The following is a 56,291-nucleotide window of genomic DNA, read 5'->3' as shown; positions in this document are numbered from 1 at the left end:
GCCGAAGCTCTGAAAATATTAGTGGGAGATTTCAAGGCGGTGAGGAGGAAGCTAGTCACCTTTGATTTATGGGAAAACCAGTTTTCTTCGATTTCTACAAGCGCTTTGAAAAAGGAAGACTGCCCTTCCTGCGGGGTGAACGCTGTGTATCCTTATCTTGCTTTCGAAAACAGGATGAAGACAGCGGTTTTGTGCGGGAGGAATACTGTTCAAATCCGGCCGGGAGCTGGAGTCGTGCTTAGCCTTGATGCTGCAGCAGAGCAGCTTCGGCTTGCAGGCGGGATAGTAGAAAGAAACCCATTCCTGCTTTCTTTTGAAAAAGACGGTCAGCGGCTTGTCCTTTTCAAAGACGGACGGGCGCTGGTTCATGGAACGAAGGATATACAGGAGGCGAAGCGGGTTTATCATCGGTATTTGGGATAGATGGGGGATGAATCGCAGATTTGGCTGCTTTTTCTATGAGGATGAGGGTTAGTTGAGGTAATGTTTGCGTGGATATTTGCGAGTTCTGGATCTTATTTGCGGGAATTTGAATATATTTGCGAGTTTTGGAGTTTATTTGCGACTTTTAAATTATATTTGCGAGTTTCAGGAAATATTTGCGACTCTTCCCAAGCGCGGGTTTATGCGGCAAACCGGTTATTAGCAACTTTTGGATTTTATTAGCAACTTCTCCGTTTTATTAGCAACTTTTAGATTTTATTAGCAACTTTCGCAATATACTAGCAACTTTCCGATTTTATTAGCAACTCGCCCCTCAAACAGCAAATCAAAAGGAGCCCTGCCGTCGCAGAGCTCCTTTCTTTTTGTAAGTTAACCAGATTCCTGAGCCTGTCTCTCCTGAAGTCGCGAGTTTCAGCAGTACAGTGCTGGAAGTTCGTAAGCTTACATCAGGTTTTCGAGTTCAAGACCAAGGTCAAGATCTAAACCTAGTGAAGAGAAATCTTCCTCTTCATATTCACTGGACATACCTGCAAGGTGAAGTCCAAGCTTAGCCCATAAGATAGCTTCTTCTTCATCGCTTAAAGAGGCAAGTCCCAAATCAGTCATTGCATTAAGGCGGGAAGCAGAATAATCTTCGTCATCATTATTCATGGCAGAAGCAGAAAGGCCAAGCTTGCTCCAAAGACCTGAAAAATCTTCATCATCTTGTGAAAATAAACCAAGATCGTTCATCAGATCAAAACGGGCAGAAGACTCATCATTTTCGTCATTGTTCATAGCAGAAGCATTCAAGCCTGTTTTGTTCCAAAATGAAGATTTTTCTTCATCTTTCTTAGTAGCAAAACCTAAATCATTTAAAAAATTCAAGCCGGCAGAAGATTCTTCATCATCCTTGTTCATCGCAAAAGCGTTCAACCCAGTGTTATTCCAAAAAGAAGTCATTTCGTCTTCGTCTTCAGAAACAAAACCAAGCTTGTTCATTGCATCAAGGTTGGCAGAAGATTCTTCATCATCCTTGTTCATCGCAAAAGCGTTCAACCCAGTGTTATTCCAAAAAGAAGTCATTTCATCTTCGTCTTCAGAAACAAAACCAAGCATGTTCATTGCGTCAAGATTAGCAGAAGATTCTTCATCATCCTTGTTAATCGCAAAAGCGTTCAACCCAGTGTTATTCCAAAAAGAAGTCATTTCATCTTCGTCTTCAGAAACAAAACCTAGCTTGTTCATTGCGTCAAGATTTGCAGAAGATTCTTCATCATCCTTGTTCATCGCAAAAGCGTTCAACCCAGTGTTATTCCAAAAAGAAGTCATTTCATCTTCGTCTTCAGAAACAAAACCAAGCTTGTTCATTGCGTCAAGATTAGCAGAAGATTCTTCATCATCCTTGTTCATCGCAAAAGCGTTCAACCCAGTGTTATTCCAAAAAGAAGTCATTTCGTCTTCGTCTTCAGAAACAAAACCAAGCTTGTTCATTGCGTCAAGATTGGCAGAAGATTCTTCATCATCCTTGTTAATCGCAAAAGTGTTCAACCCAGTGTTATTCCAAAAAGAAGTCATCTCATCTTCGTCTTCAGAAACAAAACCAAGCTTGTTCATTGCGTCAAGATTTGCAGAAGATTCTTCGTTATCTTCAGAAGTCATCGCACCAAGATCCAAACCAGTGTTCAGATCAGCAGAAGACTCTTCGTCTCCATCTTTGTTCATTACAGAAGCATCAACATCAGTATCCGCCCAAAGAGAAGATTCTTCATCTTCAGAAGTCATCGCACCAAGATCCAATCCAGTGTTCAGATCAGCAGAAGACTCTTCGTCCTCATCTTTTTTCATAGCAGAAGCATCCACATCAGTATCAGCCATAACTGAAGACTCATCGTCAGAAGTCATCGCACCAAGATCCAATCCAGTGTTCAGATCAGCAGAAGACTCTTCGTCTTCATCTTTGTTCATAGCAGAAGCATCCACATCAGTACCTGCCATAAGAGAAGACTCATCGTCAGATGTCTTCGCACCAAGATCCAATCCAGTGTTCAGATCAGCAGAAGATTCTTCTTCCTCATATTTGTTCATAGCAGAAGCATCAACATCAGCACCTGCCATAAGAGAAGAATCATCGTCAGAAGCAGTAGCTCCTAAATCCAATCCAGTATTCAGATCAGCAGAAGACTCTTCGTCCTCATCTTTGTTCATAGCAGAAGCATCCACATCAGTACCTGCCATAAGAGAAGACTCATCGTCAGAAGTCTTCGCACCAAGATCCAATCCAGTGTTCAAATCAGCAGATGACTCTTCGTCTTCATCTTTGTTCATAGCAGAAGCATCGACATCAGCACCTGCCATAAGAGAAGACTCGTCATCAGAAGTGGAAGCACCAAGATCAAGATTGGTACCAAGATTGGCAGAAGATTGCTCTTCTCCGTTGTCTTCACTTGAAGACGCTTGTACATCTGCTTTCGTGTTTGCATCTAAAGAAGAACCTTCTTCAGAGCTTTCGAGTCCCAGACCCAGGCCAAGATTGGCATCGAGGCTGCTAGAGTCTTCGGATTCTACCTGTCCGCTGGAAGCAACACTTTCTTGTCCATTAGCTGCTTTGGCAGCTGTTTCACCATTTTCAGTTGAACTTTCTGATACAGACTTAAGATTCAGGTTTGCCTTTAAGTTTGAAGTGAGTGAGGAGCTGTCATTCTCCTCGCTTGAATTCAGGCTTGTCAGTAGATTGGTTGAAAGTCCAAGTGAATTTTGGTTAGTATCTTCAGATGCAAGAGTGTAGGAGCCTCCTGCAAAAAGACCTGCTGCAGCAAAACCTGTGATCGCTAATGTTTTCAATAAGTGTTTGTTTTTCAATTGAATTCTCTCCTTCTTCTTTTTAGTTTTTTATATAAAAACGTATAAGAAGAAGGATTCTTGCGGCGGCTGGGAAGGAGGAGCATTCAACCATTGGTCATGGAAAAAAGCAACTGCGCCATATCTGGCCGCTTTTTCAGACATTGCATCAATCATAGGAACACCGGCAAAGTATATGGAAGGGAGTGCTGCTCCGCTTGATGCGGATTGTCCTCCGCTTGCCGTTGTGCTGGTGCCATTTGTTCCGCTGTTGGCAGGTACGTAAGCAATTGCCGCTTGTACCGGCTTTTCAGCTGGTGCCTTTTCAGCAGCATCATTGTTAGACTTGTTTCCGCTTTCAGCAGGAGTTGCTGTTACAGCCTCGGCTGAAGCACCAAAGAACTGTTGGGAAGCGTCTGCTGCCAAAGGTGTGATGCTGGCTTGCTGTGAAAAGTCATTTATATCGCCATCAAACATGACAGAAACCCCATCCAGATTTACATCTGAATTTGTTTGTTCGGCCGGCGTCTCTGCCGTTGCCTTGACATCCGGGATATCTGCAGCAGGTGTGTTAGTGCTGTTAGAATCAGTCTTGCCATTATCGGTAGACGGTGTATTCACCTCAGTGGGATCGCCCGCTCCAATATCAGCCGCCGGTGTTTTTATAGAAATAGAATCAGTGATATCTAAATCTGCAACCGGAGTCTTCACCTTGATGGAGTCGCCCGCTTCAGCATCGACAACCGGAGTTTTAACAGAAACAGAATCAGACACATCGACATCTGCGACCGGAGTCTTCACCTTGATGGAATCGCCCACTTCGGCATCGACAACCGGAGTTTTAACAGAAATAGAATCAGACACATCTACGTCTGCGACCGGGGTCTTCACTTTGATGGAGTCGTCCACTTCGGCATCCAGCACCGGAGTTTTCACAGAAATAGAATCAGACACATCTACGTCTGCGACCGGGGTCTTCACTTTGATGGAGTCACCCACCTTGGCATCGGCCACTGGCGTTTTTACGGAAATGGAGTCGGAAACGCTGGCTTCGGCAATCTTTGCGTCCACTTTAATGGAAGGCTCCTCGGAAAGGTTAACATTCACCAAGGATTTTTCTTCCGCATTTTCGTCCTTTTCCACACTGATGATTGGTTTTGTCACCGTCTTGACTGTTTCTTCTACTGCATCGGTCACTGTTCCAAGAAGAGAGCCGTCTTTTTGATCGGCAGCGTCATTATTCTGTTGTCCGCTTTGGTCCAGGCTTTCCTCGCTTCGCTGCAGGGGAACCGTTTCTTTAACGGTACTGGTGACTTTTTCCGTCACAGACCCGAGCAGCCCGTCCGCCAGTGCGGTAGAGGGGATAAAGCAGAAAGCCGCAAGAACCAATGCTTGTACGAATCTGGCTGACACTCCTATGCTCACCTCCTTTCTAAATTCCGCCTGAATTGGAACTTATTCCATCCTTGTCTACCCGGCGGAAAGTCTTATAAACTTTTGGGTGTTCTGCTGAACTAACGAAAAAGAATTCGTTATGGATCACTTTTTTTATTAAAAATGATAGAAGAATTTTATAGGACCTTGCAGGAGTAAGGGACCGGGACGATGGACATATTTGGAAAGTGATAAGCTAAATGAATTAATCCTGCCAATAAATTTAAAATACTTTTCTGAAAAAACATGTTCCCTTCCCCGGGTATTGGGGTATATCCAAATAGATTCTGGATAGGAGTGTGAGAGATGAAAGCCGTAACTTACCAAGGTTCCAAAGATATTCAAGTCAAGGAAGTCGATGATCCAAGGATTGAGAAGAAGGATGATGTTATTGTAAAAATTACGTCCACAGCGATTTGCGGATCAGACCTGCACATCTACCAGGGAAATATGCCCCTGAGGGAAGGCTATATTATCGGGCATGAACCGATGGGCATCGTTGAAGAGGTTGGGCCTGAGGTTACAAAGGTGAAAAAAGGGGACAGGGTTGTCATCCCTTTTAACGTTTCCTGCGGGCAATGCTTCTTCTGCCAGCATGATATGGAAAGCCAATGCGATAATTCCAATCCTCACCAGGATACAGGCGCTTATTTTGGCTATACAGAAAGATACGGAAACTACCCTGGCGGCCAGGCAGAGTATCTGCGCGTCCCTTACGGAAACTTTGTGCCGTTTGTTGTACCTGAATCCAATGAAATGGAAGACGAGGAGCTGCTGTTCCTTTCCGATGTTCTCCCCACTGCCTATTGGAGTGTCCTTCATTCCGGCGTCAAAAAGGGTGACACGGTTGTCGTCCTGGGCTGCGGTCCGATCGGCTTGATGGCCCAGAAATTTGCCTGGATGAAAGGGGCTTCCCGTGTTATTGCAGTCGACCATCTGGACTACCGCCTGCAGCATGCCAAGCTGGTCAATAAGGTTGAAACCTTTAACTTCAGTGAGCATGATGATATGGGCGAATACCTGAAGGAAATTACAAGCGGCGGTGCAGAGGTTGTCATTGACTGCGTCGGCATGGACGGGAAGAAATCGGCCATTGAAAAAATCGAGCAGAAGCTGAAGCTCCAGGGAGGTACTCTCGGGCCTATCCAGATGGCAACGAAAGCTGTTAAGAAATTTGGAACAGTCCAGCTTACCGGCGTTTACGGGGCAACCTACAATATGTTCCCGCTCGAAGCCTTCTTCTCCAGGAACGTAACGATTAAAACAGGACAGGCACCAGTCATACATCTGATGCCGGAAATCTACAATATGATTGAAGAGAAAAAGATTGATCCAACACACATTGTCAGCCACAAGCTGCCGCTCGCAGATGCAGCACGCGGCTATCATTTGTTCAATGAGCATGAAGACGATTGTACGAAGGTTGTATTGAAGCCATAAACAGCAGGCAGGTCCTTTCCGGGCCTGCCTTTCCTTTAGCCGTTTGCAGGATATCAGCCTGATTTCAGAGAAATGTAAGGGTACTATTTCTTTTAAAGCAGGTGGGAAAATGAACAAGCTGTTTTTAGAAAAAGATGCTCTTGCCCTGGCAGAGCTGGTCAAAAAGAAAGAAGCAGCGCCGATTGAGCTGGCAGAGGCAGCCATTGAGAATATTGAAGCATTAAACCCGGGGCTGAATGCGGTCATCCATAAAATGTATGACCAGGCAAAAGCGGCCGCTTTGTCTGCTGATCTGGAGGGAAGTTTTGCAGGAGTGCCGATGCTGCTTAAAGATATCACTCAGGAGATTGCTGGAGAAAGAATCACTTCCGGCTCAAAAGCGCTGAAGAATTACCGTGCAAAAAGCGATTCTGAATTTGTTGCCAGGCTCCGGCGGACAGGTGTGATTTTCCTCGGGCAGACAAATGTTCCGGAGCTGGCGCTAATGGGGATAACTGAGCCTGAATTTTACGGCCCGGCAAGGAATCCATGGAATCCTGATTACACCCCTGGGGGCTCAAGCGGCGGTTCTGCTGCAGCGGTTGCGAGCGGGATGGTGCCGATTGCTGGCGCCAATGATGGAGGCGGCTCGATCCGCATTCCTGCTGCTTATTGCGGATTATTCGGCCTGAAGCCGGGCAGGGGCAGGACGCCGGCCGGCCCAAATTTTGGCCGGCACTGGCAGGGGGCATCATCCGACCATGTGCTCACCCGTTCGGTCAGGGACAGCGCTGCCATGCTTGATGAGCTGCATGGACCGGAAAAAGGCGGCGCTTTTCATGCTATTCCACCATCAGGGTCGTATCTCGGCTGTCTGGAAAAGCCGCTCCCAAAAACCATGAAAATTGCCTACACCACAGCTTCACCGCTTGGAACCGATGTCCACCCCGACTGCAGGGAGGCTGTGCTCCGCACGGCGGCCATCCTCGAAGATCTGGGCTACCGGATCGAAGAAGCTGAACCTGCTATAGACGGAAAGAAGCTTGCCCAAAGCTATATCACCATGTACTTCGGAGAGGTGGCTGCGGCACTGGCAGGAATGGAGGAAACGCTCGGGCGGAAAGTGTCCAGGAATGATGTTGAAGCATCTACATGGCTCCTCGGCATCCTTGGAAAAACAATCTCTGCCGGAGACTTTGTCCTGAGCATGAGGGAATGGGACAAAGCTGCCTATATTATGGATTCTTTCCATGAAACCTATGACTTTTATCTGACCCCTGCCACCGCTTTTCCGCCTGCAAGGATTGGCGAGCTCAGCCTTAAAAGTGCAGAAAAAACGGCTGTCCGGCTGATCAGCATGCTGAAGCTTGGAAAGCTTGCCCAAAAGGCCGGGCTGGCCGGCCAGCTTGCCGAAAACAGCCTGAAGCGGACGCCGTTCACCCAGCTGGCCAACCTGACAGGGCAGCCGGCGATGAGCGTGCCCCTGCATAAAACAGCAGATGGCCTGCCCTGCGGGGTCCAGTTCATGGCAGCCAAAGGGCGGGAGGATCTGCTGTTCCGGCTTGCGTTTGAACTGGAGCAGACTCCATATTGGCTGAGGGAATATTGAAATCATAATCAGGTAATACCTGATGCAATGCTTATGAAATGAAGCGCAGCCGGCATGAAGGCTGGACATCTGGAACATCATAAGCTAGTATCAGAACGGTACACAACTTTTTGTAAAACTGGGCATGCTCTAAAAAGCAGCTCTGGAATAGATGAGATTTTTTTGCAGAAAAAGGAGATAGTTATGACTGAAAATCAATCTGTAGTTGCCGGCCTGAAGCCTTTTATCCAGGAAGTCTGGGAAAAGTCCAGCTTCAATGAGCCGACAGCCGTTCAATCGAAGAGCATCCCGCTCATCCAGGAGGGCAGGGACGTGATCGCCGAATCGCCGACAGGAACAGGCAAGACACTTGCTTACCTGCTGCCGCTTCTTGATAAAATCGAACCCGGCAAAAAAGCGGTCCAGGCCGTCATTGTGGCACCTTCACAGGAGCTCGTTATGCAAATCTTCTCGGAGGTCCAGAAATGGGCTGAGGGAAGCGGCATAAAGGGAGCCACTTTTATCGGCGGAGCCAATACGAAAAGGCAGCTTGAAAAGCTGAAGAAGCACCCGCAGATCGCTTTGGGCACACCGGGGCGTATGCTTGAGCTGATCAAACAGAAAAAGCTGAAGATGCATGAAGTTAAAACGGTCGTGCTCGATGAAGGAGATCAGCTGCTTGTTCCCGAGCACCTGGAGACTGTAAAGACCATTGTGAAATCAACACTTGCTGACAGGCAGCTTGCTTTCTTTTCAGCAACGCTTCCTGAAAGTACAGCGAAGATTGCTCAGGAGCTAGCCGGTGAAGCCGAGCTTATCCGCGTAGGGAAGGAAGAAGCGATCCCGTCAGATGTGGACCATATTTATTTTGCCTGCGAGCAGCGGGATAAAATTAAAATGCTTGAAAAGATTTCCCGTGTGAAGGATATCAAGGGGCTTGCCTTTGTAAAGGATATCGGCAATCTGGCTGTCCTTTCCGAAAAGCTTGATTTTAAAGGTGTGAAGGCAGGAATCCTGCATAGCGACCTGGATAAAATGGACAGGCAGAAGCATCTGAAAAACTTCCGCGAAGGAAAAAGCAGCCTGCTGTTCGCAACAGATGTGGCCGCAAGGGGCCTTGACATCCAGGGTGTCACCCATGTTATTCATTATGATTTTCCGAGGGACATTAAGCAATATGTCCACCGTTCAGGGCGCACCGGCCGATTTGGCGCAAGCGGGACCGTCATCTCGCTCGTAACCGAAAGGGAAGAACGCGAACTGAAGAAATTTTGCCAGGAGCTTGGCATTACTCCGGAGAAGAAAGTGTTTTATTCCGGTGACATTGTGGACGCTGATAGAAGAAGATAATAAGGAGCTGACAATCCGGTTTTGGGTTGTCAGCTTTTTTTGCTTGGTTTTGTAAAAAAATGTATTTTATGTAGAATAAAGCTGATTTTATGTAGAAAAACATAAATTTTATGTAGAATAACTTGGAATTTATGCAGAATAACTCAGAATTTATGTAGAATCACTTCAAAAATATGCAATATTCCTTCAGTAGGCACCAATCTTATCTTATAAAACCTCATTTTTCATCAGAAACTAACTAAATAATTTCCAGCTGAGTCATTTCTAATGCCTTTTTGAACATATCACTCCTTACACCGGCAAATCTGCAATACCCACTATTCCATTGCATTACCCTAATCTTTAATATAGTAAAGAATTCAGAAAATATGATAAACTATGAAGGTAAATCCCAGGTGAAAGGAAACGATTCCTATATGAAAAATCCAAGGCTGAAAAAGCTCCAGGAAGAATGGCTCATTGAAGCCACAATAGATGAAATGCAGGAAAAAATGGAGAAGGGCGAGGTTTCGTCGAAAGAGCTGGTGCTGATGTATCTGCACAGGATTGCGCAGAAGGATAAGAACGGACCGGCCATCAACTCTGTGCTTGAAATCAACCCTGATGCTGTCCAGATTGCAGCATCACTGGATGCTGAGCGGGAGCTGAGGGGCAGCCGCGGGCCGCTGCACGGCATTCCTGTCCTGATCAAGGATAATATCGATACGGCCGATAAAATGCACACCAGTGCCGGTTCTCTGGCGCTGAAGGATTCTGTTGCTAAAGAGGATTCTTATGTTGCAGAGGCGTTAAGGAAGGCTGGAGCCGTGATTCTTGGAAAAACGAATATGACGGAATGGGCTAATTTTATGACAGAAGGAATGCCGAGCGGCTACAGCTCAAGGGGCGGACAGGTGCTGAATCCTTATGGGCCGGGCAATTTTGATGTCGGCGGATCGAGTGCAGGTTCAGGTGCAGCGATTGCAGCGAATTTCGCGGCAGCAGCTGTCGGGACAGAAACATCCGGTTCGATTCTCAGCCCTGCAAGCCAGAACTCGCTTGTCGGCATCAAACCGACGGTCGGTTTGATCAGCAGAAGAGGCATCATCCCGATTGCTCATACACAGGATACGGCAGGCCCGATGGCAAGAACAGTTAAGGATGCTGTCTATCTTCTGGATGTGCTTGCCGGCAATGATGACAAAGATCCTGCCGTCCAGAGCAATCCGGAGTCAGACTATACCGAGTTTGCAGGCTTTCTTGACGAGAACGGGCTCAAGGGCAAAAGGATCGGCATCGCACGCGAAGTGTACTTCGATTATTTGAGCGGGGACAAGCTTGAAGTGATGAACCATGCGGTTGAACAGCTGAAGGCCCTGGGCGCTGAGGTGATTGATCCTGTAGAAATTCCTTCGACAAAAAATAAATGGAGCTATGATGTGCTTACATACGAATTCAAGGCAGATCTCAACGCCTATCTGCGCGGCCTTGCTCCTCATATTAAAGTGAAATCCCTTGCAGATGTAATCGCCTTTAACCATGAAAACAGTGAAGCAGCCCTTAAATATGGGCAGACCATCCTGGAGGAAGCCGAAAAAACAAGCGGCACCCTGACTGAAGAGGCCTACATCAGCTCGCTTGAGGAGGATGTCTACTTTTCAACCGAGCAGGGGATCGATTATGTCCTGAAAGAGCATAATCTTGATGCCATTGTCACTCCGAATAATTTTGGCGCCGGCATTCCGGCAAAGGCAGGCTATCCTTCCATCACAGTACCTGCAGGCTATTCTTTAGAGAATGAACCAGTAGGCATTACGTTTACAGGGACTGCTTTTTCAGAAGCCGGGCTGATCAGCATTGCCTATGCTTTCGAGCAGGGGACAAAGGTGAGGAAATCCCCTCTTCTGTAAGAGAGCCAAGCAGAATAACACACTGTGAAAAGGCCCATACTACCAGAGAAAACGCCAGTAAAGGAGCGAGGCAGCATGGGCAGGACAAAGCTTGGAAATGCAAACGCACAGCGCAACAATAATAAAAAAAGAGAAGGCTGGACAAGCGAAGAGCTGGTGGAGTTCACGACCGGCACGAAAAGCAAAAAGGAAAACCAGCCAAAAGACTGAGAAAAAGGCCCCGGCTTTCTGGGGCCTTTTTCTTAGGGGTTTTTTAAAAAAATCTTTTATTTTCCTGAAAAGTGATTATAATCAAATTAACAACTAACTGATAAAGGCAAACCTGTCGAAAGGCAGGGACGCAAAGCTATGGGCCTTCCCGCTGATATGCGGATGGCTGCCAGGCTGCCGGGCTCCTTTTTATGGATGTCATGGCATCATAAAAAGGAGAGTATACAATGACGATCAAATTTTTCAAACCAGTCCTTTTGGCACTGCTTCTCGTATTTGCAGCCTGCCCGGTGAAAGGAGAGGCAGCTGAATTGAATCAGCCTTATTCAACCTGGCTGTGGGATACAGCAGCCATAGTGGAAAAGCCCGATGATGTGATCCAATTCCTGGCGGACAAGCAGGCAGATCAGCTGTATCTGCAGATTGACCAAAGCCTGCCAGCAGCTGTCTATCAATCTTTTATCGAAAAAGCAAATAGCAGCGGTGTTAAAGTCCAGGCATTGGATGGAGCCCCTAAGTGGGCGACGGCAAAAGGTGAAGCGGCCATGCTCAGCTTCTTCTCGTGGGTATCTTCCTATCAGGAGCAGGCAGCCCCTGCCCAGCAGTTTTCCGGCATCCACCTGGATATTGAGCCCTATCTCCTGCCAGGCTGGGAAAGCAACTACAAAAACACCGTGGTGAATTATCAGACCCGTATGCTGCAGGCAGCATCCTTGTCCGCAGAGCTTCAACTCCCTCTGGGGGCAGATATTCCTTTCTGGTTTGACGAAATGATGTTCAGCAATAAATTCGGAAAAGATTCTCTTGCAGGCTGGATTATTAAGAATACGGATAGTGTGACCATCATGGCCTATAGGGATACAGCCGCAGGCCCTAATGGGATGATCGAGCTGTCCAGGAACGAAGTAGAACTGGCGGCACGCTATGGAAAACAGATTCAGATTGCCGCTGAAACCGGCGCTACTTCCGAAGCTGCTTATATTACTTTTTATGAGGAAGGCACAGCAAGAATGGAAGAGCAGCTTTCACTTGTCCGTGATGCTTATTCCGCCGATTCCCATGTTAGTTTTGCTGTCCATCACCTTCAAAGCTGGATGGATATGAAACCTTAAAACAGTTGTTAAAATACCTATTTTCTAGAAATAGGTATTTTTTTACGTTCAGTACCTTGTAATGTTCAGTAGTGTGGTGTATGATGGGTTTGTGAATGAATGGAAGAATTTACATGACTACTGAATAATGTTCACTACCGGTGGAGGTGCAAGGATTGAATGTTCAATTCAAGAAGGGGGTCCTTGAGCTGTGCGTGCTGCTGCTGATTTCTAAAAAAGATCAATATGGCTACGAGCTCGCACAAAACATCTCGGATAAAATCGAGGTGGCTGAAGGAACGCTCTATCCTTTGCTCAGAAGACTGACAAAAGAAGAGTATTTAACAACATACCTGGCAGAATCAACGGAAGGGCCTCCCAGAAAATACTATTCACTGACAGAAAAGGGCAGGGATTATATGAATATGCTGATTGAGGAATGGCAGCAGTTTTCATTGGCGGTTAATCAATTTGTTGAGGAGGGAAAGTCCAGTGGCAGGGAATGAATTTTTAGCAAGGCTGGAAAAGCTGCTTGGTAAGGTGCCGGAATATGACAGGCGGGAAATGCTGTATGACTATGAAGAGCATTTTGAAATCGGGCTTGCAAACGGCAGGACGGAAAGGGAAATCATGGAGGAGCTCGGCGACCCGCATGTGATTGCACGCGATCTGCTGGCAGACTACAGGATCGTCAAGGCGGAGAAAACACAGTCAGTCACTAATATATTTCAGGCGGCCACAGCGGCGGTCAGCCTCAGCTTTTTCAATCTGGTCTTTATACTTGGGCCGCTGATCGGCCTGGCAGGCGTCTATATTTCACTATGTGCAGTAGCACTCGTTCTGACTTTGTCGCCATTTGCTTTGCTGGGGTCATCTTTTTTTACAGGCTTTGAGGATATGACCCTGAATTTCTTTGCTTCGCTGGCACTGTTCAGCCTTGGCCTGCTGCTGAGCATCGGGATGATTTATGTCGGCAGATTTTTCTACCGGGTACTTCTCGGCTATATCAAATTCAATGTAAGGCTAGTCAAAGGAAAAGGAGAGAAGGCGGCATGAAGAAACTGGTGGCGGGTTTGGTCGTTTTATTCTTGATTGGTGCCGGCGGCTCGGTCATTACGATCAGCGCTTCGGGAGGGCTGGATTTTAACACGGCTGATATCAATCAAAGTGAAACAATAGAAGCAGGTCCCATCCAAAGTATTTCAGTAAAAAGCGCTTCAACTGATGTTGTGATCAGGGAGGCTGGCAGCGAAGAAGATATAAAGGTGGCACTGACTGGGAAGGTCAGCAAGAAGCTGAAGGATGATTATAAACTGAAGGTCAGCGAAGAGGATGGCACCCTGAATGTCGACCTTGAAGTGAAAAACATGTTCCGCATGGGAGTTGTCATCATCCGTAATGTGCAAATAGAAGTGCTTCTTCCGAAAAAGGAATATGAGGAACTGGCAGTCGAGGTGTTGTCCGGCGATATCAAAGCTGAAGATATTCAAAGCAGGGACAGCATTTTTGAGACAAAGAGCGGTGATGTTGCGCTGAAGGGAATGGAGGCCGGGAGCCAACTGGAAATCCAGGTGGCGAGCGGCGATGTAAGGGTAGAAGATTCAACTGCGAAGGAATTGAAGTTTAAGGCAGCAAGCGGGGATATGACAATCGATGGGTCAGCCGCTGAGACTGCAGATTTATACACAGCATCAGGTGATATCGAAATCAGCGGACTGTCCGGGGATATCATGGCAAAAATTACTTCAGGCGACCTGAGCATCACTAATGATCAGCTGGCAGGCAGCATAACTGCCGAAACGGCAAGCGGTGATGTTGCCATTGCTTTCAAGGAGAAGCCAGACGACATGATGGTCGATTTTAAGGCAACCTCCGGAGAGGGCAAGGTCCAGCTTGATGGATTCCTTTTTGAGGAGAAAGAAGAAGACAGGATTCTTGGTAAAATTGGCTCAGGGAAGCATGTGGTGAAGGTCCATACTTCGTCCGGGGATTTTAATCTAAACTAACAAAAGCGTGTCCAGGCGGAAAGCCCGGGCACGCTTTTACTTTTAGACAGGAGTCTGTGTCCTAGTATTCAGCAACCACCATGTCCCAGTAGGTTAAAGAAGGAAGGCTGAATATAACATTCCCGTTTTCCTGCCTGAACGGAAGCTCTTCAGGCCTGCCGCTTTTAATATCAGGGGAGGCAAGCCATAATTTTTCGACCTTCCGATTTGCCTCTAAACTAAATGTAAGATCCCGCCGTTCCTTTGGCTTAGCTTGATCGGCATTTGTATCGCGCCATTCCATATGGACCGCATCAAGGAAGTTGATGAAATGGAGGATTTTTCTGTTCCCCGATTCTTTAGGCAGCACCCAGATCTTTTGCTGTTCAGGTTCCCCCGTTGCCAATGGCAGTCCTTCATGAGATGTGATGGCTGCTTCAGAGTCCCGGGTATGATCACGAAGGACATTCTCATAAGCTGTTAAAAAATCATAATAACTGGCCATTTTTTGCTGAAGGCCTTCGGACATTTGGAGTTGATTGTGCGGGAAATATTCCTTGGACAGCATATGCTCGCCCAATTCCAGATGTGCTCCGCCATTGGAAAAGATCACAGCATCTGTGAGCAGGACGCCGGCTTCATTGAACATTCCCCGCTCATCAGAATGATGGTAATTCATATAAGCTGCCAGAACAGAGGCCTGCCCGTTATTTGATAGATCCCTATTTTCATCCAGTATCTTCTTAAGATCTCCGTAATGCTTATATGGATCCCATACTTCGGTATACAGAAATGCAGCGCCGGCTCCGCTGATGGCCGGCTGTCCAAACTGATTCACGGCATTCATCACAATCTCTTTGTCAGGCAGCTTCTGTTTGATTTTCTCCAGGAAAGGCTGGAAGCTTTCTGCAAGCTGGATGCTGTCTCCATGCTCATTAAAAACTTCTCCCCTGTCTCCAAGCTGGTCAATATGCCAGCCATCAAAGCCCAGGTATTCGTATACCATTTTCTGCTGTTTGATCAGATGGTCCTGCCACCACGGATTGGCGGGATTCATGATCAGCAGATTGCTTTTCCAGCCGCCGGGGAGGGGGTGGATGTCAGGCTCCGAGCGGCTCTGATCCTTAAAAAGCTGCCATTCGCGGGGGAGGCCATTCTGCTCAAAAGATCCGTACAGCAGATTATAGGCCATGGCCTTTATGTTTCTCTGTTTGGCTTCGCCGATATACTGCTGTACTTTCTGCAATGATATGCGGCGGTTTGCGACATCCACCCAATGGCCCGCCGGCAGATTATCTTCCATCTTTAAGGGCTCCTGATGCTCATAATGCCAGTCATAGAATTGAAGGCCATTAAGATGATAGCGGTTCAAGGCGGATATGATATTGGCAGCTGTTTCGGAGGAAGAGTCAGCAAAGTCAGACAGAAAACCGTAGCGGGGGAACCGGCTCCAGCTGCTTGAAACATCTACAGCAATCGTTTCGGTCTGTTTGCTGCTGCCATTTTCAACAGATACGACGGCCAAGTAGCCTTTGAAATCCTTTTCTGGAGGATTCCAGCTCCATTTGTGGGTGCCGGGAGCCTTCAGTTCTGCTGCCTCTGTGTCCAATTGGCGGCCAAGATGATAATAGGTGACTTTCACCGTGCCCTCAGCTTCTGCTTCTATTGAAAATTGGACAGAGTCTCCGGGATTGTATCGGGCTTTATCGGTCTGCAGATTAAAAAGTAAATCCTTTGACTCCTGCAGGGAGGGAGCATTTGGAGCGGTTTTCTCTTCCTTTTCTTTCAAGGGATAGAGGCTGGCAAGTGCCGCCAGCAGCAGAAGCCCAAGAATGGCTGCTCTGCCTTTCAATTTGATCACCTCTTTTAAAAAGAGGGGGCTAATCCCTGTCAGATTAGCCCCCAAGATCTATTAGAATTTAATTTGAATCTTTTTGCCTTCTGCTGCAGGCACATTTACATACAGTGTTTTTGATTTGGTTTCATAGAAATAAGATTCTTTTGTTAGAGTCATTTCTTCCAGGGAGAAGACGGCACGGTATTTCTTGCCGGCTGCCTGGATGCGCTTAGGCGCTTTTTCATTGTTAAGCTTCAATGTCACCTGCTGTAGAGCTGAATCGTAGTTATCAGTCTCTTTCTTTTGGGTGAATTCAATTTTGTTCGGCTTTTCTTTTAGTGTGAAGTTTGTGATATCAAACTCACCGTCCTGATGGTCAAGTGATTGGCCGTCATCTTCATAGAACCTGTAGCTGGCTTCTTTGTCCAAATAGGTGTCGAGCACCAGGTTTGTCAGATCCTTTTCTCCTGTATACTGCTGGACTTCGCGCGTTGGGATGATGCTGTCTTTCTTCACGAAGATCGGCAGATGCTCTAATGGGGCATTGACATTGATTGTCTGGCCGCCTTTATATTCTTTCTTGGTCCAGAAGTCCACCCATGTTTCGCCTTTTGGCAGATAAACATCACGGCGTGTCTGGCCTTCTTTTACAACAGGGGCAAGCATCATAGAGTCGCCGAACATGAACTGGTCAGCAATGTCATATGTGTTTGCATCTTCCTGGTAGTGATAAACAAGCGGCTGCTGAACCGGCTTGCCTGTCTCTGAAGAATCCTTGAACGCATTATACAGGTAAGGCATCAGCTGATAGCGCATTTCGATATACTTCTTGGCAATTCCCTCAGCCTCAGGCCCGAACGCCCATGGCTCCTGTCCCTGCTTTACTTCTGCTTTTGCATCTGAATCATAATGGATGCGGGAGAAAGGAAGGAAGGCACCGACCTCGATCCAGCGTGTGTAAAGTTCTTTATCAGGCCGGGAAGCAAATCCGCCGATGTCATTTCCGACGAAAGAAACACCGGATAAGCCAAGGTTCATATTCATCGGCAGGCTCATCTGAAGATGCTCCCAATTGCTTTCATTGTCGCCTGTCCACAGTGCTGCATAGCGCTGGGAGCCGGCAAACATGTCACGCGTCAGTACAAACGGACGCTCATTAGGCTTATGCATGGCCCAGGCATTGTATGTTGCTTCTGCCTCGTCATGGCCATAAAGATTATGGTATTCAGTGTGCATGATTTTGTCATCTTCATATCCGAAATAAGTATCAAGCGGCATCGTATGATTATACTTTCCGCCATCCACAAAGACTGCCGGCTCATTCATATCATTCCAGATGCCGTCGATTCCTGCATCGAACAGGACGTTATGGTTTTTGGCCCACCAGTCCCGCACTTCCTCTTTGGAGAAATCAGGGAAAGCAGAGTCGCCAGGCCAAACTGGGCCAATGAAGTTTGTGCCATCCGGATTTTTGCCCCAGAAGTCTTTGGCTGTGCCTTCCTGATAGATTTTGTAATTTTCATCCTGCTTGACCGCAGGGTCGTTAATGGCAATAGCATGGAAGCCTTCCATTGACTTCAGCTTTGAAAGGGCCTCTTTATATTTCTGGTCCCAAGTGAAGACCCTGTAGCCCTGCATATAATCGATATCAAAGTGCATCGTATCAAGCGGGATTTCTTTGTCACGGTAAGTTTTGGCTACATTGGTGATTTCATCGGCGGTATAGCCCCATTTGCTCTGGTGCAGTCCCAATGTCCATTCGGCAGGCATGTCCATTTTGCCTGTCAGTTCAGTATACCGGTCAAGGACATCCGAAATTTCCGGTCCATACATGAAATAATAGGTAAGCGGGCCGCCGTTGGCATAGAAATAGTAGTAGTCATCAGACTCGCTGGCCATTTCATAGTAAGAACGGTAGGAGTTATCAAATAGGATCCCGTAGGCTTTTTTGTCTTTCAGCCCCATGAAGAAGGGGATGCTTGTATAAACATATTTTGTATCCTTTGTATAAGCGTAGGCATCTGTATTCCACATGCCGATGCTTTCGCCGCGCTGATTCATATTCAGGCCGGCCTGTTCACCGAAGCCGTAGAAGTTCTCGCCTTTTTCCGTTTTCTTGAAAACGTACGGCTTTCCATCTTCATAGCCGGATGACGCACCGTTTTGAAGATAATCTTCATTGATCACATTGCCTTCTTTATCGAGGAATTTGACCCCGAATGGCGACTTGCTTACTTTAATGGTCAGCTCGCCGGTTTTGATGGTATATTCTTTTTTTCCGTTTTCTGTGCTGAAGCGAGGAGTTTTCCAATCCTTCTTTGCAATAGCGGGAGTTTCCTCTTCTTTCTGGCCGTCCTTTAAGACAGAAACTTTTACAAGGTCTTCTGAATAAATACGTATAAATGCTTCATAATCGCCAAGGTCAAATTGCACCCCGTTTTTAAGCTTTTTTACACTCTTGGCTGAAAGAGTCTGAAGGTTCTCCTTTTTGAGCGGAGTATCTGCCTCAGGCTGTGTAACTGCAAGCGCATTTGGAATGCTTGCAGATAGTGCGACACCGGCAGCGATTGCCGCGGCAGCCAGCATCCGGAGGGTTTTCCTGGACTTTGCCATATGTATCTCCCCAATTCTGTATAGTTTTTACAACCTGACTTTAGAGGAGAAAGGGGAGGTGGTCAATACTTGTATATACAACTATACAAGCGTGGTCATTGGACCCAGAAGCCTTATGAAAGCTGCAGTGAAATCGTTTGCGTTACTCTGTGAAAGCGTTTTGCTGATTTTTTAAAAATGAATCCTTTACCCTAAGCATTTACAATTTGTCATATTAACGGGGACTTATGGTTTAAATCTTGTAATATAGAAAAAAAAGTGATTGGGATAGAGCAGAAGAGGGTAAGAGAAGAATTTGTTTAATCAGGGGTTGGAAGTGGGAAGCATTATAAACCTGAAGATGTGCCGGATGAAGAACTTCACTGTCCACTGGTTTAGAAGCGCCAGCCGGTACCCACAGTCAGATAAAAAAGCCCCCGCAGCAGACAGCCGCAGGAGCTTTCCAAATCATTCACCCTGAATTTTTTTAAGAGGAGTTTCTGCCGGGCCTTCGACAACTTCTCCTGTATAAGAAAAGCGGGAGCCGTGGCACGGGCAGTCCCAGGTCCGTTCGCCATTATTCCATTCGCATTCGCAGCCCATATGGGTACAGGTGGTGTCGACGATATGAAGGGCCCCTTCTTTATCGCGGTAGGCTCCGGCCCTTTTGCCATTGACGATGACAGGTGCACCGTGATCCGGTTCAAGATCATCGAGCTCAGCAGGGATGTATTCAAGCTTTCCTTTGATCAGCTGGCCGGCGACATCAGTGTTGGCTTTAATAAATTCCTTTATGCCTGGATCGGCTTTGAAGCGGGAAGGGGTGAATACGTCCTTATATGGACTATCCTTTCCTGCAATATAATCAGTCAGCAGATGGGCGGCGGCGATCCCGTTGGTCATGCCCCATTTGCGGTAGCCGGTTGCGACATAGATGTTAGGGGAGCTGCCGGTGATTGGACCGATATACGGCATTTTGTCCAATGTGATCAGATCTTGTGCAGACCACCTGTACGGATATTCCTCTATGCCCAGGATCTGCTCAGCGAATTCCTCCAAAGCCTCATAATGCTTCAGTGTATCGGACCCGTGCCCGGTTTTGTGGCTGTCGCCGCTTATAAGGACCAGCTTCTCGCCATTTACCGGTGTATAGCGCAGGGAACGGGTCGGCTGATCCGCGCTGTAGTACATGCCGCCCGGATATTCCTCTCTGGTTTTAACGGCGACAATATAAGAGCGCTCCGGGTGCATCCTTGCAAAATAAAAGCCTTTGCCATCATAAAAAGGGAAATGGGAGCCTACAATGACATGGTTTGCCGAGACAGTATGGCCGTCCCTCGTTTTGACAGTGGCGGGCTGTCCTTCCTCAATATCCACAGCTGTCGTGTTCTCATACACCTTACCTCCGGCTGCTGTAAAGTCTTCAAGAAGCGCCTTCAGGAATTTCAGCGGGTGGAACTGTGCCTGCCCTTTCATGACTGCTGCCCCTTTGATGTCTATATTAAACGGGATGCTTTCAGCAAAGCTGCTGTCGATTCCGAGCTTCTGGTAGGCTTCATACTCTTTTTGCACCTTGCCGGCAGCCTGGTCGGAAACCGCATAAATATAAGCGTCCTCCAAGTTGAAATCGCAGTCGATCTTTTTTTCCTCGACAAGGTTTTTTACAAAAGTGATTGCTTCTGCGTTCGCCTGATAATAGAGCTTCGTCTTTTCTTCCCCAAAGTGGCTGATCAGCTCATCATAGATGACACCGTGCTGGGCGGTCAGCTTAGCGGTCGTATGGCCGGTAGTCCCGTTCAGTATGTTCCCGGCCTCCAGAATGACGACCTTAAGGCCTTGTTTAGCAAGAAGATAGGCAGCAGTAACTCCTGTAATCCCTCCACCGACGATTGCCACATCGGCCTCGATATTTTCATTAAGCGCCTCATAGGATGAGAGCGGCGTTTCCCTCCAGTAGGGCTCCGGAAATTGCGGCATTTGTGAATGGTTCATAATTTTCCTCCTCAGGGTTTTCTTTTAGATAATCTTTCCTTTCCAAGGGGGGCATATTCGTTCTTCTGTATAGCTGCTGTAAATTTCATACCCTTTTGGGCCAGAAGATAACCGCTGGAAAAAGAGTTGCGGACATGAAGAGTTTATTGGATAAAATAAGCAGTAAATTTAAATACTAGAAAAGCGACTTTAAAATGGATGGGAAGATATGATGGTTACTCTTTCGTTTATATTGGTTTCCGGAAGCTTGTTTGTGCTGACGCTTCTCTTTGATTTGATTGTATTTAAAAGTACAGTCAGTGAAGCCTTCCTGAATATTTTTCACGCCGAAATCGCTGCAGGAAGGGTCATTGCATTGTTTGTCTTTTTCCTCGGCATGGGCTCCAGCATGTTCATAGACATAAGGCTGTATAAAAACAAAAAAGCTGAAAAGGTACAGTCGAAGGGAAGTGGGAGCTGATGTTAAAAGAAAATATATCGCTCAGCCAGCTGATGACGCTGGTCATCAATTTCCTTCTCGGCAGTGCGATTATTATTGGTGTCGGCAAGAGTGCAGAACAGGATGCCTGGATAGCCATGATCCTTTCTACAGTCCTGGGGCTTGCTATTATGTATTTTTACTATTTCCTGATCAGCCGCCTTCCTGGAAAAAATCTTTATGAAATTATGGAGCATTGCTTTAAGCGCTATCTGGTGATCCCGGCAGCATTCCTTTATATCATCTATTTTCTCTACATATCCAGCAGGGTGGTGAGGGATTTTGGCGAGCTGATCGCGTCAGCCATTCTTCCCCATACGCCAATTGAAATGATATCCCTTACCATCGCCTTGACAATGGGCTATATCCTTTACCTTGGCATTGAAGTGCTCGGCCGGACATCTGAGATTTTTTCGCCATATGTAGTGCTGTTCGTGTTATTGCTGACGATTTTCCTGCTGGCGAGCGGAAACCTGGAATTCAGCCGGATCGAGCCGGTCCTTGGCGAGGGCATTATGCCTGTGGCCAAAGCTGTTTTCCCTTCGCTGTTTGTATTTCCATTCGGCGAGCTAATAGCCTTTACCGTCATTCTTGGAAAAGTAACCAATTTCAAATATGTAAAAAGAGTTTCGTTAATGGGGACAGCCATTGCCGGGCTGCTGCTGACCCATGCAACCATCCTGATGGTCATGACGCTCGGTTCGGATGCGATGGTGCGTTCCAATTTTCCGATGCTCAGTGCGGCAAGGCAGGTTTCCATCGGCAATTTCATTGAGCGGATCGATGCCCTCGTCGTATTCATTATGATGCTCGGCATCCTGATAAAAGGCTCGGTCTTTCTTTTTGGCGCGCTCAAAGGGCTGGAATACGTTTTCCGGCTGCCCTATCGATACTTTGCCCTTCCTATGTCAGCGGTCGTGTCCCTGTTTTCTGTGCTGATTTCGGTCAATTTTGCCGACCATCTGGAAGAAGGGCTTGTTGTAGTCCCTTATTTCGTTCATTTGCCGATGCAATTCGGCATTCCATCTGTCCTCCTGGCTGTCTTGCTATGGAAAAACCGGAGCCGGAAGCGTTCCGGGAAAAATGGGGTGAAATGTTGAAACGCATTAAAACACTCAGCCGCATTAAAAGAATTGAAAAAGAGAAGGAAGAAAAGGCTGCAGAGGAAACGGGTGACGGGAGCCTTGACCGCTATGAGCTTGAAGAGCTTAAAGAGGAATTATCAAGCCGTTTCGGGGCTTCAGCCGATCTAAAGATTGAAGAGCTCAAGGCTGGAGCAGATGATGCCCTTCTTTTTTATCTGGAAACAATGGTCGACAGCAATGTGCTTAAGGAAATCATTCATTCGATTTCTAAAGAGTCAGGCCCTGATTCAAGGGTAAAAACAATCGATGATGTAAAAGGATACGGCAAAGAGCATTTTGGAGGATCAGGCTATAAGCTTGCAGAAACAGTCTCCCAAATGACTGACTTTATGCTTTCTGGGAGCATCATCCTTGCCTTCAAAGGGGTCAGCCGGTCCATTTCCATTCCTGTCCCCACTACTGAAAGCCGGTCAATTACTGAACCAAGCACCCAAACCGTCATCAGGGGCCCGAAGGACGGATTTGTTGAAACTTTAGCGGTAAATGTCAGCCTGATCCGCAGGAGGATTAAGAACCCCAAGCTTCAATTTGAAGAATTCACTATCGGGAATGAAACGGGCACAACAGTATTTATCAGCTATATGAAGGATATTGCCGACAGCGGGATCGTGGAGGAGGTCCGCAGGCGGCTGAAAGGGATTGATACAGGCGCGATTTTTGAGACTGGAAATATTGAAGAACTGATTGCAGATAAAACAGCCACTCTTTTTCCCTTGGCCCTTAACACAGAAAGGCCTGATGCAGTAGCGGCCAATCTGCTGGAGGGAAAAGTGGCCATCCTTGTTGACGGCACCCCATTTGTACTGCTTGTGCCTGCGGTACTGGTCGACTTTTTTTCCGTTTCAGAGGATTATTACCAAAACTTTCTGATGGGGACATTCATCCGCTTTATCCGCTATATTTCGTTTATGATTGCACTCATCACGCCTTCCCTGTATGTCGGCATTCTTACCTTTCATCATGAACTGCTTCCGACCACGCTGCTTTTGAGTGTAATCGCACAGCGGGAAGGGGTGCCATTCCCGGCCGTGATTGAGGTGCTGCTGATGGAAATTACATTTGAGATCCTGCGTGAGGCTGGTGTCAGGATGCCCCGGGCTGTCGGCCAGACTGTATCGATTGTCGGGGCTCTCGTCATCGGACAGGCTGCAGCAGAGGCCGGAATCATTTCGAATATCATGGTCATCATTGTGGCAATTACCGCCATTGCCAATTTTGTCTCGCCTACATACAGCTTCGCCAATGCTTCCCGGCTGCTGAGATTCCTGCTGATTATCACAGCTTCCTTTCTCGGCCTGTATGGCGTACTGATTGTGCTTGTTCTGATGGTAGCGCACTTGAGCTCGCTCCGCTCACTTGGCGTCCCTTATCTGGCGCCTGTAGCTCCGTTTATCATTGAAAGCCAAAAGGATGTGTTCTTCCGTTTTCCTTACTGGAGCATGAATAAGAGGCCCAGCTATCTAAAGCCGCAAAAAGAAGAGAAGCAGCCTAAGACCGGCTCTCCTTCCCCGTCACCGATGAATGGGGGCCCGGGGAAATGAAAAAGATCATGGCTGCTATTGCATTGTGCTGCCTGTTATCAGGCTGCTGGGATCAGAAGGAGCTTGCCGAGGTAACGGTTGTGACAGGCATGGCCGTGGACAGGGGGAAGGATGCGAAATATTACCTGTCTGTGGAAGGGATTAACGCAGCGGAGCTGAACAACCGGACTGCCGGCGGCAATGCACCCTCGATTGTGTACGGAAAGGAAGGGAATTCCCTGTCAGAATTGACGAACCAGATGAGTGAGGGCATATCAAGGAATCTTATCTATTCGCATATGAGGACCTTGATCATCAGTGAAGAGGTGGCAGAGGAAGGGACACTGGAATTTCTGGATTATCTTGAGCGCAACAGGGAGATGCGGGATGATTTTAATATTGTCATTGCAAGAGGTTCAAGGGCGGAAGATGTACTGAAGGTGACATACCAGTTCCAGAAGTCCACTTCCCTTAAGCTGCATACACAGCTGGACACGATGGAAGAAACCTGGGGCGGGGACCCTGGCGTAAGGCTGAATGATGTCATCAGCGCCTGGACGTCCCCCGGCCGGCAGCCGGTCATGGCTGCTGTGGCGATTAAGGGAGACCCGGAAAAAGGATCAAGTGTAGATAATATGAAGAAAGTAACGCCGGATGCACTGGTTGTGCTCGATTCGCTTGCTATTTTTAACGGAGGCAGGCTGGAAGGGTATTTGAATCTGGAAGATGCCAGGAATTATCTTTGGACTCAGGACAAGATAAAGAATACAAGCCTAACAATCGGCTGCGGAGATAACCGCTTTATTGATATCAGAATTTACAATACAACAACGCGGATTAAAGCGGAGATTGCAGACGGCAAAGCGAAGGTGAAGATTGAAATCAGAGGGGAGAGTTATCTCGAGGGAACCCAGTGTGATGATAATGTCGATAAAATAGCTACTTATGAGGATTATGAAGAAAAGACAGAGAAGCATATTGAAAGAATCGTTGCTGATACCATCAGACAAGTGCAAAAAGAAGACCAGGTGGATATTTTCGGTTTCGGTGATGAGGTCAGAAGAGAGGATTATAAACATTTCCGGGAGATAAAAGCCGATTGGGACAGATACTTCTCTGAGGCGGATATCGAGGTGACCGCTCTTATTAAAATGAGAAGGGCGGGGATCAGGACCAAATCCTTCTTATCAGAGACAGACTAGCTTATGTTTACCTCGTGCGCCTGCGGGTAAAATCACTCTATAGGCTCGCCTGTAAAGCTTGTCTATTTATCTTACCTTACAAGGAGGCAAAAGATAATGGCAGAAGAACAGAAGCATATAGTAGGCGTTTATGATACACAAAGTGAAGCCATTGAAGCTGTAGAGGAATTAAGGGCACAAGGCTATGACACAGAGGATATTTCAGTAGTAGGGAAAAACGATGACGACGTGGAAGCAGTAACAGAGCAGACAGGGACGAAAACAGAAGAAGGCCTTGCTGCCGGAGCTGCTGCGGGAGGCACACTCGGCGGACTTGCAGGGCTGCTTGCAGGTGCTGGAGCCCTTGCCATCCCAGGCATCGGACCGGTGCTCGCCGCGGGGCCGCTTGCAGGAGCACTCACCGGGGCAGCTGCTGGAGCGGGACTTGGGGGGCTTACAGGAGCCCTCGTCGGTATGGGGATTCCGGAAGACGATGCCGAGCATTACAGCGGCCAAATCAAGGAAGGCAAAATCCTGGTGTTCGTGGACGACAGATCGGACAAGCTGCGTGAGCAGAAAATGAATCCTGGTGAAGCCGGCATGCCTGACAATGAACCGGCTATGCCCGTCGACAACGTCTATGTTCCCCCTCAGGGGACAAGATCGCCTGTCTCAGATGATCCGGAGGTTGTCAAAGACAGGATGAAGGTGGACAACAATAAAATGTATTAAAGAAAGGGCACCCGCTGCAATGGGTGCCTTTTTTTCTGATGTTGAAAAACAGAGGGACCAATAGTATAACTAAGGAAAAAGGAAGGGGATGTATATGAATCAGCCATGGAACGGAGAAATATCCATTGCTCCCCTTGAGGCAAGGGAGCTCCTGTTGAGCCAGTTTCCCGAATTGGCGCCTGCTGAGGTGGAGCACTTTGGTGAAGGCTTTGATAATCGGGTGTTTTTAGTCAATGGAGAATATGTATTCCGTTTTCCGCGGAAAGCTGCTGCAGAAGAGCTGCTGAAGACAGAAAGCCGGATCCTGCCTGAGCTCCGCATTGCTGCCGGCATCCGTTATCCTGTGCCGGTATATAGCGGAAAGCCTGATAAAGGCTATCCGTGGTTTTTTTCCGGCTACAAAAAGATCAGCGGATCCCCTCCAGCCGGGCCGGGAGGGAAAAAGTCTGCCAGCAGGCTGGCTGAATTCCTGAAGCAGCACCACTCTTTTCCGATTGAAAAAGCAAAGGAACTTGGCGTCCCGTTTGATACATACAACAGGCTTGATATGGAAACAAGGCTTGTGAAAATGGAAGAGTACGCGGAGAAAGGAAGATCAGCTGGAATCCTTAAGGAGGAAGAAAGGCTTTTTTCTTATATAAAAAAGGCGAAGCCGCTGAAGGTGGAGTGTTCCCCTGTTCTTGTGCACGGCGACCTGCATATAGGAAACATTCTGGCCGAACCTGATGGTGAAATCGGCGGGATCATTGACTGGGGCGATGTCCATCTTGGCTATCCCAGCATTGATCTTTCTATTGCATACAGCTATCTCCGGCCGGATGCCAGGGAAGAGTTTTTTGGGGCATATGGAGAACCTGGGCCCGAAGCAAGAGATCTCGCAAGATTCAAAAGCATCTATACAGCCCTGCTGCTTGCTGTATATGCTCATGACCGCGGTGACGCCGGTCTGGTTGAGGCGGCCGGTGACAGTCTTGCATTGGCATTGGCTGACTGAACAGGTACATGAAGATCCCCTTTTCATTTCATACTAGTTATATGAAAGGGGGCCTTCTTATGCCCGAGCTTCCTGAAATGGAAACCTACCGCCAGCTGCTGGGCCGTCAGCTGTCGGGACTTGTAATCACAGAGGCCGAAATCAACAGAGAAAAGTCTATAAATGTTTCGGCGGCAGAATTTATCAGGCAGGTGCAGAATAGCACGATCACTAGCATTGATAGACGCGCAAAGCATCTGATTTTCCGGCTCAGCTCCGGAAAAAGTCTTCTGCTCCATCTGATGCTTGGAGGATGGATGTATCTTGGCGGTGACGAAGATAATCCTGACAGGACCAAACAGGTGATTTTGTCATTTGGCAGCCGGAAGCTGTACTTCATCGGCCTGCGGCTTGGCTACCTGCATCTGCTGTCTGCAGAGGAGCTCGAGAAAGATTTTGAAGACCTTGGACCAGAGCCTCTGGATCCTGGATTTACGGCAGCCTCATTTGCCCAGTTATTGGAGAAAAAGCGCGGAATGCTCAAGACATCGCTTGTGAACCAGCATTTCATAGCAGGAATCGGAAACTGCTATTCAGATGAAATCTGCCATCAGGCCGGGCTTTTGCCAATGAGGAAAATCGAGGAGCTCAGCGAAATGGAAAAAGGCAGACTATATCCGGCAATGAAAACAGTATTTGCAAACGCAATCCAAAGCGGAGGCTATATGGAAGATCCGCTCTTTAAAGGCGATATGATAACCGGCGGCTATAATGAGCGCTGCATGGTATATGACAGAGAAGGAGAAAGCTGCCTCCGCTGCGGCTCACGGATCGTAAAAGAAGAGATTTCATCGCGGAAAACCTTTTATTGTCCCGGCTGCCAGTCATGAATTCTTTTCCATACGAAAAATTAGCCCAGGGAGGCGTTCCTTGGGCTTTTTTTGCGGGCTGCAGTCTTGCCTGGCCGGTTTAGGGTTGTTTTTCAATGATTTAGTGGGCGGTTTTTGAGGCAGGCTGGCGTTTTTTAACCAATTGGCGGGTTAATTTACCGAATTTAAGATTTATTTAATCAATTCGAGGAATAATCTACCAACTTTCTGTTTTTTTTAATCAATTGAAAAGATAATCTACCAAGTCCGCCTGACAGCCCATTTCACCGCCCTGCGCTGTCTCGCGTCATCCTGCCCGGCGCAAATGTTTTGAGCTGCTCGCCCCTTAATTTCCTTCCTCTCCAGTTTCCTCCGGAAGCGGGTCGACCGAAACAGAATCATGGGTATGCATGGCAGAGCGCAGATAGTGGACAAACATGCCGCCAACAAGCCCCAGGCAGAGAATAAAGCCGGCAGTAATGATCCATGAAAGAAGCATTTTTCTCACCCTTTCTTATAGTCGTCCTCATTGAACTATATGCAGGGGTATAAAAGATATTGCCTATCGGGCATGGGCTGTTCCAGAATCTGTCAAGCTGCTCCTGAATACATATTTATGAAGAATAGAAATAAGGGGGCGGGCTGCATGCAGCTAGTGCAAAGCGAAATTGAACGGTTAAAGCAGCAGCTTTTGAGTGAGCAGACACCGGACGGTTCCTGGAATCAGGCTTTTGATACAGGGTGCATGACCGATATTTATATGATTGTCCTTCTGCGGACACTGGAGGAAGAGGATGAGGAGGAGCTGATCAGGGAGCTTGCAGAGGGGATACTGAGCCGGCAGGGGAAGGACGGGGCATGGCGGCTTTTCCATGATCACCATGAAGGGAGCCTTTCTTTAACGATTGAGGCCTATTATGCGCTCCTCTACTCAGGATATTATGAGAAAAATCATCCTGCTCTGGTGAAGGCAAGAAGGTTTATTACAAAAGGAGGGGGCCTGAAGAAGGCGGGAATGTATACGAAAATCATGCTTGCCTTGACAGGGCAGTATCCATGGCCTCTTCTTTTTCCGGTCCCGATGGAAGTAATCCTCCTGCCGGCAAATTTTCCGCTAAATATGTATGATATTTCAGTTTTCGGCCGCTCCAATCTCATTCCCGTCATTCTTCTGGGCAATAAGAAATTCAGCAGGAAAACAGCACTGAGCCCGGACCTTGGCGATTTGTCCATTAGGGAAAAAGATGATTCGTGGCCGGAGCTGAGGAGTGCGGAATGGAGGAGTTTAACTTCTTTTCTTACGGCCGGGGTTAAGGCACTTGTGGGCATTCCGCGCCAGATCAGGGCATGGTCGATAGAAAAAGCGAGGGAATATATGCAGTCGCATACAGAGCCGGACGGGACGCTCTATAATTATTTCAGCAGCACCTTTTACATGATTTTTGCCCTGCTGGCATTGGGAGGCACCCCGCAGGAACCTGCGGTCAGGAATGCTGTCGCCGGCTTGAAGCGGATGACTGTAAAAGCCGATGGCCGCACGCATGTTCAATATACAACGGCAGCTGTCTGGAATACCGCACTTATCAGCCATGCGCTTCAGGAAGCAGGGGTTCTGCCGAAGGAGGCCGCAATCCAAAAAGCCAATCAATATCTGGCAGGCCAGCAGCATCACCGGTTTGGGGACTGGATTGTCCATAATTCGAAGGCAGAGCCAGGCGGATGGGGATTTTCCCGTTTCAACACTATCAATCCTGATGTGGATGACACAACCGCCGCCCTTAGAAGCCTTCAGCAGCCTGCCCGGGAAAAGGCGCATTATGAGGATATAAGGAAAAAAGGGTTGCTTTGGACCTTATCCATGCAGAACAGGGACGGAGGATGGCCAGCTTTTGAGCGGAGTGTCAATAAAAAACTGCTGCATCTTCTTCCCATCCAGGGAGCAGAGTTTATCCTGACCGATCCCTCAACTGCCGACCTGACGGGGAGGACCCTTGAATTCCTCGGCAAAGCCGGCTATTCGGATGCTTCCCTTCCGCCTGTCAAAAAAGCGGTCAGGTGGCTCAAAAAGCATCAGGAACAGGACGGATCCTGGTATGGCCGCTGGGGAATCTGCTATATATACGGAACATGGGCGGCGGTAACCGGAATGGCGGCTGTTGGTGTCACTCTGGAGGATAAAAGCATGAAAAAAGGGATCGACTGGCTGGTGTCCATCCAGAATGAAGATGGCGGCTGGGGAGAATCCTGCCGGAGCGATATGGAGAAAAAGTATATCCCACTGAAGAAAAGCACCATCACCCAGACAGCATGGGCCGTTGATGCCCTTGCTGCTGCCGGCATGGCGGATAGCACGCCAGCGAGGAAGGGGGCAGCCTTCCTGGTGAGGGAAGGAAAGCGCAAGGATTGGACTGCCGATTATCCAATGGGTCAGGGAATGGCCAATTTCTTTTATATTCATTACCACAGCTACCGCTCTATATGGCCGCTCCTGGCCTTGAGCCATTATATAGAAAAGAGCAAAGCCCCGGTCTGAAACCCGGGGCTTTATCAATGTTTAGGAATTTAGAAATTGTAAGTCTTGTGGATCATTATCAATTCTTGATCTACGTCCAGCAGCTGCGCCGAGGTCACAAGCCAAACCTCCCAAAAAGGCAAAGAACGCCTTTCCGGGAGGTTCGTCTTGAGGCCCCCAGGATGGGGGTCATGCAGACGTTGCCACAGGACGTGGCGTTCTTAGTCTGCGTTCCTTAAGGGTGATCAAGGCGCTTGCGCTTTTGTTCATTCAACCTTCCATTGGCAATCATCAGTAGAATCTACCTTCTTGTCTCTTATAATCCGGTAAAAAGCTTTGCCGTCACTTGGATTGCCGTCAGGGAAATCCATTGGGAATAGTGCGAAGAAGACAAAGTAAAAAGAGAAATAGATAAACTGGTACCAAAGCAATGAAGCTTCCAGTACCCCTGAGCCGATCAGGTAATTGATAAGAAAGATACTGATCAGGTTGAAGAGGGTGCCGCCAAGATATATAAAAGAAAGACTGATTTTATTTTCATACTTCAGGCTCTGGAACTCACAGCCGCTGTACCAGAAGTAGAACCGCTTTACCTCAAAGTATTTACAAGAAAATAAACTTTTGCCGCAGCCGATAATGACTTTAAGGCCCTTCCCTCCAAAAATCCCGGCGAAAAAAACATGTCCGGCCACATGGATGATTGTCACTATAGGAAGAACAATAAAAAATGCCTGCATAAACTTTACAAAATCATCAAAGCCAAACACATTGGTGTCCTCCCTGGTTATCTCGTTTGTAATTCCTCCTTTATCTACCCTTCCCGACGGCTCAATAACAGGTTTTCCCCTTCCAATATTTACGCCTTTCACAAAGTCTGACCAGCTTCTAAGCCCCAGGTCCTATATGAAAATAAAGCTCAGGCTCGTTATAGGAATTTGGCTGGAAAGGTAAGATGGAAACATGAAAGGAGGAAACGTACATGAAAAAATTTGGCTTACTTTTAGCAGGGGGAATCGCGGGGCTGGTGCTTCTATCCAATTTGGGGCCGATGATCGGCCTGGCCATCTCATTGCTGATTCTATACTTCGTATTCAAGCAGTTCCTGAAGGCTGATTCAACAGGCGCAAAAATAGGCTGGGGCATTGTCGGGGTGTTCGCCCTCACGGCAGCTGCCTCCAATATTCCGGCCATCCTCGGAATTGCCGCTGCTTACATCCTTTATGTGATCTATAAAAAGTGGAATGACAAGAAAACATTTGTCAAAGAAGACCAGGATCCATTCACGAACTTTGAAAAAGAATGGTCAAAAATCAATCAATATTAATCTGAAAACGAAAGGGAGATTATCATGGCAAACGTATTTACCAGACTGAAAAATACCATCATGGCAGATCTGCACGAGGCAATGGACCAGAAGGAGCAGAAGAATCCGGTATCCCTGCTGAACCAGTACCTTCGCCAATGCGAGCAGGAAACGGAAAAGGTCCGCAAGCTCCTTGAGCGCCAGTACTCTCTGAAAGAGGAATTTGCAAAAGAATATAAAGGCGCGGCTGAATTGGCTGAAAAGCGCAAGCGTCAGGCAGAAGTTGCTTCAGATGCAGGAGAGGCTGAACTATCCCAATTTGCTGTCCAGGAACAGCTTCAATATGAAGAGCGGGCTGTCAGGCTGAAGCAGGCCCTTGAACAGGCATCACAGCAGCTGGTTGAGCTGGAAAGAAAATATGAGGATATGAAGCATAAACTGAAGGATATGCATATCCGCCGCCTTGAGCTGATGGGAAGGGAAAATGTGACCAGGGCCAACCGCAAGATGGACCAGGTGATTGACAGCAGCTCAGAATCAGGCAAAGCTGAATCCAGGTTTGAAAATATCGAGTCATATCTTGACCGGCTTGAGCAAAAGGTGAACAATGCCTATTATCAGAGCACGATCGATTCAAAAATCGCCCTGCTTGAAAAAGATATGAAAAAGAAAGAAACTCATTCTATTTCATAAAACAAACTGGTATTCTAAAGAGGCGTAGAGTTCCTGCGCCTTTTTTCGCCATTATGCTGAAACAGCTTACAATAGAGAATCGCATACATCATGCGCCAGTCATCATGAAGGGAGGAAAATATCAATGCTTAAAAAAATCAAAAGCGAATATATCAGCTGGATTCTATTGCTTGGTGCCCTTATCCTTTTTCTGGAGGTATCTTTTTTTAATCACGGGCTGATTTTCTCCCTTCTGGTTTCGATTGGAATGGTGTACTTCGGCAGGAAACGCCTTCCCCACAGCTCCGGAAAAATCCTCTTCTGGGCAGGACTTGCCTTTTTTGTCATCAGTGTCTTCAATATGATGACCTTCAAATTTTTCCTGCTGGCCATCCTGATCCATTTTGTCATCCAGTATGCGCAGTCCAAGCGGGACGCCGACCGCATCAGGCCGGTCATCAAGGAAGCAGATCCTTTTGATTCAAAGCCGAGTGAAGAAATCATCAAAGGGCGCCCGCTTTTTGAAAACATTCTGTTCGGGCGGCAGAAGACGCCTGAGCATGTATACGAGTGGAGCGACATCAATATCCAGGCCGGCATCGGCGATACGATCATCGATTTGAGCTATACGGTGCTCCCAAAAGGGGAGACAGTCATATTCATCCGCAATTTTATCGGCAATATCCACATTCTTGTTCCGTATGATCTTGAAGTGAATGTCTATCATTCTGTGATTGCCGGATCCGCCGGTATTTTTGAAAAACGCGAGCCGCAGATGTTCAATCAGACCCTGCAGTTCAAAACACCAGGCTATGAAGAAGCAGAGCAGAAGATAAAAATCTTCACCTCGCTCCTTGTCGGGGATATCGAGGTGAAGCGTGTATGAAGACGATCCAGCGGCAGATTGCATTGGGGCTGTCTGTTGCCCTTCTGGTCGCCATCTTTCTTGGCGTTTCCTATTTTACTGTTTTTCCGCTGGCCGATTGGAGCGGGCTTTGGGAAAGGGAGATCATGGATATTCCCTTTATCCTGTTTGCAGCAAGCATCTGTGCGGCTATCGGCATTTTGTCTGGGCTTGTATCCGGCATTTACAGGAAAAAACAGCTCCAGACGGTTGATGACTGGCTTTACCAGCTGGAGGAAGGCAGGGCCATCAGCGCGCATGACGATAACACCCCTTCAGAGCTCCAGCCCCTATGGATGAGGGTAGGCAAAATCCAGCGGCAGATTTCGGAGCAGGCAAAGATTTCGCAAAAGCTTGCGACCGAAAAGGCAGAGGATCTGGAAAGCCGGATCCAGGAAATCATTTCGCAGGAGCGCAACCGGCTGGCGCGCGAGCTTCATGACTCTGTAAGCCAGCAGCTGTTCGCGGCCTCCATGCTGATGTCTGCCATCAATGAAACACGGAGCCAGGAAGACAGGGAGACCAAGCAGCTGAAAATGGTTGAAGCAATGATCCACCAGTCCCAGCTTGAGATGCGCGCCCTGCTTCTCCATCTGCGCCCGGCCGCCCTGAAGGGAAAAACACTGCAGGAGGGCATAGAAGAGCTGCTGCTTGAGCTCTCCCAGAAAGTCACCATGAAAATCCAATGGAAGGTTGAAGAGTTTTTGATGGATAAAGGAGTCGAGGACCATCTGTTCCGGATCCTCCAGGAATCTGTCTCCAATACGCTGCGCCATGCCAAGTCGACCCAGCTTGAAGTGCTGCTGATCCAGAGGGACGGGCTGATCATCTTGCGGATTGCCGATGACGGAATCGGATTTGACGTAGAGGAAACGAAGGCAGGCTCATATGGCATGCAGAATATGTATGAACGGGCAGTGGAGATTGGCGGCTCCCTGAAAATCATCAGCCTCAAAAATAAAGGAACGCGCCTTGAAGTGAAGGTGCCAATGATGAAGAGTGAGGGTGAAGAGAATGATTAAAGTATTATTTGTAGATGATCATGAAATGGTAAGGATCGGTGTATCTTCCTATCTGTCCGCCCAGCCGGATATCGAGGTGATCGGGGAAGCTGACAACGGCCGGACGGCAATTGATCTGGCCCTTGAGCTCCGGCCGGATATCATTTTGATGGACCTGGTTATGAAGGAAATGGACGGGATCGAGGCGACCCGGGGAATCATTGAAGCATGGCCGGAAGCAAAGGTGATTATCGTGACAAGCTTCCTGGATGACGAAAAGGTCTATCCGGCCCTTGAAGCAGGCGCATCCAGCTATATGCTGAAAACCTCCAAGGCAAGCGAGATTGCCGATGCTGTCCGTGCCACTTTCCATGGCCAATCCGTGCTCGAGCCTGAGGTCACAGGAAAAATGATGGTGAAGATGCGGCAGAAGCAGACTGTGCTTCCCCATGAAGAGCTGACAAGCAGGGAAATGGAAATCCTGCTGCTGATGACAGAAGGGAAGACGAACCAGGAAATCGCCGATGAGCTTTTTATTGCTTTAAAAACCGTGAAGACGCATGTGAGCAATATCCTCAGCAAGCTTCAGGTCCAGGACCGGACACAGGCTGTGATTTATGCGTTTAAGCATTCGCTGGCGAACTAGGCAGTGAGTTGTATGTTTTGCAGATTGAAGACTGTAGATGAACTTGGAAAAGCGAGTTGTCTACAGTCTTCTTTTGCTTATAAATGGGGCTGTTGATTTCCGCTGCAGGCACTTCGCTTTCCGCGGGGCGGCGCTGAGCCTCCTCACGCTTGCGCGCTGCGGGGTCTCAGCCCTGCCGCTACTTCCCGCAGGAGTCTGCGTGCCTTCCGCTGCAATCAACAGGGCTCTATAATTTTATGGCAATTCTTAACTCCCTTGTACACTAGTCTCCCTATAGCCCAAAGAACTCCTGCTCACCACCGAGCAGGAGTTTTCATCAATCCCTCTTAAAAGGAATGACAGCAAATATTAAAATTACAGCTGCTAATCCAAGTGCTGTATAAGATACTCCAGCATGCTCACCCCAGTTCCTGACGGCGATGCCGATGAAGGCCCAGACAAAGACGAGGGGGTATATGCGGTCGCTGTTTTTGATCCGGAATACGATGGCAAGAGCTGAAGCGACGCAGAGCATGATGATCGTCCAGGCCGCATCGGGCAGGCCGAAGCCGTCCCAGCCTATATAAACGAGATAATAGCTGATATTGGCAATCACTGCGACGCTGACCCAGCCGAGATACACGGAAAAAGGCAGCCTGTCGAAGAATGATGGGCTGGCAGCCTGGAGACGGACATAAAGAAAGATCAAAGTCAGCAGAAGGCCGGTCAGCAGCAGGACAGACACCAGGAAGAATTCGTAATGCCAGGCAAAAATCCATGCGCTGTTCAGCAGGCAGCTGAGGATAAAGAATAAGCTTGTGTCCTCATAAAGCGGAAGATCCCGCCGGTCCTTTGGAAATTCCCTCAATACCCAGATTCCCAGCAGTATATAAATAAGCCCCCATATTGAAAATACATATCCGGCAGGGGTGAACAGCACATCAAGCCGGTTTGAGATTTCCCCGGTAGTCTGCCCATTCAAGGGAAGCGCATTTGCCAGTATATTCACTCCCACAACAAGTAAATAGAAAATAACATGCAGGATGGCACGCAGCATCTTCATTTCTCCTCTCTCTTTAGATTGAGCAGGGTGCCAGGCACCAGCTGCCTATTTACCATATTCCTCACAGGGGGAGAAGATAACCATCGGAGAGAGAGCGGATAGATGCAAAAGAATGAAAAAGCCCTCAATATCATGCTCCAGCCGGGCGTGGCCGGTCAGCTACTGCTGCACAGGGGAATGCGTCTCCTAAAAAACAGGCTTGCAAAATTATTCTGACAAAGGTAGAATGGAGCTAACTATAGCAAAGGGAGGTGGAGAAGAGATGAATAACGCTGTTTTGCTGCGCGGAGACTGGATGTCATACCTTTCGATTTGCCGTGCAATTTTTCATGAAGCTGCTGCCAACGGGACAAGTCTGTCCATTTTCAGCAACTTCATAAGAAAAACAAAACGGTGAGAAACATCTCTGATCCGCTTATCTATGAACGGGCAAAAGGGGAGCTTCTTATGGATGCTCCCCTTTTTATTTAGTGCACCGTCCTGCTCTCAGGACGGGTCTGTCATAAAAGCAGGGCCATGGGTGAATTTTCCCCATGGCTTTTTATTATGCAAAAATAACTATTATCCGGAGGAAATGAAAATGATCGCATGCAGCGGAAATGATATAGCAAAAATGTATGGAGGCACAACCATCTTTGAGGAAGTGGCTTTTGAGATTCATGAAGGTGACCGCGTGGGCCTTGTAGGGAGGAATGGAAGCGGCAAGACGACTTTATTCAAGCTGCTGGCCGGCGCCGAGACGCCTGATAAAGGCCAGGTCCATTGGAAAAAAGGCACGAGGATTGGCTATCTTTTGCAGATTCCTGAATATCCAAAGCATTTTTCAGGCAGGGATGTACTCCTTCAGGCATTCAAGGAACTGACAGTGGTTGAGAGGAAGATGAAGGAGTGCGAGCAGGCAATGGCCGCGGAAAAAGATGCCAGCAGGCTGGAGCGGTATATCGCAGAATATGGCGTGCTTCAGGAGCAATTTGCCCATGGCGGCGGCTATGAAATGGAGGCAAGTCTGGCCAGGGTGGCATCGGGCCTGAAAATTGAGGGTTTGCTGAACAAAAGCTTTTCGTCCTTGAGCGGCGGGGAAAAAACAAAAGTCTCACTCGGCTTCACCCTGCTGCAAAATCCTGATTTCCTCCTGCTCGATGAGCCGACCAATCATCTGGATATCGAAGCTGTAGAGTGGCTGGGGCTATTTTTAAAAGAATACGAAGGAACCGTGATTGTTGTATCCCACGACCGCTATTTCCTGGATGAAATTGCAAGCAGGATTTTTGACCTGGAAGATGGGGAGCTCACTTCTTATCAGACAGGGTACAGCGGATTTGTAAAAGAAAAGGAAGAAAGGCTTTTGAGGGAATTTCAGCAGTACGAAGAGCAGCAGAAGAAAATCAAGAAAATGAAGGAAGCAATCAAACGCCTGCGGGAATGGGCCAACCAGGCCAACCCGCCGAATGAAGGGCTGCACAAGAGGGCGAGGAGCATGGAAAGAGCGCTTGAACGGATGGAAAAGCTCGACCGTCCCATTCTGAACCGCAAGAAAATGAATATGGAGCTGGATTCTGCTCAGCGGAGCGGCAAGGATGTAGTGATGGTGAAGGGGGCTTCCAAGCATTTTGGCAGCCAGACGCTTTTTGAAGGAGCTGATCTTCATATCCAGTTTCAGGACAGGACAGCGATTGTCGGCAGCAATGGCAGCGGCAAGTCGACACTGCTGAAAATGATCCTGGGCGAGGTGCCGGCAGATGACGGAGAGGTAAGGGTTGGGAGCAATGTGAAAATAGGCTATCTGTCGCAGCATATCCAGCCTGGCTCTGAGCATGAAACTGTCCTTGAAGCATTCCGGAATGAGATTTCTGTGGCGGAAGGGGAGGCACGGAATATTCTTGCAGGCTTCCTGTTCTATGGCCATGCAGTTTTCCGCAGGGTGTCCAAATTGAGCGGCGGTGAAAAAATGCGCCTGCGCCTCGCCCAGCTGATGTACCAGGATATAAACTTTCTGATTCTGGATGAGCCGACAAACCATCTCGACATTGAATCCCGGGAAGTCCTGGAGGAGGCGCTGCAGGACTATAAGGGAACCATTCTCGCAGTCTCGCATGACCGCTATTTCCTGAATAAGCTGTTCACCAGGATCAGCTGGATTGAAAACCGGCAGCTTCATACCTTTGCGGGAAGCTATGACTGGGCAAAAGGGAAGAAGGCAGAAAAAAAGCAGGCGGCCGCTATAGAAGAAAAGCCGGCAAAAAAGAAGCCGGCAGTGCGCCGTGAAATTCAAAAGGTAAGCAAAGAGAATCCTGAGCAGACGGAAAAAGATATTGCGCTTATTGAAGCGGAGATCTCTGCACTGGACGGCAGGCTTGAGGCCGAAAAGGATTTGTCTGCCCTGCAAAATATGTTCAAGGAAAAAGAGGAGCTTGAACAAAGAAGAGAAGAACTGTATAGAAAGCTGGAAGAATGCCTTTCCTAACAAACAGAAGCCGGATGAGTTTCCGGCTTCTTCATTTTGGATCTATTAGAATATCTTCTTTTTATCACGCTCATCCTTCAGGATCTCCACGGCTTCGCGGAAGCGCATGCTATGGACGATTTCCCTTTCTCTCAGGAAGCGGAGGCTGTCATTGATATCAGGGTCATCAGAAATGTCGATCAGCCATTGATAGGTGGCACGCGCTTTTTCCTCTGCTGCAATATCCTCGTACAGGTCGGCGATTGGGTCGCCTTTTGCCTGTATGTAGGTGGCCGTCCAGGGGGCGCCGGCAGCATTATGATAAAACAGCGCACTGTCGTGATTGACATAGTGCTCTCCAAGGCCAGCTTCCTTCATCTGTTCAGGCGTGGCATCCTTGGTTAGTTTATAAATCATCGTCGCAATCATCTCAAGATGGGCGAATTCCTCTGTCCCGATATCTGTGAGGAGTCCGATGACTTTTTCCGGAATGGTGTAGCGCTGATTCAAGTAGCGGAGGGCAGCTGCCAGCTCGCCGTCCGCTCCGCCATACTGTTCGATTAGATACTTTGCCAATGTTGGGTTGCAGGTGCTTACTTTCACTGGATATTGCAGTTTTTTCTCATAAACCCACATGAAGGATCCTCCTTATACTTGCCAGGGCCAAGGTCCCTGGCTCCATTTCCAGGTGTCGCCGGGGTTGTTGCTGACCCCGAATTGCAGGAGCGGCCCGTATTCTTTTTCATATCGCTTCTTCAGTTTCCGGGAATAGTCAGAGAACTGCTGGAACTGCTGCAGGGCCTGCCTGTCGCCGGGATGGGTATCGAGGTATAAGGTAAGCTCCACAAGCACGAAATCCGCCGCCTGGATTTCATGCATCAGCTGGTAATAGTCACTGCCCATCTGTTTAGCCATGGCCGTGGATTCCTTTCTTATAGGGATTGTCGTAATAGTCATAGAGAGGCTTCCAGAGCGTTCCCCTCATCAGGGCTTCGTGGGGCGGGAATTGCTCAAGATTCGGCGGCTGAAAATGCATATATAAGTGCGGCGGTGTGCTGTAGTATTTAATTTTCAAAGGCGGACACGGATCATAAGGGCTGTGGTAGGGACTATAGGCTTTCATGGGGGTAAAATGCACTTCATTCTGATAGTTCAAGCCTTTAACCTCCTTCAGGATAAAACTCGTCAATTCATTTTATGCGGAAAATGGGAGGATATAACTGAGGAGGCTAGAGAGGCAGGCTCCTCCTTTTAAAAAAGGGAATCAATAGCGCAATCCTGCTTGAGGATAATAATTCATAGACTTGTCTCATATCTTTTAAAAGTATGGCTGCTGGCCAAAGATCCGAGAGACAAGGAGAATCTGTACAATGAATTCGTTTTTGAAGGGAACACTCGTGCTGGTGATTGCCTCCTTTTTGGGGGAGTGCATAGAATTTCTGGTCAATATGGTGCTGGCACGGGAATTGGGCGAGCGGGGGCTTGGCATGTATATGTCCATTCTTCCGACGATATTCCTTGTGATGCTGCTTGCCAGCTTTGAGCTTCCTATTTCTGTTTCCAAATTCGTAGCGGAAAAAGAAGAAAAATACCATCGGAGCATGCTGGGCCATGCCATCAGGCTGACCATCGTTTTTTCCTCGGTGCTGTTTCTTGCCGCGATTGCCATTCTGCCATTTGTCCCGGTTTTCCAGCACTTCTCACCGCTGCTCAGATGGCTGGTCATCCTGCTGATCCCGATCATATCTTTTTCATCGATTGCGCGCGGATTTTTTATGGGGAAGAACCAAATGGGGAAAATTGCATACACCAGCCTTGTGCGGAAGCTGGTCCAGCTGCTGCTGCTTGTTTTTCTGTATCAGCTGTTTGATTTTAATACAGAAACAGCCATGCTGGTCGGCATCTGTACGTTCATCGGCAGTGAAATCGTTATATTCCTGTACCTGCTGCATGTATTTTTCATCCAATATCATCAATTAAAGGGGCGGCCCTCGGAAAGCCTGAAGGGGGCGGCGGTAAGGAAGAACCTGATGGCTGTGTCCATCCCGACGACGGCTCTGAGGGTATTCCATTCGATTACACATGCCATACAGCCTTTTTTGATAAAAGCTGCGCTTGTGCAGGCCGGCCTCAGCCAGGAAATGGCACTCGGGCAATTTGGGATGCTTACGGGAATCGCTATGGCCATCGGCTTTTTTCCTGCTTTTATTGCCCATTCGTTTTTGATCATGCTGATCCCGGCAGTGTCCAAGGCCCAGGCGCGCAATGAAACGGATGTGCTCATCGGGCTGCTGAAGCAGGTGATGCTGATTACAGCCATCTATGGCATTCCTGCAGCTGCTGCCATCTATTTCTTTGCTGAGCCGCTGACAGAAACGTTTTTCCATTCCTCGGATGCCGCTGTATATCTGATGCTGCTGTGCCCTTATTTCCTGCTCCACTATTTTGTCATTCCCATGCAGGCTTATCTGATCGGCCTCGGGCTGATGAAGGATGCTTTTGTCCATACCGTCTGGTCCACGCTCGTTTCGTTTTCGATCATGTATTTCCTCGGCGGGAGGCTTGGGATGGACGGCATTATCATCGGCATGAATACAGGGATTATGCTGCTGACATTCATGCACTACCTGACCATCTGCAAGAAGATCGGCATCACCTTTTGGACCCTGAAGGATGACAGGGCGGAGACTCTCTAAAAGGATTTTCCGGCTGAATGGAGAATTGGTAGATGTAAAGGAGAGATGGTAATGGATCGAACGCTTAGGGGCCACCATTTATTATGTGTACATGGTTTCCGGGGGATGGGCTATAGCCAGGGATTCGTGGAGAATATGGCAGAGATTGTAGAGGATATCCGGAATGACCGCAAGCAATTCCGCATCAAGGCAGTGGCTGATTTTGACAACGCCTGCCAGGCATGCCCGCATAAGGGAAAGGTGATTTGTGAGGCAAGCGAAGGGTCAAATGCGCATGTGCTGTCCATGGATGCAAAGGTGATCGAGCATCTTGGCATAGAGGAAAACAGGGAGTATGATAAGCATTTGCTGCTCAGCCTGACAGCCGCAAAGGTCCGTCCCGATGATTTGGATTATTTATGTGAAGGCTGCTCCTGGCTTCCCTATGGGGTATGTAAAGAAGGGATCTCCCTCCTGAGGGAAAAGTACAGGCTGGAGCCAACTTCATAATTTTTTCGTAAAAACTGTAGGGGGGCCATTCCCCATTTGCGTCTATTAGATGAAAACGCAAATGGGGAAAGGAGAAGAAAGCATGCTGCCCCAATATCAGGAAAACAAAAACGGCCACAGCCGTTTTGACCAGCTGATCAAGGAAAACGGACTCTTTATCTATAAATATATCTATTCGCTGATCCGCCACAAAGAGCAGGCAGAAGACCTTTATCAGGAGGTTCTGATCTCTGCCTTCCTCGCTTTTCCGGCCTTCAAGGAAGAAGCTAAATTCAGGAGCTGGCTGTACAGGATTGCCATCAATAAGTGCAGGGACTTCTGGAGAAAAGAGAAAAAGGAAAAAAGATTCTGGGAGGAAGAGGCTTACAAATATTCCATGGAAGCCGAAAAAAGTCCGGACCCTGAGGAGGAATTCCTCCATAAATCAGGCAGGGAGGAAATGGTGGAAACAATAAGCTCACTGCCAGATATGTACCGGGATCCTCTTCTGCTGTTCTACTACCATAATCGTACATTGATGGAAATCAGCGCTGAAGTGGATGTGCCCATGTCCACCGTAAAAACAAGAATGAAAAGAGGGAAAGAAAGGCTTAAAGCCAGGCTGGGCGGCGAGTAACGGTCAGCCTTCCTTCTTGACGTCCTTGCCCTCTGTCTCATCTCCGAATATCTTTTTAATGGTATCTTTGTCTCCATAAACGAAGACATCGTCCCCTTCCTGTATTTCAGTGGACAGGCATTCCTTCCGGATGGTAATTTCGCCCCTCCTCACATACAGGACAACCACATCATCCTTCTCAGGGTCTATGATTTCACTCAGCTTTTTGCCGGCGAACGGAGAATCTTCAAGAACCGGATATTTTAAAATATAATCGTCCTCATCCGTTAAAAGGACATCCTTCATAGGGAGATCAGTAAAGTCGTAATGCTCTTCCGCATCATGCTTTAGCCAATCTATGAATTTATTTTTGACTGGCGGTATTTTTAATATGAGGATGATCAAGAAAAGTGCTGCGGCAATATAACCGACTTCTTCAGTAAGGAATTCATCTGACAGAATGCTGCTTATGGTAGAGATAATGACGGCAAGGGAGAACGCCCCGAATAAAATCAGGAAGGCACTGATCTTCCTTCTTAATGGATGCTCAAGAATCAGCTCCGATTCCCCGGTTGTGAACCCGGTGCCGGTCATCATGGAGATGACCTGAAAGCGGGCGATCTGCTTATCAAGCCCTGTATAAATAAAGAGCAGGGCACTGATTTCGATGACCGCCAGTATGATAACGATATAGATGAAAATGAACAGATAGGCCATAATATCCCCCTAATTTCCTCTTGGACAAAAATAAGCCTGAAGGATAAAAATCGCTTCAGGCCTGCTCCTTCTCGTTGTAATAATTCACTGCGTACATGGATCCTTCATCCACCATTTTATTATCCTGGATATCATACGGGTCAGGATGACCGCCTTTTTCAACCGGTACCACCTGGTGGTTTTTCGCTCTGGAAGGCAGTACTTTGTTAGTTACATTCACTGTGAATGTCTGGATTCTCTTTCTGCTCTTCAAAGCCAGCAATAGGATGCTGCTGATGCCGACTCCTGCAAGGATATACGAATTCAATGGACGAGTATTCATAGTTAAAAGCTCCTCCTTAAAAATGATTTGATTTGGCTTGCTTTACATGTACCCTTTTGATTCCTGCTCAAACCTGGCCCGCAGCATCAGTATTTGGAGAAACTGGTAAAACCTTTATCTGCTTCCTTGCTAAATTGGTTTAAGGAAGCCTGTGAGCAGGGAAACAGGAAAAGAAAGGCGGGGGATAACATGAAGTATAAATTGAATGATAACAAATGGACTTGGCATAATTTCAATACAATAGATGAAGCATCGAATCTTAATGAGATACATTTTGAGAAAGCAATCAAGGAGTGGAGGGACTCATCAAGCGATACTGATACAAACTGCCTCCAGATGGATACATTGACGCCTGGCAGGGAGCATATCCGCGGCTCGCTGATCTACCAGCAGACGCTGGAGGACCAGAAGGATTATAATTTTTTTCATTTCTTCCTTACGCGTGAATTTTTAATCACCGTGAATTTTAAATTTGATGCCATTGATTCTGTCCGTGAGGATTCGCTCCTGAAGCATATGGACGATGCGGATAATGCTATTGAAGGATTCTTTGTCTTTTTGGGGCAGATACTGGACTCCAATTTAACGAAGATTGATGGATATGAGAAGAAGCTGAACGATCTTCTCTGGAAGGTCAAGCAAAGAAACAGCCTCAGTACTTTTGAGGAAATCTATGAATCCCGCCATGAGCTTCTTGTCTGGAAGAACCTCACTGTGCCTTTCCAGGAGCTGAAAATTGCGGCAGAAGAGGCATTTGGCGATTTTGCAGCAGAAGGAAGGCAATATCAGCGGACCGCCAAGAGGACGGACCGGGCCCTGATGCTGATCAGGGAATACCAGCAGGAAATCGCGACGCTTGTCCACATTGAGGAAGTCGTTTCCGCCCACAGGGGAAATGAAATCATGAAGACACTCACCGTGCTTACCACCCTCTTTACCCCGATAACCGCACTCGGGGCGATCTGGGGAATGAACTTTAAGCTGATGCCGGAGCTGGAGTGGAAATGGGGTTATTTATTCGCCATCGTCCTCATGATTGTCTCCACCATCGGCATCTATATGATTCTGCGCAGCAAAGGCTGGATGGGAGACATTCTTAAAGGGAGGAAAAAGAATTCGTTTTTTAAATAAGATGAGCCCTTGGCAGAGGAATGAGCCCTTTCAGGTAGACAGTAAAGATATGTCTTCCTGGAGGGTTTTTTTATTGACGTGATTTCTCTTGGGAAATGGAGGGTCTTGATGAATCGCTGGGGGCTCTGAATGTCTTTTTGGAGGATAGAGGGTTCTAGTTCGCTTGACTAGAACCCTCTGAATCACATTTTCGGGGATAGAGGGTTTTAGTTCGTTCGACTAGAACCCTCTGAATCACATTTTCGAGGACAGAGGGTCTTAGTTCGCTCGACTAGAACCCTCTGAATCTCTTTTTTTTAGGATAGGGGGTCTTAGTTCGCTAGACTAAAACCCTCTGAATCAGATTTTCGAGGATAGAGGGTCTTAGTTCGTTCAACTAGAACCCTCTGAATTACATTTTCGGAGATAGAGGGTCTTAGTTCGTTCGACTAGAACCCTCTGAATCACATTTTCGAGGATAGAGGGTCTTAGTTCGCTCAACTAAAACCCTGTGAATTACATTTTCGAAGACAAGGATTTAGATCGCGTAACTGGAACCCTCTAAATCTCATGATCTATCATCAGAAGTCCTCAGTTCACCCTGCAAAAATCAAAGTCTGCCAGCCAAGAGCAGCCATCTCCATATTATCGTGCAGCGGGCTGGGACTCGAGCTGCCGCAGTGCTGCGGTTATGCCCTCGCTATAAGGAGTCCTTGGAATAGGAGCAATCAGCCTTTCATATTTGGAGCCATCCAGAACAACGGGCGTTTCGTTCAGATACATCATTTCGGCGTATTCCCTCATGAAGGGGTCAAAGAGGCCGATGGACTGGATCATCCAGCGTGAAATGGGCCATAGCCTGACCTGCCTGCCGAAGTATCCGGTCAATACCGCTTCGATCTCTTTGCCGGTAATTGTGCCGGATCCGGGGATATTCCAGTCCTCGCCATATGCTTCCTCATGCAGCGCAAGCTCTGCCAGTGCTTCGGCGGCATCCTTAATATAGATAAATTCCCGTTCGAGATTAGTTTTGCCGAGAAAGCCTGCCTTGTTCTTGGCCATGGCCTGCTTCAACGTATAGTCAAGCAGGGTATTGCTTGTGTCAGGTCCATAGAAATCAGGAAAATGGGCAATGATATAGCGGGTCCCTGACTTCCGGATCTGTTCAAGCAGCTCCAGGCGGATTTTGCCTTTTTTCGTATGGGGATTCTTAACCGCAGACTCTTTGACCGGAGATGCTTGCCTGCCGTAAGCATAGATATTGTCTGTGTAGATGAAAGGCTTGTTCTGGATGCGGCATTCTTCGAGGATGTTCGTCATGATGATGGCCAGGCTGCCCCATTCCTGATAGGGGATATTGATGCTGTGAAAAACAAGGTCTGCCTGGGTAACGGCCTTCTTTACCTCGGTTCTATCCATAGCATCGCATGCGAGGATATCGGGCAGCATCCCCGGAATCCTGCGCAGTTTTTCCAGATTATCAAGCGATCTTGAAGCAGCAATGACATGAAAGCCCTTGTTAAGCAATGCTTCCGTGAGGGAATAGCCCATTCCGCCGGCAGCGCCTAATACTAATGCAGTTTTCATAATGATTCTCTCCCTTTATGTTATTGACCAGTGTTCAATTAATCGTTTTAAAAAAAGAAATGGATTCCATTTCTTTTTTATGATTTAGCTGCAGCCTCTAATCCGCCAATGATAAAACGCGCATGTGTGCGTGCAAGATTTTGTGTTTCCTCAAACTCAGCCTCTGAGCGGCTGAAGTGGGTGACAAAACCGTGCAGGCTGATAAAAGCGGACCAGATTTGCTGGGCTGCAGGAGGCTTTGGAAGAAGGACGGCAACCGCTTCGGCAAAGTGCCGGTAGCTTTCATAAGGAGCTTCCTGCATATAGCAGTCCAGTTCTTCATCACGGATCAGAAACATCACTTCATATTGCTTTTGATGGGTCAATCCGAAACGGATATAGCCGAGAAGGATCTCAAACAGCTTTTCTTCATTCGACAACCCCGTGCGGCCCATGATTTCCTTCAGAAGAGCATTTAATTTTTCGAACCCTTGCTCTGCTATGCCGTAGAAAAGCTCAGCTTTATTTTTAAAATGGTAATAAAGGGCGCCATGGCTGCAGTTCAGGGCCTGGGCCACCTTCCTCATTGAGGCGGAGCTGTAGCCTTGTGCCACAAAAAGTTCTCTTGCGGCGTCCAGGATCGCTTCTTTTGTCAGCTCAGACTGTGCAGATTTTCTTGGGGACATGATGATCACCTTTGCTGAATATAATTTATTGAACAGTGGTTAATTAAATTATATGCATTCAAAAAGGAATTTTCAACCATATTATTAAAGAGCAGCCAATTTTTAATAAAACTTCTCGCAAGAACAGGATTCCCGGGCCGCAAAAAAGGGAATCTGGTAAGATGGATACATAAGTTTATTTCTTGCAAAGGGGCATTATCATGGAAAATAAAAAATTTTGCCGGGAGTCTTTTGTAGTAAAAACGAGCATCGTGCTCCCGCCGGATACAAATAATTATGGTACTTTGTTTGGCGGCAGGCTGATGGCCTATATTGACGATGTCGCCGCTATTTCAGCCATGCGCCATGCCAGGATGAATGTGCTGACGGCTTCCACCGACTCTGTTGATTTCCTTCATCCGATCTATGAAAGCAATTCCGTCTGCCTGGAATCTTTCGTCACCTATACAGGGAGATCTTCAATGGAAATCTTCGTCAAGGTTATTGCCGAAGATCTGATTACAGGAGAGAGGAATGTCTGCGCCGTCTCATTCCTGACTTTTGTTGCAATAGATGATCAGGGCAAGCCGACTGCAGTGCCGCAGGTTGTCCCGGAAACAGAAGAAGAGAAAAGTCTTCATGAATCAGCCAAGGAGCGTCTCGAAATCCGCAAAAAGCGCCGGAAAGACAGCGAAGCGCGGGCAAATAAATACGGAGCAGACCTTCCCTGGCAGCGGGACAGGGGATGATTGTCACACGAAGGAGCAGCTGAGAAGGAGCTGCTTCTTTTTTTGCGGATATTAAAGCAAAAGGAAAAAGAAAAATGGTAGAATATAGGAAAAGTGATATATTGAAGGAGAGAATAGGAGCTTGAATAAACGGGGAATTTTAATTCTTGTTGTTCTTTTATTAGCAGCAGCGGGCGGCGGCTGGACGTATGCAAGGGGAAATATGCATGAATACGACTACACGCAGGAAACCACACAGCTAAAAAGGGAAAAGCTGCCGATGGAAATCAAGCTGCCTGAAAGAATGCCTTTCCCAGATATGAAAGTATGGGAAACCTATTCAGACGGTGTCGGCCAGGTGGATTTGACTTTTATGAATAAAAACAAAAACACCGTGGTGCTGGTCATTAAAAAAGAAGAATTTGAATATGGGAAAGATATTGAACAGGAAAAGGTCAGAATCGGAGAAGGTTTGGAAGGAGTATTTATTCCAGGTCATGACGATAAGAGGATCCTGTACTGGGAGGATGATGGGGTCCACTATCAGATTACATATATTCCATTATTGACGCCGAGCGAAGTCAGCAAAACTCAGATGATTAAGATGGCAGAGTCCTTTAAATGAGATATTTGATGAAACTGAAAATAGTGCAGTGAGAAGAGCCCCCAGTATATTGGCGGCTTTTTTTTCTGCACGCAGTTAATTTTCCTCCAGCCAACTTACTTGCTTGCTTCTTAATTAGTTAAGGGGACACAATAAGATTGCTCTAGACCCACCCGATTCCTGCCTGCTATTATAGTCAAGTGCTAAAAAGGAGGTCCGGGATGGAAGAACAAAAGTATAAGGATCTGAAGCTGGGGGAGCGCGGGGCCATCATAAGCATCATCGCTTACATATGCCTTTCGGTCCTTAAGCTCGCAGTAGGATATATAAGTGACTCGGCTGCCCTGAAGGCAGACGGTTTAAATAATACAACTGATATCATTGCATCTGTTGCGGTATTGATCGGCCTGAAAATATCACAGCGGCCGCCTGACCAGAATCATGGCTATGGCCATTGGAAGAGTGAGACGATCGCCTCCATGGTTGCTTCGTTCATCATGGCTGCTGTCGGGCTGCAGGTCCTGATAGAAGGTGCAGCTTCCATTTTTGATGGAGGGAAGGAAACGCCGCCTGATATCATCGCGGCCTATACTGGCATTTTTTCGGCAGCAGCCATGTACTTTGTCTACCGGTATAATAAGCGGCTTGCGGATAAAATTAAAAGCAAAGCCGTCATGGCGGCAGCAAAGGATAATCTATCAGATGCCTGGGTGAGTATCGGTACGGCCATAGGGATCTTTGGTTCACAATTGAAAATGCCCTGGCTTGATACCGTAACAGCCATCATTGTCGGGCTGCTGATCTGTAAGACCGCCTGGGATATATTCATACAGGCTTCACACGATCTTTCCGACGGATTTGATGAAAATCTGCTCCTCAAATACAGCGACGAAATCCTGAAAGTGCCCGGCGTTAAGGGCATTAAAGCAATCAAGGGAAGGAACTACGGCAATAATGAAGTATTGGATGTAGTCATCCTTGTCAATTCAACCCTTGATATCAGGGAAGCGCATGATATCGCCACACATGTGGAAAAAGCGCTGATGAAGGATCACGGGGTTTATGATGTCCATGTTCATGTGGAGCCTAATTGATGGGAGATAGGGGGCAGTTTAGACTGTCTCTTTTTTATCGAATTAAAGGAGAAAGACTAATTTAAGGCAACGTGAAAAAGGAGGTACGGAATTCTTCCGTATCTCCTTTTTGTATTGAAAAGTAAATTTTTGTAATGGGAATTTGCAAAAAAAGTTCAAAGACCTGTTGATTGCAGTGCAAGGCATGTAGACTCCTGGGGGAGATAGCGGAAGAGTTGAGACCCCGCAGTAGCTTGCTCCGAGGAGGCTCAGCGCCGCCCCGCGGAAAGCGAAGTGCCTGGAACGGAAATCAACAGCCCCATCCATAATATTATCCTAATCTTAAGCAGTCCCATCAATTTCCTGGTTTATCAAGCAGCCCCATCCGCAAATTTCAAAAGCAGATGTGACAGTTTCTCTTTTTCTTCCTCATTTCCGGCTTTCCATAATTCCTTCAGCAGTTTTTCTTCGCGGTTTTGCGGATCAACATTTTGAGCAAGATATTCTGCGATCTTTTTTGCTGTAGCGGCAAGCTGTTCTTCATTTAAACCAATCTTCTTGCCCAGCTCGATCCGCTCCGCCAAGTAGCCTCGGAACTCGTCGAAGCTGCTTAAAATATCCGCTGCTTTGTCTTCTGAGATTCTGCTGACAGTGTCCTCAATATTATTCTCGTTCAGTTCGCCATTCTCATTTACCATATGGTTTTGTTCGGACATTCCTGATCCCTCCGTGTGATGAAGTCTATGATTCTTCATTACCTCGCCCATGCGTCTTTTAAACTAGCAGGCATTAAACCTCTGTCGCCTGCAGTGCAGCTTCCTGCCTCAGTATTTTGCGGAATGAGAGCTTTGACAGCAGGATGCCGACTTCATACAATCCGATCAGCGGGATGAGGACAATCATCTGCGAAAACAGATCCGGCGGTGTGATCAAAGCGGAAACGACTGCCAGGATGAGGTAGGCATACTTTCGCATAGAGCTTAGCTGCTTTGGTGTAACGATATTGATGGTGGTCAGGAACATCAGCATCAGCGGCACCTCGAACAGGAAGCCGAAAGGAATGGTGGACATCATCATGAATGAAAAATATTCCCTCGCTGTAATCATCATGTCAAAATGATGATTGCCCAAATTGATCAGAAACCGGTAGACGGTAGGGAAAATGATGTAAAACCCGAATGCTATGCCCCCGGCGAAGCTTAAAAAGATGGCCGGGAGATACATGACGGTTGTTTTGCTTTCCTTTTCCGTCAATGCCGGCTTCACGAATATCCACAGCTGGTAGGCGATGAAAGGGAGGGAGAGGCCGAGGCTGATGCAGCCGGCAATCCCGGTGTACAGCCTCACCACATCCAGCGGCCCAAGCATGACCAGCTTATATTCCTGGGAAAGGAGGGGGAGCAGCTTGTTAATGAACACGAACGATAAGATAAAGCAGGATAGGAAAAAGATCAGCGATCGGATGATTGCTTTCCTGAGATCGGTTATATGTTCAACAAGTGTTTGCTCATCAGTTTTCATTTCAATCCCTCCCTGCTGTTAGAGCTGCTGGTTCTTATCCTTGGAAAGATCCGCTTTTTTTACAGAGTCTTCTTCTTCGTCATCATTCATCAGGCTGTTGGCCGATTTTTTGAATTCGGATAAAGTCTTCCCGAAGGCTGAGCCGATTTCAGGCAGTTTTTTCGGCCCAAAGATGATCAGGGTGATGACGAGAATGATGATTAAGCCGGGAATGCCGATATTAGTAAATCCCATTTCTTTTCACTCCTTTTCATTTATACAAGGGCGCCGCCTTGTTTGCTGTATTTGATGATGCCTTCTGCTGCACGGTAGGCAAAAGCGCCGACAGTGCCGGTAGGGTTGTAGCCGCCATTATGGGCAAAGGCAGATGCGCCGACTACAAAGACGTTCTCTGCATCCCACATCTGCAGATAATTATTCACTGCTGAAGTTTCCGGTTCAGCCCCCATGATCACACCGCCAGTGTTATGTGTGGTCTGATAAGGGACGATATCATAATGCTCAAGCGGGCTGCGGTCATTAACCAGGTTTGCGCCCATTTCCTTCATGATATTGTCGGTGATCTTGCCGATATAGTTATATAAATTCTTATCCTGCTGTGTAAAGTCATACGTCAGCCTCAAAAGCGGCAGGCCGAATGCATCTTTGTAGGATGGATCAAGATCAAGATAATTGTACTGAGTCGGCATGGATGCACCCTGAGTCCCGATACTCAGGTGGCGTGTATAATATTTAACAGACTGCTGCTTGAATTCTTTACCCCATCTTGGCGTATCCTGCGGCACCGGGTTTGTCTGGATCGGGCGCTTACCTGATTGATTCAGGGAAATGGAGCCGCCATGGATAAAGTCGACTTCAGAATGGTCGAAATTATCTCCGTTATAGTCATCGACAGAGGCACCTAGTGCACCTGCGCCCATGAATGTATTAAACTGCTCTTCATCAAAGAATCCAGTTGAGCCTGGCAGGATCTGATAGCAATAGTTTTTCCCGATAACGCCCTGTCCTGTTTCCGGGTTGTATGGCCTTCCGAGTTTAGATGACAGCAGCAGGCGTGAGTTATTCATCACATAGCTTGTCAGGACAACAATTTCAGCAGGCTGGATGAACTCTTCCTTTGTCAGCACATCCACATATTTGACACCTGTTGCCTTCGTTCCATCATGAAGGACCTCGGTTACATTGGAGTAGGTGCGGAGCTCGAAGTTTCCTGTATCCTTTGCATAAGGGATGACTGAAACCGTCGGATCCGCCTTTGCGCCATACTCGCAGCCGAACCGCTCACAGAAAGCGCAGTACTGGCAGGCTGCCATTTTGGCTCCATATTGGTTCTCATAAGCCTGGCTCATATTGGCAGACGGCATGTGGTAAGGCTTCATTCCCAGACTTTTAGCCGCATCCTTGAAGCGCTTTGTGAGAGGCGTCTCCTTCATTGGCGGGTTTGGATAAGGATTGGACCTCTTGCCGCCGAACGGATTTTCCTCGCCGCCGATGCCGGCAGTTTTTTCAAAAGTATCGTAATACGGTTCAAGTTCATCATAGGTGATGCCCCAATCCTGCACCTGGAGGCCTTTGATTTTGCTCTCGCCGTATTTTGCTACCGTTTGGGATTTAATTTCGAAATCATAAGGCAGGAACCGGTAGGTATGCCCGTTCCAGTGTACACCGGAACCGCCAAGCCCTTCCCCAAGCAGGAATGACCCGAGCTGGCGCATCGGCAATGCCCTTTCCTTGGCATTGTTGCGGAACGTCAGCGTTTCCTTGGATAAATCCTGCATTAATTCGTAGCGGATCGCGTAGCGCAGCTCATCATGGACCACATAATAGTCCTTGACGCCCCTTTCCTTGCCGCGTTCAAGCCCGACAACCTTCATGCCCTGCTTGGCGAGCTCGGCGGAAATGATGCCGCCTGCCCATCCGACTCCGACTACCACTACATCTGTTTTTGGTAAAGTTTTTGCCATGATATCCCCCGATTTCTATCTAGTTTGTATAAGAGTGAAGTGCTTTTGGATCGATTTCCATAAATTCATCTGATTCGATTTTGTCTATGTAGCTCATCTGATGCCCTGGGAAGTCCTTCATCTTCCAGCCTTCCATGCCGATGTTTCCGCTGTAAGCAGGATCCGCATAGACTCCTTCTATCGTTGCGGCCCTTAGCTGATTGAAAAAGGTCTTGGAAGACACTCCGCGGATTTTAACTTTATCAGCCTCAAAATCTTTCAAAATCTCATCCTGCTGATCTCCTTCCAGATCGGCGAAGCCCTTAGTGAACTTCTCCTGGCTGTAGGATTCAATCCGGTCAATCCCGGTATCAAACATTTCATTCCTCTTAAGAGGCGATTGATAGCCCTGGAAGTTGGAGCCTGGGAAAAATGGGCCTTGCATATACTCGCGGGCATTATTGCCCCACGCACCAGCCAGCTGATGGTCGATAAAAAAAGGAACCCCTAGTTCGATTGCGCCAGGACCGGTTTCGTCCTGTGGATAAATGCGCTCGACTGCCTGCTGCAGCACCTCGAATTTCTGTGGGTTCGTAAAATAAAGGGGTGCCTGCTGATGTGAATTGGACGAGCTGTGTCCTTCAGTGTTGGAGCTGGACGCCTGTTCAGAACCGTTCATCCTGGATCCTATCAGTCCGCCGAGCAGCCCGCCACCAACCAATCCACCTGCAACATAGCTGGAATTGCGTATAAATTTGCGTCTCGACATTTTTGAACCAGTCGATTGGTCAGCCATAATGGTGCCTCCTTCTTGAAAAAAATATATTAAATAGGAAAGAAAATACTCTATCAAGCTTCCACTCTTGTTTTTGGACTAAACATAGATTGCAGAATTCTTTTCTGAATTGAAACTTTAGTCCTAAGTAATTGGAATAGTAATTACATTTTTGGGAAAAGAAGTTCCGCAGTGCTTAAGCAAGGGAATCTCACCTTGAAAAATCAGGTTTAGTTTAAAAGTCAAAGTGGAACTGTTATATGTAATCAGCAGAAAGAAAGAGGGAGATAGAATGTTAAAAAGAGCGATGGTTGTTTCCGGACTTGTACTCAGCCTGGCAGCCTGCGGCGGCGGGGAAGAAGGCAGCGGCGGCGAAAGCAATGGAGGCGGCGGTGAGGTAGATACGGCAGCTGCAGAGGAAACCTTCCAGCAGAGCTGCGCATCCTGCCATGGCGGTGATCTCAGCGGCGGAGCCGGTCCTGCCCTGGAGAATGTCGGAAGTGATTTAAGTGAAGAAGAGATCCGCACCAAGATTGAAGAAGGCGGCGGCGGAATGCCGGCTAACCTGATTGAAGGCGAGAAGGCTGACAATGTTGCAGCTTGGCTGGCAGAGAAAAAATAATATAATATCCTGAAAAAAAGCTGGCGTTCCGGGAGGGAGGCCAGCTTTTATGGTGGTTTATTTACAAAATAAAAAAGGCAGGCCATTCAGCCTGCCTTTTTTCAGCACTTCAACTTACATGGGGAAAATCGGTTCTAAGTATATCGGTTATATACTGTAGTGCCTTTTGTCCTCCTTGCAAAATCCGTGCCTTTTGCATCGCCAATGTCTAACGGTGAAGTCGCTGTTAACTTTTTCATCGTTTACCAGTCCCTTCTGTTTGTTATTGGCTTTGCATTATACATATACCCGGATGTACAAGGTTAAAACATTTGAACTCCGGAAATAGGTGAAAAAATTCTAGCCGCCGAAGCTGTTGATCATAACGAGCATGGTCACAAGGCCAAGGATGAAGGAATAGGTCGAGAACCGTTCGTTTCCATCCCCATGGCTTTCCGGTATTAATTCCTTGTAGATGATGAACAGCATCGCGCCAGCTGCAAAGCTCAGCCCATAAGGGACAAGGCCCTCAATATTGCGGGAGAGGAAGTAGCCGATAATGGCTGTCACGATCTCTACCATCCCGGTCAGTGTGGCCACGCCCAAAGCCTTCCATCTGGAAATATTCTGATTGACGAGGAAAAGAGCGACAAGAAATCCCTCCGGCGCATTCTGCAGTCCGATTGCAAATGCGATCAGCGGACCAAGCTCCCCGCCGTCAGACGCATAGCTGACACCGACCGAAAGGCCCTCGGGCAGATTGTGGAGCGTGATGGCAGCGACAATCAGAACAGCCTTTTGCTCCAGTTTCATATTCAGCTTAGTATGCTCCAGATCGATATGCGGAGTATGCTTTTCCAGAAAGTTCAGCACAAACGTCCCCAGCAGGAGGCCGATGGTCAGAACAATCATATTGGAGGATTCAAGCGCCTGCGGTATCAAACTGAAGGTGGATGCCGCCATCATAATGCCTGCCGTATACGCCAATAGGACATCCCGCCACTTGTGTGTCACGCTTTTGAAAAAAAGGATCGGAATCGCTCCGGCCCCTGTTGCCATGGCAGAAAGAATGCTGCCGATAATTGCCTCTTGCATGATAAGCCCCCTGATTTTTGCCAGACTGAAAATATGCAGACTATTAACACAGATAATTTGTGTTAAGTATACAGCCAACTATGAGGCAAATAAAGTGTTTTGTTCGGGCATGCACAAAATTTGCTTTTGGGCAAAAAAAATAACGCCCTCCAAATGTGGTAACGGGTTCAGTTTTGCACTAACTAGCAGTCCAATTCGCAACTGAATTGGACTGCCTCTTTTTGTTGACAAAGAGGGAAATTATGTACGTTTTATGGTGTTTTAGCACTCGAATCCGCATCCCTTTTAGCAGAGTGACAGAAGTTATTGTCAGCGTGCGGAATGGTATGCTGAAAACAGTAAGCGGGTTTTTGGATATTAATGTTAAAATGATGTAGAGGCTTATTCAACGGAGAGCATTACACGACATATAAATTAGTATGGAGGTATAGTCATGTGGGTAATATTTGGGGTTATTGCCATAATAACAACTTTTATAAATCTTTATATGTATAAAGCAGGTAAGGATTATAAACTCGCTATGGCGATGGCATTATCATTTACAGCACTAACAATTTGTGCAGATTACAGTTATCTAACCCGGTGGGTAAAAGCGGAAGATTGGGCGGCTATATCGGATGTAATACCTGGTATGGCAAGGACATTTTGGTTTTTGACAATTGTTTCTATCTTACTGAATATAGCACCTGTATTTTTAGAACGAAAACGTAAGAAATAATGACTTATTGTGAAGTCTATATGTATAACTAACCGAGGCTTATCTTCAATAATGTACTGTATAAAGAAAGCTCAGAGCATAATGGCTCCGAGCTTTTTACGTGCTAATTTTATTGCTGAAGTGTTCTGCGGATTACTGCAAAAAGCATTGCAAATACGAATTTGTACTTCAAAATTGAACCTGTTGAGGTGCGTTATTTTACGGCTCTCAGCCCCGGCTATCAATAACCGCTAAAACCTCATCAATGCTGGCATGGTTTTCCGGTGAAGAATCAATATGCTTCCAGAGCAATTCACCCTGTGATGAATACAGCCATGTTCCGCCCTGGATATAAACATCCTGCGTCTTCATCGATTTCATCACAAATTGCTTCTGTTTCTCTTCATCCGGGATAAAGCCTTTCACCTGGCCAGTGACAAACCCGAACCCGGCCTTTGCGAGGAGCTTCCATTTCGGCATGGTCTGATGGCCCATTCCTTTATACGCTGCCCGGGACGGATCACCGTAAATCGGAAACGGAAAAGGTCCGAAATGCTCCAGGAATTGCTCAATGAATGCCCCTTTTGAAGGCGCCACGATTTTCACGTGAAACTTTTTATCTTCAATTTCTGCTATGCGCTCACGCAACTGCGCGAGATATTCCCTGCAGACTGGTCAGCCAAGGTGGCGGACAAAAACAAGCATCGTATCCTGCCCGCTGATCGCATCACTTAAAGTGACCGTATCCTGCGAGCCTGGGATTTCCAATTGGTAATCCATACCGATCCCTCTTTCAGAACAAATTTTATAGAATTAGCTCTATCATAACGGAACAGGGTGGAATGGGCAAAAAAGAGGGCTCGGGAGATGTGCTGCGTATGAAAGAGCGGGCAGGTAAGGAACTCTTGAAGTCTGCGTATCTGCTGGCCCTGAATAATTAACAAAAAAATGCGCCCGGCTCTTTTACAGAGCCGGGGCGCGTTCTTCTCTTAGTCATCGCTGGCCAGAATGCCGAAGATCCT

General features: G+C 47.5%; 57 protein-coding genes and 1 riboswitch (2 of these 58 cut by a window edge). Of the genes, 34 read left to right on the top strand and 23 right to left on the bottom strand.

Features of this window, described 5'->3' with window-relative positions:
• Positions 1 to 423, top strand: the final stretch of a protein-coding gene (locus LCM00_RS14305) for a thiazole biosynthesis adenylyltransferase ThiF (RefSeq protein ID WP_224903210.1). The gene continues 597 nt to the left of window position 1, outside the view; 423 of the gene's 1,020 nt are visible here — the last part of the coding sequence; its start codon lies off the left edge, out of view; its stop codon occupies positions 421 to 423.
• A 462-nt stretch (positions 424 to 885) separates the two neighbouring features.
• Here LCM00_RS14305 and LCM00_RS14300 read toward each other — a convergent pair whose 3' ends face one another.
• Entirely contained in the window at positions 886 to 3,285 is a 2,400-nt protein-coding gene (locus LCM00_RS14300; RefSeq protein ID WP_224903207.1) for a midas domain-containing protein, read from the bottom strand.
• Between the two features lie 30 nt (positions 3,286 to 3,315).
• Complete coding sequence (locus LCM00_RS14295) at positions 3,316 to 4,677, bottom strand: hypothetical protein (protein ID WP_224903204.1); 1,362 nt, start codon at positions 4,675 to 4,677, stop codon at positions 3,316 to 3,318.
• 327 nt (positions 4,678 to 5,004) lie between these two features.
• Here LCM00_RS14295 and LCM00_RS14290 point away from each other — a divergent pair, with 327 nt between their 5' ends.
• From LCM00_RS14290 to LCM00_RS14255, 9 genes are all read left to right on the top strand, one after another.
• On the top strand, positions 5,005 to 6,138 hold the full coding sequence (locus LCM00_RS14290; protein ID WP_148973391.1) for a zinc-dependent alcohol dehydrogenase: 1,134 nt from the start codon (positions 5,005 to 5,007) through the stop codon (positions 6,136 to 6,138).
• 109 nt (positions 6,139 to 6,247) lie between these two features.
• On the top strand, positions 6,248 to 7,726 hold the full coding sequence (locus tag LCM00_RS14285) for an amidase (RefSeq protein WP_224903199.1): 1,479 nt from the start codon (positions 6,248 to 6,250) through the stop codon (positions 7,724 to 7,726).
• 183 nt (positions 7,727 to 7,909) lie between these two features.
• The gene (locus tag LCM00_RS14280) at positions 7,910 to 9,055 is read left to right on the top strand and encodes a DEAD/DEAH box helicase (protein WP_224903197.1); all 1,146 of its coding nucleotides are present in this window, start codon (positions 7,910 to 7,912) and stop codon (positions 9,053 to 9,055) included.
• 416 nt (positions 9,056 to 9,471) lie between these two features.
• Positions 9,472 to 10,944, top strand: a complete 1,473-nt coding sequence (locus tag LCM00_RS14275; RefSeq protein ID WP_224903272.1) for an amidase — start codon at positions 9,472 to 9,474, stop codon at positions 10,942 to 10,944.
• Between the two features lie 75 nt (positions 10,945 to 11,019).
• On the top strand, positions 11,020 to 11,154 hold the full coding sequence (locus LCM00_RS24680) for a hypothetical protein (protein ID WP_257989550.1): 135 nt from the start codon (positions 11,020 to 11,022) through the stop codon (positions 11,152 to 11,154).
• Between the two features lie 95 nt (positions 11,155 to 11,249).
• Positions 11,250 to 11,336: riboswitch (cyclic di-GMP riboswitch) on the top strand.
• A gap of 45 nt (positions 11,337 to 11,381) precedes the next feature.
• Entirely contained in the window at positions 11,382 to 12,266 is an 885-nt protein-coding gene (locus LCM00_RS14270) for an amidase (protein WP_224903195.1), read from the top strand.
• A 155-nt stretch (positions 12,267 to 12,421) separates the two neighbouring features.
• Entirely contained in the window at positions 12,422 to 12,751 is a 330-nt protein-coding gene (locus LCM00_RS14265; RefSeq protein ID WP_022543345.1) for a PadR family transcriptional regulator, read from the top strand.
• Complete coding sequence (locus LCM00_RS14260) at positions 12,738 to 13,301, top strand: DUF1700 domain-containing protein (protein ID WP_224903192.1); 564 nt, start codon at positions 12,738 to 12,740, stop codon at positions 13,299 to 13,301. The genes LCM00_RS14265 and LCM00_RS14260 overlap by 14 nt, the downstream gene beginning before the upstream one ends.
• Positions 13,298 to 14,251 carry a DUF4097 domain-containing protein gene (locus LCM00_RS14255; protein ID WP_224903189.1) on the top strand — a complete coding sequence of 318 codons (954 nt, stop codon included), beginning with the start codon at positions 13,298 to 13,300 and terminating at the stop codon, positions 14,249 to 14,251. The genes LCM00_RS14260 and LCM00_RS14255 overlap by 4 nt, the downstream gene beginning before the upstream one ends.
• Before the next feature lie 61 nt (positions 14,252 to 14,312).
• Here LCM00_RS14255 and LCM00_RS14250 read toward each other — a convergent pair whose 3' ends face one another.
• From LCM00_RS14250 to LCM00_RS14240, 3 genes are all read right to left on the bottom strand, one after another.
• On the bottom strand, positions 14,313 to 16,082 hold the full coding sequence (locus LCM00_RS14250) for a glycoside hydrolase family 66 protein (RefSeq protein WP_224903186.1): 1,770 nt from the start codon (positions 16,080 to 16,082) through the stop codon (positions 14,313 to 14,315).
• Between the two features lie 60 nt (positions 16,083 to 16,142).
• Complete coding sequence (locus LCM00_RS14245; protein ID WP_224903183.1) at positions 16,143 to 18,680, bottom strand: glycoside hydrolase family 31 protein; 2,538 nt, start codon at positions 18,678 to 18,680, stop codon at positions 16,143 to 16,145.
• Positions 18,681 to 19,127: 447 nt separating this feature from the next.
• Positions 19,128 to 20,651, bottom strand: coding sequence for an FAD-dependent oxidoreductase (locus LCM00_RS14240; RefSeq protein WP_224903181.1), 1,524 nt, complete (start codon positions 20,649 to 20,651; stop codon positions 19,128 to 19,130).
• A gap of 208 nt (positions 20,652 to 20,859) precedes the next feature.
• On the opposite strand from LCM00_RS14240, the gene LCM00_RS14235 reads away from it, so the two are divergent.
• The 7 genes from LCM00_RS14235 to LCM00_RS14205 all read left to right on the top strand — a co-directional run bounded on the left by LCM00_RS14235 (position 20,860) and on the right by LCM00_RS14205 (position 27,570).
• Positions 20,860 to 21,111 (top strand): hypothetical protein, encoded by a 252-nt coding sequence (locus LCM00_RS14235; protein ID WP_224903179.1) that lies wholly within the window; start codon positions 20,860 to 20,862, stop codon positions 21,109 to 21,111.
• Positions 21,111 to 22,229, top strand: a complete 1,119-nt coding sequence (locus tag LCM00_RS14230) for a GerAB/ArcD/ProY family transporter (RefSeq protein WP_224903176.1) — start codon at positions 21,111 to 21,113, stop codon at positions 22,227 to 22,229. The genes LCM00_RS14235 and LCM00_RS14230 overlap by 1 nt, the downstream gene beginning before the upstream one ends.
• Positions 22,223 to 23,815 (top strand): spore germination protein, encoded by a 1,593-nt coding sequence (locus LCM00_RS14225; protein WP_224903173.1) that lies wholly within the window; start codon positions 22,223 to 22,225, stop codon positions 23,813 to 23,815. Before LCM00_RS14230 ends, LCM00_RS14225 begins: the two co-directional genes overlap by 7 nt.
• Positions 23,812 to 24,996: a Ger(x)C family spore germination protein gene (locus tag LCM00_RS14220; RefSeq protein WP_224903171.1), complete on the top strand. Its 1,185-nt coding sequence runs from the start codon at positions 23,812 to 23,814 to the stop codon at positions 24,994 to 24,996. Before LCM00_RS14225 ends, LCM00_RS14220 begins: the two co-directional genes overlap by 4 nt.
• 96 nt (positions 24,997 to 25,092) lie before the next feature.
• A complete protein-coding gene (locus LCM00_RS14215) occupies positions 25,093 to 25,707 on the top strand; it encodes a general stress protein (RefSeq protein ID WP_224903168.1) in 615 nt (204 codons plus the stop codon).
• A gap of 94 nt (positions 25,708 to 25,801) precedes the next feature.
• On the top strand, positions 25,802 to 26,701 hold the full coding sequence (locus LCM00_RS14210; RefSeq protein ID WP_224903165.1) for a phosphotransferase: 900 nt from the start codon (positions 25,802 to 25,804) through the stop codon (positions 26,699 to 26,701).
• 59 nt (positions 26,702 to 26,760) lie between these two features.
• Complete coding sequence (locus LCM00_RS14205; protein ID WP_224903163.1) at positions 26,761 to 27,570, top strand: Fpg/Nei family DNA glycosylase; 810 nt, start codon at positions 26,761 to 26,763, stop codon at positions 27,568 to 27,570.
• 325 nt (positions 27,571 to 27,895) lie between these two features.
• Here the strand turns inward: LCM00_RS14205 and LCM00_RS14200 are convergent, their stop codons facing one another.
• Positions 27,896 to 28,048: a hypothetical protein gene (locus tag LCM00_RS14200; RefSeq protein ID WP_224903160.1), complete on the bottom strand. Its 153-nt coding sequence runs from the start codon at positions 28,046 to 28,048 to the stop codon at positions 27,896 to 27,898.
• A 147-nt stretch (positions 28,049 to 28,195) separates the two neighbouring features.
• Here LCM00_RS14200 and shc point away from each other — a divergent pair, with 147 nt between their 5' ends.
• A complete protein-coding gene (gene shc / locus LCM00_RS14195) occupies positions 28,196 to 30,082 on the top strand; it encodes a squalene--hopene cyclase (protein ID WP_224903157.1) in 1,887 nt (628 codons plus the stop codon).
• Between the two features lie 245 nt (positions 30,083 to 30,327).
• Here shc and LCM00_RS14190 read toward each other — a convergent pair whose 3' ends face one another.
• On the bottom strand, positions 30,328 to 30,828 hold the full coding sequence (locus tag LCM00_RS14190; protein ID WP_224903269.1) for a hypothetical protein: 501 nt from the start codon (positions 30,826 to 30,828) through the stop codon (positions 30,328 to 30,330).
• A 212-nt stretch (positions 30,829 to 31,040) separates the two neighbouring features.
• Here LCM00_RS14190 and LCM00_RS14185 point away from each other — a divergent pair, with 212 nt between their 5' ends.
• The 5 genes from LCM00_RS14185 to LCM00_RS14165 all read left to right on the top strand — a co-directional run bounded on the left by LCM00_RS14185 (position 31,041) and on the right by LCM00_RS14165 (position 34,587).
• Positions 31,041 to 31,385 (top strand): lmo0954 family membrane protein, encoded by a 345-nt coding sequence (locus LCM00_RS14185; protein ID WP_009792231.1) that lies wholly within the window; start codon positions 31,041 to 31,043, stop codon positions 31,383 to 31,385.
• 24 nt (positions 31,386 to 31,409) lie between these two features.
• Positions 31,410 to 32,057, top strand: a complete 648-nt coding sequence (locus tag LCM00_RS14180) for a PspA/IM30 family protein (protein WP_224903154.1) — start codon at positions 31,410 to 31,412, stop codon at positions 32,055 to 32,057.
• 124 nt (positions 32,058 to 32,181) lie between these two features.
• Positions 32,182 to 32,922 carry a cell wall-active antibiotics response protein LiaF gene (liaF, locus tag LCM00_RS14175; RefSeq protein WP_224903151.1) on the top strand — a complete coding sequence of 247 codons (741 nt, stop codon included), beginning with the start codon at positions 32,182 to 32,184 and terminating at the stop codon, positions 32,920 to 32,922.
• Positions 32,919 to 33,962 carry a sensor histidine kinase gene (locus LCM00_RS14170; RefSeq protein WP_224903148.1) on the top strand — a complete coding sequence of 348 codons (1,044 nt, stop codon included), beginning with the start codon at positions 32,919 to 32,921 and terminating at the stop codon, positions 33,960 to 33,962. The genes liaF and LCM00_RS14170 overlap by 4 nt, the downstream gene beginning before the upstream one ends.
• The gene (locus tag LCM00_RS14165) at positions 33,955 to 34,587 is read left to right on the top strand and encodes a response regulator transcription factor (RefSeq protein ID WP_009792227.1); all 633 of its coding nucleotides are present in this window, start codon (positions 33,955 to 33,957) and stop codon (positions 34,585 to 34,587) included. The genes LCM00_RS14170 and LCM00_RS14165 overlap by 8 nt, the downstream gene beginning before the upstream one ends.
• Positions 34,588 to 34,903: 316 nt before the next feature.
• On the opposite strand, the gene LCM00_RS14160 is transcribed toward LCM00_RS14165, so the two are convergent.
• Positions 34,904 to 35,623: a tryptophan-rich sensory protein gene (locus tag LCM00_RS14160; protein ID WP_224903266.1), complete on the bottom strand. Its 720-nt coding sequence runs from the start codon at positions 35,621 to 35,623 to the stop codon at positions 34,904 to 34,906.
• Between the two features lie 268 nt (positions 35,624 to 35,891).
• On the opposite strand from LCM00_RS14160, the gene LCM00_RS24675 reads away from it, so the two are divergent.
• Positions 35,892 to 36,026, top strand: a complete 135-nt coding sequence (locus LCM00_RS24675) for an RAxF-45 family protein (RefSeq protein WP_263623359.1) — start codon at positions 35,892 to 35,894, stop codon at positions 36,024 to 36,026.
• Positions 36,027 to 36,209: 183 nt separating this feature from the next.
• Positions 36,210 to 38,093 (top strand): ribosomal protection-like ABC-F family protein, encoded by a 1,884-nt coding sequence (abc-f, locus tag LCM00_RS14155; RefSeq protein ID WP_224903145.1) that lies wholly within the window; start codon positions 36,210 to 36,212, stop codon positions 38,091 to 38,093.
• Between the two features lie 45 nt (positions 38,094 to 38,138).
• On the opposite strand, the gene cotJC is transcribed toward abc-f, so the two are convergent.
• The 3 genes from cotJC to LCM00_RS14140 are packed head-to-tail and all read right to left on the bottom strand — an operon-like array spanning position 38,139 to position 39,195.
• On the bottom strand, positions 38,139 to 38,708 hold the full coding sequence (gene cotJC / locus LCM00_RS14150) for a spore coat protein CotJC (protein WP_224903142.1): 570 nt from the start codon (positions 38,706 to 38,708) through the stop codon (positions 38,139 to 38,141).
• A gap of 12 nt (positions 38,709 to 38,720) precedes the next feature.
• Positions 38,721 to 38,987, bottom strand: coding sequence for a spore coat protein CotJB (locus LCM00_RS14145; protein WP_224903139.1), 267 nt, complete (start codon positions 38,985 to 38,987; stop codon positions 38,721 to 38,723).
• Positions 38,980 to 39,195: a spore coat associated protein CotJA gene (locus LCM00_RS14140; protein WP_148973691.1), complete on the bottom strand. Its 216-nt coding sequence runs from the start codon at positions 39,193 to 39,195 to the stop codon at positions 38,980 to 38,982. Before LCM00_RS14140 ends, LCM00_RS14145 begins: the two co-directional genes overlap by 8 nt.
• 247 nt (positions 39,196 to 39,442) lie before the next feature.
• Between LCM00_RS14140 and LCM00_RS14135 the strand changes: the two genes are divergently transcribed.
• The 3 genes from LCM00_RS14135 to LCM00_RS14125 are packed head-to-tail and all read left to right on the top strand — an operon-like array spanning position 39,443 to position 41,873.
• A complete protein-coding gene (locus LCM00_RS14135; RefSeq protein ID WP_224903137.1) occupies positions 39,443 to 40,768 on the top strand; it encodes a polysaccharide biosynthesis protein in 1,326 nt (441 codons plus the stop codon).
• Positions 40,769 to 40,819: 51 nt separating this feature from the next.
• Positions 40,820 to 41,257, top strand: coding sequence for a DUF1284 domain-containing protein (locus LCM00_RS14130; protein WP_224903135.1), 438 nt, complete (start codon positions 40,820 to 40,822; stop codon positions 41,255 to 41,257).
• Positions 41,258 to 41,306: 49 nt separating this feature from the next.
• Entirely contained in the window at positions 41,307 to 41,873 is a 567-nt protein-coding gene (locus LCM00_RS14125) for an RNA polymerase sigma factor (RefSeq protein ID WP_224903133.1), read from the top strand.
• 3 nt (positions 41,874 to 41,876) lie between these two features.
• On the opposite strand, the gene LCM00_RS14120 is transcribed toward LCM00_RS14125, so the two are convergent.
• Positions 41,877 to 42,569, bottom strand: coding sequence for a TrkA C-terminal domain-containing protein (locus LCM00_RS14120; RefSeq protein WP_224903131.1), 693 nt, complete (start codon positions 42,567 to 42,569; stop codon positions 41,877 to 41,879).
• A gap of 55 nt (positions 42,570 to 42,624) precedes the next feature.
• Entirely contained in the window at positions 42,625 to 42,891 is a 267-nt protein-coding gene (locus LCM00_RS14115) for a hypothetical protein (RefSeq protein WP_224903129.1), read from the bottom strand.
• Between the two features lie 189 nt (positions 42,892 to 43,080).
• Between LCM00_RS14115 and LCM00_RS14110 the strand changes: the two genes are divergently transcribed.
• On the top strand, positions 43,081 to 44,022 hold the full coding sequence (locus tag LCM00_RS14110) for a magnesium transporter CorA family protein (RefSeq protein WP_224903126.1): 942 nt from the start codon (positions 43,081 to 43,083) through the stop codon (positions 44,020 to 44,022).
• Positions 44,023 to 44,646: 624 nt separating this feature from the next.
• On the opposite strand, the gene LCM00_RS14105 is transcribed toward LCM00_RS14110, so the two are convergent.
• Complete coding sequence (locus LCM00_RS14105; RefSeq protein ID WP_224903124.1) at positions 44,647 to 45,588, bottom strand: SDR family NAD(P)-dependent oxidoreductase; 942 nt, start codon at positions 45,586 to 45,588, stop codon at positions 44,647 to 44,649.
• A 77-nt stretch (positions 45,589 to 45,665) separates the two neighbouring features.
• Positions 45,666 to 46,253: a TetR/AcrR family transcriptional regulator gene (locus LCM00_RS14100; RefSeq protein ID WP_224903122.1), complete on the bottom strand. Its 588-nt coding sequence runs from the start codon at positions 46,251 to 46,253 to the stop codon at positions 45,666 to 45,668.
• 200 nt (positions 46,254 to 46,453) lie between these two features.
• Between LCM00_RS14100 and LCM00_RS14095 the strand changes: the two genes are divergently transcribed.
• The 3 genes from LCM00_RS14095 (at position 46,454) to LCM00_RS14085 (ending at position 48,658) form a co-directional block, all read left to right on the top strand.
• Complete coding sequence (locus tag LCM00_RS14095) at positions 46,454 to 46,981, top strand: acyl-CoA thioesterase (protein ID WP_009792208.1); 528 nt, start codon at positions 46,454 to 46,456, stop codon at positions 46,979 to 46,981.
• Between the two features lie 121 nt (positions 46,982 to 47,102).
• Positions 47,103 to 47,585 (top strand): DUF4367 domain-containing protein, encoded by a 483-nt coding sequence (locus LCM00_RS14090; RefSeq protein ID WP_224903119.1) that lies wholly within the window; start codon positions 47,103 to 47,105, stop codon positions 47,583 to 47,585.
• 200 nt (positions 47,586 to 47,785) lie between these two features.
• On the top strand, positions 47,786 to 48,658 hold the full coding sequence (locus tag LCM00_RS14085; RefSeq protein WP_224903115.1) for a cation diffusion facilitator family transporter: 873 nt from the start codon (positions 47,786 to 47,788) through the stop codon (positions 48,656 to 48,658).
• Positions 48,659 to 49,008: 350 nt separating this feature from the next.
• On the opposite strand, the gene LCM00_RS14080 is transcribed toward LCM00_RS14085, so the two are convergent.
• The 5 genes from LCM00_RS14080 to LCM00_RS14060 form a co-directional block, all read right to left on the bottom strand.
• Positions 49,009 to 49,353: a DUF3243 domain-containing protein gene (locus LCM00_RS14080; RefSeq protein ID WP_101551771.1), complete on the bottom strand. Its 345-nt coding sequence runs from the start codon at positions 49,351 to 49,353 to the stop codon at positions 49,009 to 49,011.
• A 73-nt stretch (positions 49,354 to 49,426) separates the two neighbouring features.
• Positions 49,427 to 50,158 (bottom strand): twin-arginine translocase subunit TatC, encoded by a 732-nt coding sequence (gene tatC / locus LCM00_RS14075; RefSeq protein ID WP_224903111.1) that lies wholly within the window; start codon positions 50,156 to 50,158, stop codon positions 49,427 to 49,429.
• A gap of 18 nt (positions 50,159 to 50,176) precedes the next feature.
• A complete protein-coding gene (gene tatA / locus LCM00_RS14070; RefSeq protein WP_224903108.1) occupies positions 50,177 to 50,392 on the bottom strand; it encodes a twin-arginine translocase TatA/TatE family subunit in 216 nt (71 codons plus the stop codon).
• 20 nt (positions 50,393 to 50,412) lie between these two features.
• Positions 50,413 to 52,122: a GMC family oxidoreductase gene (locus LCM00_RS14065; RefSeq protein WP_224903105.1), complete on the bottom strand. Its 1,710-nt coding sequence runs from the start codon at positions 52,120 to 52,122 to the stop codon at positions 50,413 to 50,415.
• A 19-nt stretch (positions 52,123 to 52,141) separates the two neighbouring features.
• A complete protein-coding gene (locus LCM00_RS14060; protein ID WP_224903102.1) occupies positions 52,142 to 52,897 on the bottom strand; it encodes a gluconate 2-dehydrogenase subunit 3 family protein in 756 nt (251 codons plus the stop codon).
• Between the two features lie 271 nt (positions 52,898 to 53,168).
• On the opposite strand from LCM00_RS14060, the gene cccB reads away from it, so the two are divergent.
• On the top strand, positions 53,169 to 53,498 hold the full coding sequence (cccB, locus tag LCM00_RS14055) for a cytochrome c551 (protein WP_224903099.1): 330 nt from the start codon (positions 53,169 to 53,171) through the stop codon (positions 53,496 to 53,498).
• A gap of 339 nt (positions 53,499 to 53,837) precedes the next feature.
• Here the strand turns inward: cccB and LCM00_RS14050 are convergent, their stop codons facing one another.
• Positions 53,838 to 54,572: a ZIP family metal transporter gene (locus LCM00_RS14050; protein ID WP_148973429.1), complete on the bottom strand. Its 735-nt coding sequence runs from the start codon at positions 54,570 to 54,572 to the stop codon at positions 53,838 to 53,840.
• 433 nt (positions 54,573 to 55,005) lie between these two features.
• Here LCM00_RS14050 and LCM00_RS14045 point away from each other — a divergent pair, with 433 nt between their 5' ends.
• Positions 55,006 to 55,290 carry a hypothetical protein gene (locus LCM00_RS14045; RefSeq protein WP_224903095.1) on the top strand — a complete coding sequence of 95 codons (285 nt, stop codon included), beginning with the start codon at positions 55,006 to 55,008 and terminating at the stop codon, positions 55,288 to 55,290.
• Positions 55,291 to 55,497: 207 nt separating this feature from the next.
• Here the strand turns inward: LCM00_RS14045 and LCM00_RS14040 are convergent, their stop codons facing one another.
• Entirely contained in the window at positions 55,498 to 55,917 is a 420-nt protein-coding gene (locus LCM00_RS14040) for an AhpC/TSA family protein (protein WP_224903092.1), read from the bottom strand.
• A 341-nt stretch (positions 55,918 to 56,258) separates the two neighbouring features.
• Positions 56,259 to 56,291: the 3' portion of a Bax inhibitor-1/YccA family protein gene (locus tag LCM00_RS14035; RefSeq protein ID WP_224903089.1), read on the bottom strand. It continues 606 nt past the right edge of the window; 33 of the gene's 639 nt are visible here — the last part of the coding sequence; its start codon lies off the right edge, out of view; the stop codon is at positions 56,259 to 56,261.

The organism is Bacillus infantis (assembly GCF_020171945.1).
In the GTDB taxonomy this organism is placed as follows: Bacteria; Bacillota; Bacilli; order Bacillales; family Cytobacillaceae; genus Bacillus_AB; species Bacillus_AB infantis_A.
The sequence above is the reverse complement of the archived record's forward strand: the minus strand, read 5'-3'. Positions and strand labels throughout refer to the sequence as shown.

What these genes read in the sequence shown, in the direction of transcription:
- LCM00_RS14290 (WP_148973391.1), top strand. Translation starts at nt 5,005, where the DNA reads ATGAAAGCCGTAACTTACCAAGGTTCCAAAGATATTCAAGTCAAGGAA.
- LCM00_RS14285 (WP_224903199.1), top strand. Translation starts at nt 6,248, where the DNA reads ATGAACAAGCTGTTTTTAGAAAAAGATGCTCTTGCCCTGGCAGAGCTG.
- LCM00_RS14280 (WP_224903197.1), top strand. Translation starts at nt 7,910, where the DNA reads ATGACTGAAAATCAATCTGTAGTTGCCGGCCTGAAGCCTTTTATCCAG.
- LCM00_RS14275 (WP_224903272.1), top strand. Translation starts at nt 9,472, where the DNA reads ATGAAAAATCCAAGGCTGAAAAAGCTCCAGGAAGAATGGCTCATTGAA.
- LCM00_RS24680 (WP_257989550.1), top strand. Translation starts at nt 11,020, where the DNA reads ATGGGCAGGACAAAGCTTGGAAATGCAAACGCACAGCGCAACAATAAT.
- LCM00_RS14270 (WP_224903195.1), top strand. Translation starts at nt 11,382, where the DNA reads ATGACGATCAAATTTTTCAAACCAGTCCTTTTGGCACTGCTTCTCGTA.
- LCM00_RS14255 (WP_224903189.1), top strand. Translation starts at nt 13,298, where the DNA reads ATGAAGAAACTGGTGGCGGGTTTGGTCGTTTTATTCTTGATTGGTGCC.
- LCM00_RS14245 (WP_224903183.1), bottom strand. Translation starts at nt 18,680, where the DNA reads ATGGCAAAGTCCAGGAAAACCCTCCGGATGCTGGCTGCCGCGGCAATC.
- LCM00_RS14240 (WP_224903181.1), bottom strand. Translation starts at nt 20,651, where the DNA reads ATGAACCATTCACAAATGCCGCAATTTCCGGAGCCCTACTGGAGGGAA.
- LCM00_RS14235 (WP_224903179.1), top strand. Translation starts at nt 20,860, where the DNA reads ATGATGGTTACTCTTTCGTTTATATTGGTTTCCGGAAGCTTGTTTGTG.
- LCM00_RS14230 (WP_224903176.1), top strand. Translation starts at nt 21,111, where the DNA reads ATGTTAAAAGAAAATATATCGCTCAGCCAGCTGATGACGCTGGTCATC.
- LCM00_RS14225 (WP_224903173.1), top strand. Translation starts at nt 22,223, where the DNA reads ATGTTGAAACGCATTAAAACACTCAGCCGCATTAAAAGAATTGAAAAA.
- LCM00_RS14220 (WP_224903171.1), top strand. Translation starts at nt 23,812, where the DNA reads ATGAAAAAGATCATGGCTGCTATTGCATTGTGCTGCCTGTTATCAGGC.
- LCM00_RS14215 (WP_224903168.1), top strand. Translation starts at nt 25,093, where the DNA reads ATGGCAGAAGAACAGAAGCATATAGTAGGCGTTTATGATACACAAAGT.
- LCM00_RS14210 (WP_224903165.1), top strand. Translation starts at nt 25,802, where the DNA reads ATGAATCAGCCATGGAACGGAGAAATATCCATTGCTCCCCTTGAGGCA.
- LCM00_RS14205 (WP_224903163.1), top strand. Translation starts at nt 26,761, where the DNA reads ATGCCCGAGCTTCCTGAAATGGAAACCTACCGCCAGCTGCTGGGCCGT.
- LCM00_RS14200 (WP_224903160.1), bottom strand. Translation starts at nt 28,048, where the DNA reads ATGCTTCTTTCATGGATCATTACTGCCGGCTTTATTCTCTGCCTGGGG.
- shc (WP_224903157.1), top strand. Translation starts at nt 28,196, where the DNA reads ATGCAGCTAGTGCAAAGCGAAATTGAACGGTTAAAGCAGCAGCTTTTG.
- LCM00_RS14185 (WP_009792231.1), top strand. Translation starts at nt 31,041, where the DNA reads ATGAAAAAATTTGGCTTACTTTTAGCAGGGGGAATCGCGGGGCTGGTG.
- LCM00_RS14180 (WP_224903154.1), top strand. Translation starts at nt 31,410, where the DNA reads ATGGCAAACGTATTTACCAGACTGAAAAATACCATCATGGCAGATCTG.
- liaF (WP_224903151.1), top strand. Translation starts at nt 32,182, where the DNA reads ATGCTTAAAAAAATCAAAAGCGAATATATCAGCTGGATTCTATTGCTT.
- LCM00_RS14170 (WP_224903148.1), top strand. Translation starts at nt 32,919, where the DNA reads ATGAAGACGATCCAGCGGCAGATTGCATTGGGGCTGTCTGTTGCCCTT.
- LCM00_RS14165 (WP_009792227.1), top strand. Translation starts at nt 33,955, where the DNA reads ATGATTAAAGTATTATTTGTAGATGATCATGAAATGGTAAGGATCGGT.
- LCM00_RS14160 (WP_224903266.1), bottom strand. Translation starts at nt 35,623, where the DNA reads ATGCTGCGTGCCATCCTGCATGTTATTTTCTATTTACTTGTTGTGGGA.
- LCM00_RS24675 (WP_263623359.1), top strand. Translation starts at nt 35,892, where the DNA reads ATGAATAACGCTGTTTTGCTGCGCGGAGACTGGATGTCATACCTTTCG.
- abc-f (WP_224903145.1), top strand. Translation starts at nt 36,210, where the DNA reads ATGATCGCATGCAGCGGAAATGATATAGCAAAAATGTATGGAGGCACA.
- cotJC (WP_224903142.1), bottom strand. Translation starts at nt 38,708, where the DNA reads ATGTGGGTTTATGAGAAAAAACTGCAATATCCAGTGAAAGTAAGCACC.
- LCM00_RS14145 (WP_224903139.1), bottom strand. Translation starts at nt 38,987, where the DNA reads ATGGCTAAACAGATGGGCAGTGACTATTACCAGCTGATGCATGAAATC.
- LCM00_RS14140 (WP_148973691.1), bottom strand. Translation starts at nt 39,195, where the DNA reads ATGAAAGCCTATAGTCCCTACCACAGCCCTTATGATCCGTGTCCGCCT.
- LCM00_RS14135 (WP_224903137.1), top strand. Translation starts at nt 39,443, where the DNA reads ATGAATTCGTTTTTGAAGGGAACACTCGTGCTGGTGATTGCCTCCTTT.
- LCM00_RS14130 (WP_224903135.1), top strand. Translation starts at nt 40,820, where the DNA reads ATGGATCGAACGCTTAGGGGCCACCATTTATTATGTGTACATGGTTTC.
- LCM00_RS14125 (WP_224903133.1), top strand. Translation starts at nt 41,307, where the DNA reads ATGAAAACGCAAATGGGGAAAGGAGAAGAAAGCATGCTGCCCCAATAT.
- LCM00_RS14120 (WP_224903131.1), bottom strand. Translation starts at nt 42,569, where the DNA reads ATGGCCTATCTGTTCATTTTCATCTATATCGTTATCATACTGGCGGTC.
- LCM00_RS14115 (WP_224903129.1), bottom strand. Translation starts at nt 42,891, where the DNA reads ATGAATACTCGTCCATTGAATTCGTATATCCTTGCAGGAGTCGGCATC.
- LCM00_RS14110 (WP_224903126.1), top strand. Translation starts at nt 43,081, where the DNA reads ATGAAGTATAAATTGAATGATAACAAATGGACTTGGCATAATTTCAAT.
- LCM00_RS14105 (WP_224903124.1), bottom strand. Translation starts at nt 45,588, where the DNA reads ATGAAAACTGCATTAGTATTAGGCGCTGCCGGCGGAATGGGCTATTCC.
- LCM00_RS14100 (WP_224903122.1), bottom strand. Translation starts at nt 46,253, where the DNA reads ATGTCCCCAAGAAAATCTGCACAGTCTGAGCTGACAAAAGAAGCGATC.
- LCM00_RS14095 (WP_009792208.1), top strand. Translation starts at nt 46,454, where the DNA reads ATGGAAAATAAAAAATTTTGCCGGGAGTCTTTTGTAGTAAAAACGAGC.
- LCM00_RS14085 (WP_224903115.1), top strand. Translation starts at nt 47,786, where the DNA reads ATGGAAGAACAAAAGTATAAGGATCTGAAGCTGGGGGAGCGCGGGGCC.
- LCM00_RS14080 (WP_101551771.1), bottom strand. Translation starts at nt 49,353, where the DNA reads ATGTCCGAACAAAACCATATGGTAAATGAGAATGGCGAACTGAACGAG.
- tatC (WP_224903111.1), bottom strand. Translation starts at nt 50,158, where the DNA reads ATGAAAACTGATGAGCAAACACTTGTTGAACATATAACCGATCTCAGG.
- tatA (WP_224903108.1), bottom strand. Translation starts at nt 50,392, where the DNA reads ATGGGATTTACTAATATCGGCATTCCCGGCTTAATCATCATTCTCGTC.
- LCM00_RS14065 (WP_224903105.1), bottom strand. Translation starts at nt 52,122, where the DNA reads ATGGCAAAAACTTTACCAAAAACAGATGTAGTGGTAGTCGGAGTCGGA.
- LCM00_RS14060 (WP_224903102.1), bottom strand. Translation starts at nt 52,897, where the DNA reads ATGGCTGACCAATCGACTGGTTCAAAAATGTCGAGACGCAAATTTATA.
- cccB (WP_224903099.1), top strand. Translation starts at nt 53,169, where the DNA reads ATGTTAAAAAGAGCGATGGTTGTTTCCGGACTTGTACTCAGCCTGGCA.
- LCM00_RS14050 (WP_148973429.1), bottom strand. Translation starts at nt 54,572, where the DNA reads ATGCAAGAGGCAATTATCGGCAGCATTCTTTCTGCCATGGCAACAGGG.
- LCM00_RS14045 (WP_224903095.1), top strand. Translation starts at nt 55,006, where the DNA reads ATGTGGGTAATATTTGGGGTTATTGCCATAATAACAACTTTTATAAAT.